The 57,671-nt window shown below is 36.3% G+C and carries 44 protein-coding genes, 2 tRNA genes and 5 pseudogenes (1 of these 51 running past the window's edge); 44 read left to right on the top strand and 7 right to left on the bottom strand.

The window, feature by feature from the left end; all coding sequences use genetic code 11:
• The 3 genes in view from ACFINX_RS03990 to ACFINX_RS03980 are tightly spaced (each overlapping or abutting the next) and all read left to right on the top strand, a layout consistent with a single transcriptional unit that may run on beyond the window.
• On the top strand, positions 1-1,625 hold the 3' portion of the coding sequence (locus tag ACFINX_RS03990; RefSeq protein WP_375612536.1) for an MFS transporter. The gene continues 160 nt to the left of window position 1, outside the view; only the last 1,625 of its 1,785 coding nucleotides appear in the window; the start codon falls outside the window, past its left edge; its stop codon occupies positions 1,623-1,625.
• On the top strand, positions 1,615-2,229 hold the full coding sequence (locus ACFINX_RS03985) for a hypothetical protein (RefSeq protein ID WP_375613858.1): 615 nt from the start codon (positions 1,615-1,617) through the stop codon (positions 2,227-2,229). Before ACFINX_RS03990 ends, ACFINX_RS03985 begins: the two co-directional genes overlap by 11 nt.
• Entirely contained in the window at positions 2,198-3,190 is a 993-nt protein-coding gene (locus ACFINX_RS03980; protein WP_375613859.1) for a hypothetical protein, read from the top strand. The genes ACFINX_RS03985 and ACFINX_RS03980 overlap by 32 nt, the downstream gene beginning before the upstream one ends.
• A gap of 950 nt (positions 3,191-4,140) precedes the next feature.
• On the opposite strand, the pseudogene ACFINX_RS03975 reads toward ACFINX_RS03980, so the two are convergent.
• Positions 4,141-4,917, bottom strand: a pseudogene (locus tag ACFINX_RS03975) (DUF3987 domain-containing protein); the annotation flags it as partial.
• Positions 4,918-4,928: 11 nt separating this feature from the next.
• Here ACFINX_RS03975 and ACFINX_RS03970 point away from each other — a divergent pair.
• The 3 genes and pseudogenes from ACFINX_RS03970 to ACFINX_RS03960 form a co-directional block, all read left to right on the top strand.
• Entirely contained in the window at positions 4,929-5,183 is a 255-nt protein-coding gene (locus tag ACFINX_RS03970) for a hypothetical protein (RefSeq protein ID WP_375668365.1), read from the top strand.
• 132 nt (positions 5,184-5,315) lie between these two features.
• Positions 5,316-5,645 carry a hypothetical protein gene (locus ACFINX_RS03965; RefSeq protein ID WP_375668364.1) on the top strand — a complete coding sequence of 110 codons (330 nt, stop codon included), beginning with the start codon at positions 5,316-5,318 and terminating at the stop codon, positions 5,643-5,645.
• Between the two features lie 63 nt (positions 5,646-5,708).
• Positions 5,709-5,861: pseudogene (locus ACFINX_RS03960) on the top strand (lysozyme); the annotation flags it as partial.
• Here the strand turns inward: ACFINX_RS03960 and ACFINX_RS03955 are convergent.
• Entirely contained in the window at positions 5,831-6,649 is an 819-nt protein-coding gene (locus ACFINX_RS03955; protein WP_375668363.1) for an ATP-binding protein, read from the bottom strand. The pseudogene ACFINX_RS03960 and the gene ACFINX_RS03955 sit on opposite strands and share 31 nt — an antisense overlap.
• A gap of 216 nt (positions 6,650-6,865) precedes the next feature.
• On the opposite strand from ACFINX_RS03955, the pseudogene ACFINX_RS03950 reads away from it, so the two are divergent.
• Positions 6,866-7,268: pseudogene (locus ACFINX_RS03950) on the top strand (helix-turn-helix domain-containing protein).
• A 99-nt stretch (positions 7,269-7,367) separates the two neighbouring features.
• Here the strand turns inward: ACFINX_RS03950 and ACFINX_RS03945 are convergent.
• A tRNA-Val gene (locus ACFINX_RS03945) sits at positions 7,368-7,443 on the bottom strand.
• Positions 7,444-7,616: 173 nt separating this feature from the next.
• On the opposite strand from ACFINX_RS03945, the gene ACFINX_RS03940 reads away from it, so the two are divergent.
• The 25 genes and pseudogenes from ACFINX_RS03940 (at position 7,617) to ACFINX_RS03820 (ending at position 35,751) form a co-directional block, all read left to right on the top strand.
• Positions 7,617-7,693: transfer RNA gene (locus ACFINX_RS03940), tRNA-Asp, on the top strand.
• A 298-nt stretch (positions 7,694-7,991) separates the two neighbouring features.
• On the top strand, positions 7,992-8,357 hold the full coding sequence (locus ACFINX_RS03935; protein WP_005773599.1) for an NADH-quinone oxidoreductase subunit A: 366 nt from the start codon (positions 7,992-7,994) through the stop codon (positions 8,355-8,357).
• Positions 8,348-8,929: a NuoB/complex I 20 kDa subunit family protein gene (locus ACFINX_RS03930; protein ID WP_375638388.1), complete on the top strand. Its 582-nt coding sequence runs from the start codon at positions 8,348-8,350 to the stop codon at positions 8,927-8,929. Before ACFINX_RS03935 ends, ACFINX_RS03930 begins: the two co-directional genes overlap by 10 nt.
• 14 nt (positions 8,930-8,943) lie before the next feature.
• Positions 8,944-9,555 (top strand): NADH-quinone oxidoreductase subunit C, encoded by a 612-nt coding sequence (locus ACFINX_RS03925; RefSeq protein ID WP_375613458.1) that lies wholly within the window; start codon positions 8,944-8,946, stop codon positions 9,553-9,555.
• A gap of 121 nt (positions 9,556-9,676) precedes the next feature.
• Positions 9,677-10,867 (top strand): NADH-quinone oxidoreductase subunit D, encoded by a 1,191-nt coding sequence (locus ACFINX_RS03920; RefSeq protein WP_375613457.1) that lies wholly within the window; start codon positions 9,677-9,679, stop codon positions 10,865-10,867.
• Positions 10,867-11,557, top strand: a pseudogene (gene nuoE / locus ACFINX_RS03915) (NADH-quinone oxidoreductase subunit NuoE). Before ACFINX_RS03920 ends, nuoE begins: the two are co-directional and overlap by 1 nt.
• A 129-nt stretch (positions 11,558-11,686) precedes the next feature.
• The gene (gene nuoF, locus ACFINX_RS03910) at positions 11,687-12,991 is read left to right on the top strand and encodes an NADH-quinone oxidoreductase subunit NuoF (RefSeq protein WP_375613456.1); all 1,305 of its coding nucleotides are present in this window, start codon (positions 11,687-11,689) and stop codon (positions 12,989-12,991) included.
• A 68-nt stretch (positions 12,992-13,059) separates the two neighbouring features.
• Positions 13,060-15,129, top strand: a complete 2,070-nt coding sequence (gene nuoG, locus ACFINX_RS03905) for an NADH-quinone oxidoreductase subunit NuoG (protein ID WP_375613455.1) — start codon at positions 13,060-13,062, stop codon at positions 15,127-15,129.
• A 21-nt stretch (positions 15,130-15,150) separates the two neighbouring features.
• The gene (gene nuoH, locus ACFINX_RS03900; protein ID WP_375632259.1) at positions 15,151-16,197 is read left to right on the top strand and encodes an NADH-quinone oxidoreductase subunit NuoH; all 1,047 of its coding nucleotides are present in this window, start codon (positions 15,151-15,153) and stop codon (positions 16,195-16,197) included.
• A 14-nt stretch (positions 16,198-16,211) separates the two neighbouring features.
• Positions 16,212-16,703, top strand: a complete 492-nt coding sequence (gene nuoI / locus ACFINX_RS03895) for an NADH-quinone oxidoreductase subunit NuoI (protein WP_273723184.1) — start codon at positions 16,212-16,214, stop codon at positions 16,701-16,703.
• A 94-nt stretch (positions 16,704-16,797) separates the two neighbouring features.
• The gene (locus ACFINX_RS03890) at positions 16,798-17,418 is read left to right on the top strand and encodes an NADH-quinone oxidoreductase subunit J (RefSeq protein ID WP_375668362.1); all 621 of its coding nucleotides are present in this window, start codon (positions 16,798-16,800) and stop codon (positions 17,416-17,418) included.
• A 14-nt stretch (positions 17,419-17,432) separates the two neighbouring features.
• A complete protein-coding gene (nuoK, locus tag ACFINX_RS03885) occupies positions 17,433-17,741 on the top strand; it encodes an NADH-quinone oxidoreductase subunit NuoK (RefSeq protein WP_273791275.1) in 309 nt (102 codons plus the stop codon).
• A 6-nt stretch (positions 17,742-17,747) separates the two neighbouring features.
• The gene (gene nuoL / locus ACFINX_RS03880; RefSeq protein WP_375638389.1) at positions 17,748-19,712 is read left to right on the top strand and encodes an NADH-quinone oxidoreductase subunit L; all 1,965 of its coding nucleotides are present in this window, start codon (positions 17,748-17,750) and stop codon (positions 19,710-19,712) included.
• Complete coding sequence (locus ACFINX_RS03875) at positions 19,712-21,181, top strand: NADH-quinone oxidoreductase subunit M (RefSeq protein WP_375668361.1); 1,470 nt, start codon at positions 19,712-19,714, stop codon at positions 21,179-21,181. Before nuoL ends, ACFINX_RS03875 begins: the two co-directional genes overlap by 1 nt.
• Positions 21,182-21,198: 17 nt before the next feature.
• Entirely contained in the window at positions 21,199-22,653 is a 1,455-nt protein-coding gene (nuoN, locus tag ACFINX_RS03870; protein WP_375638390.1) for an NADH-quinone oxidoreductase subunit NuoN, read from the top strand.
• Positions 22,653-23,462: a biotin--[acetyl-CoA-carboxylase] ligase gene (locus tag ACFINX_RS03865; RefSeq protein ID WP_375613451.1), complete on the top strand. Its 810-nt coding sequence runs from the start codon at positions 22,653-22,655 to the stop codon at positions 23,460-23,462. Before nuoN ends, ACFINX_RS03865 begins: the two co-directional genes overlap by 1 nt.
• 45 nt (positions 23,463-23,507) lie before the next feature.
• The gene (locus tag ACFINX_RS03860; RefSeq protein WP_375628074.1) at positions 23,508-25,184 is read left to right on the top strand and encodes a ribonuclease J; all 1,677 of its coding nucleotides are present in this window, start codon (positions 23,508-23,510) and stop codon (positions 25,182-25,184) included.
• A gap of 203 nt (positions 25,185-25,387) precedes the next feature.
• Positions 25,388-26,713: a proline--tRNA ligase gene (gene proS / locus ACFINX_RS03855; RefSeq protein ID WP_375628076.1), complete on the top strand. Its 1,326-nt coding sequence runs from the start codon at positions 25,388-25,390 to the stop codon at positions 26,711-26,713.
• A gap of 11 nt (positions 26,714-26,724) precedes the next feature.
• Positions 26,725-27,993, top strand: a complete 1,269-nt coding sequence (locus ACFINX_RS03850) for a lipoprotein-releasing ABC transporter permease subunit (protein WP_375668360.1) — start codon at positions 26,725-26,727, stop codon at positions 27,991-27,993.
• A complete protein-coding gene (locus ACFINX_RS03845) occupies positions 27,993-28,673 on the top strand; it encodes an ABC transporter ATP-binding protein (protein WP_273791269.1) in 681 nt (226 codons plus the stop codon). The genes ACFINX_RS03850 and ACFINX_RS03845 overlap by 1 nt, the downstream gene beginning before the upstream one ends.
• A 65-nt stretch (positions 28,674-28,738) precedes the next feature.
• Positions 28,739-29,026, top strand: coding sequence for a succinate dehydrogenase assembly factor 2 (locus ACFINX_RS03840; protein WP_375611887.1), 288 nt, complete (start codon positions 28,739-28,741; stop codon positions 29,024-29,026).
• Between the two features lie 5 nt (positions 29,027-29,031).
• Positions 29,032-32,532, top strand: a complete 3,501-nt coding sequence (gene mfd / locus ACFINX_RS03835) for a transcription-repair coupling factor (RefSeq protein ID WP_375668359.1) — start codon at positions 29,032-29,034, stop codon at positions 32,530-32,532.
• A 231-nt stretch (positions 32,533-32,763) separates the two neighbouring features.
• Positions 32,764-33,201: a hypothetical protein gene (locus tag ACFINX_RS03830; RefSeq protein ID WP_375650240.1), complete on the top strand. Its 438-nt coding sequence runs from the start codon at positions 32,764-32,766 to the stop codon at positions 33,199-33,201.
• The gene (locus ACFINX_RS03825) at positions 33,198-33,602 is read left to right on the top strand and encodes a hypothetical protein (RefSeq protein WP_375650245.1); all 405 of its coding nucleotides are present in this window, start codon (positions 33,198-33,200) and stop codon (positions 33,600-33,602) included. Before ACFINX_RS03830 ends, ACFINX_RS03825 begins: the two co-directional genes overlap by 4 nt.
• Before the next feature lie 1,537 nt (positions 33,603-35,139).
• Positions 35,140-35,751 carry an invasion associated locus B family protein gene (locus ACFINX_RS03820; RefSeq protein ID WP_375628083.1) on the top strand — a complete coding sequence of 204 codons (612 nt, stop codon included), beginning with the start codon at positions 35,140-35,142 and terminating at the stop codon, positions 35,749-35,751.
• 88 nt (positions 35,752-35,839) lie between these two features.
• Here the strand turns inward: ACFINX_RS03820 and ACFINX_RS03815 are convergent, their stop codons facing one another.
• The gene (locus ACFINX_RS03815) at positions 35,840-38,470 is read right to left on the bottom strand and encodes a ribonuclease E/G (protein ID WP_375668358.1); all 2,631 of its coding nucleotides are present in this window, start codon (positions 38,468-38,470) and stop codon (positions 35,840-35,842) included.
• A gap of 587 nt (positions 38,471-39,057) precedes the next feature.
• Between ACFINX_RS03815 and ACFINX_RS03810 the strand changes: the two genes are divergently transcribed.
• The 3 genes from ACFINX_RS03810 (at position 39,058) to prfB (ending at position 44,220) form a co-directional block, all read left to right on the top strand.
• On the top strand, positions 39,058-40,287 hold the full coding sequence (locus ACFINX_RS03810; protein WP_375628086.1) for an N-acetylmuramoyl-L-alanine amidase: 1,230 nt from the start codon (positions 39,058-39,060) through the stop codon (positions 40,285-40,287).
• A gap of 168 nt (positions 40,288-40,455) precedes the next feature.
• Positions 40,456-42,921, top strand: coding sequence for a penicillin-binding protein 1A (locus tag ACFINX_RS03805; RefSeq protein ID WP_375628088.1), 2,466 nt, complete (start codon positions 40,456-40,458; stop codon positions 42,919-42,921).
• Between the two features lie 170 nt (positions 42,922-43,091).
• Positions 43,092-44,220, top strand: a protein-coding gene (gene prfB, locus ACFINX_RS03800) for a peptide chain release factor 2 (RefSeq protein WP_375611893.1) whose coding sequence is annotated in 2 segments (ribosomal slippage) — positions 43,092-43,160 and positions 43,162-44,220 — 1,128 coding nt in all. Because the reading frame shifts where the segments join, the coding sequence is not laid out codon by codon here.
• 338 nt (positions 44,221-44,558) lie between these two features.
• Here the strand turns inward: prfB and ACFINX_RS03795 are convergent.
• From ACFINX_RS03795 to ACFINX_RS03785, 3 genes are all read right to left on the bottom strand, one after another.
• Positions 44,559-45,044 (bottom strand): peroxiredoxin, encoded by a 486-nt coding sequence (locus ACFINX_RS03795; RefSeq protein WP_375611894.1) that lies wholly within the window; start codon positions 45,042-45,044, stop codon positions 44,559-44,561.
• Positions 45,045-45,234: 190 nt separating this feature from the next.
• Positions 45,235-46,488: a tyrosine--tRNA ligase gene (gene tyrS, locus ACFINX_RS03790; protein WP_375638395.1), complete on the bottom strand. Its 1,254-nt coding sequence runs from the start codon at positions 46,486-46,488 to the stop codon at positions 45,235-45,237.
• Between the two features lie 322 nt (positions 46,489-46,810).
• Complete coding sequence (locus ACFINX_RS03785; RefSeq protein ID WP_375613441.1) at positions 46,811-47,491, bottom strand: alpha/beta hydrolase; 681 nt, start codon at positions 47,489-47,491, stop codon at positions 46,811-46,813.
• A 160-nt stretch (positions 47,492-47,651) separates the two neighbouring features.
• Between ACFINX_RS03785 and ACFINX_RS03780 the strand changes: the two genes are divergently transcribed.
• The 9 genes and pseudogenes from ACFINX_RS03780 to ACFINX_RS03740 form a co-directional block, all read left to right on the top strand.
• Complete coding sequence (locus ACFINX_RS03780; RefSeq protein ID WP_375628096.1) at positions 47,652-48,827, top strand: cysteine desulfurase family protein; 1,176 nt, start codon at positions 47,652-47,654, stop codon at positions 48,825-48,827.
• A 139-nt stretch (positions 48,828-48,966) separates the two neighbouring features.
• Entirely contained in the window at positions 48,967-50,478 is a 1,512-nt protein-coding gene (gene sufB / locus ACFINX_RS03775) for a Fe-S cluster assembly protein SufB (protein WP_375613439.1), read from the top strand.
• A gap of 159 nt (positions 50,479-50,637) precedes the next feature.
• Entirely contained in the window at positions 50,638-51,393 is a 756-nt protein-coding gene (gene sufC / locus ACFINX_RS03770; protein WP_375613438.1) for a Fe-S cluster assembly ATPase SufC, read from the top strand.
• Between the two features lie 11 nt (positions 51,394-51,404).
• Positions 51,405-52,667 (top strand): Fe-S cluster assembly protein SufD, encoded by a 1,263-nt coding sequence (gene sufD / locus ACFINX_RS03765; RefSeq protein WP_375611953.1) that lies wholly within the window; start codon positions 51,405-51,407, stop codon positions 52,665-52,667.
• Positions 52,668-52,677: 10 nt separating this feature from the next.
• Positions 52,678-53,922 (top strand): cysteine desulfurase, encoded by a 1,245-nt coding sequence (locus tag ACFINX_RS03760; RefSeq protein WP_375628099.1) that lies wholly within the window; start codon positions 52,678-52,680, stop codon positions 53,920-53,922.
• Positions 53,915-54,316: an SUF system Fe-S cluster assembly protein gene (locus tag ACFINX_RS03755; RefSeq protein WP_273787976.1), complete on the top strand. Its 402-nt coding sequence runs from the start codon at positions 53,915-53,917 to the stop codon at positions 54,314-54,316. The genes ACFINX_RS03760 and ACFINX_RS03755 overlap by 8 nt, the downstream gene beginning before the upstream one ends.
• 83 nt (positions 54,317-54,399) lie before the next feature.
• Entirely contained in the window at positions 54,400-55,149 is a 750-nt protein-coding gene (locus ACFINX_RS03750; RefSeq protein ID WP_375668357.1) for a site-specific DNA-methyltransferase, read from the top strand.
• Positions 55,146-56,039 carry a DNA methyltransferase gene (locus tag ACFINX_RS03745; RefSeq protein WP_375668356.1) on the top strand — a complete coding sequence of 298 codons (894 nt, stop codon included), beginning with the start codon at positions 55,146-55,148 and terminating at the stop codon, positions 56,037-56,039. The genes ACFINX_RS03750 and ACFINX_RS03745 overlap by 4 nt, the downstream gene beginning before the upstream one ends.
• 22 nt (positions 56,040-56,061) lie before the next feature.
• Positions 56,062-56,868 (top strand): annotated as a pseudogene (locus ACFINX_RS03740) (DEAD/DEAH box helicase family protein); the annotation flags it as partial.
• Between the last annotated feature and the right edge of the window lie 803 nt (positions 56,869-57,671).

The following is a 57,671-nucleotide window of genomic DNA, read 5'->3' as shown; positions in this document are numbered from 1 at the left end:
TCCCCTTGGGTTTATTATCAGATGTTTATGGAAGTAAGCGCGTTATTTATACTGGGCTGTTTTTCTTTCTTTGCGGTTTTTTAGCTCTTTTTATGAATTATGCATATTTTGCTTACGCCACTTATTTGTTGTGTATCACATTAGCGGCCGCTTGTTTCTCAGGTGCGGAAGATAGTTTACTCTTTTCTGTAGTACCAAAGCATCGCACACTGTTTTCCGTTAAGTCCGAAGTGGCTGCTGTTACCTATAGTGTGACAACGGTACTTATTTTTTTAGGGGGAATACTTTATTATGTGCATCCTGCATTGCCTGTAATTTTTCAAATCCTTTCATTAATTTTTGCTATTTTTATGTTTTCAAAACTGACGAAGGGATTAGATAGTTTTCATATCAACGCTCATCCGAGTATTTTCACAGTTATGTGCGCCAGCCGTAAAGAAGTCAAAAACCCTTATCGCTTCACTCTTGTTTTTTTAAGTGCAGTTTCAGCTTTTGCTATTTTGGTTAATAATCGAACTGTTTCTATCGCATTTTCTGATTTTTTGCCATTTCAACCTGCTATTTTGGTTTCGATTATTTTTATCATTGGGAATTTTTTTTCAGCAAGTTCCAATATATTGTTTCAGAAGTATTTTTCAAAGTTTCAAAATCCTATTTTTCCCGTCTTAATGATTGGTTGTATGGTAACCATTGCTTTTTTTCTCATGTCATTTCAAATCATTGCGGCTCTTATATTAGGATTTTTACTGCTATGTGTTTTTAAATCTGCTTATCGATCTTATCTGTCGTCTCTTCTTATAAATTCACTGATTGATCCCAAAGCTATCGCGACTGTTTTATCATTTACAGCCATTATTACAGCTGTTGTATCCTTTGCATTCAGTTTTTTATACGGTCATGTTTTTTCAACATTCTGGCAAGCTAATTTGTGGTTGGCAGTGATTATGGCTGTGATTTTTGGGGTGTCTGCTTTAATTATTTTTGTCAGAAAACAAGAAATCATTTGGTTACAGCCTGAAAATGCACAATCGTCAAAACAACATTTCTTGAAACGCAAGCATCAAGAGTTTTGCTATGGGCAAATTTATCCGGAAGCATCGTGCATTAATGAAAACATCAAGGATGGCTCTTTTCGACAAAGTCTCTATCCTGCACCAAATTTGATAACACTTTGCGATGAAATAGTCGAATGGGAGTTTATCCGGGGTACTGTATTGAGCCAAATGGATTTGCTACATCAAAAGGCGATTATTGATCAAATCAATAAGATCTTTCAAGATCGATTAAGCAAGAATATAATCTTATCACATGGAGATTTACATCCTGATAATATCATTGTTACTTCTGATAGTTCTTTTATGGTAGTGGATTGGGATTTATGTCAAGAAGCCAGTCCGGAATTGGATATCTTAACATTTTTCACCAGTCCAAGATTATCTCTCAATTTAGAAGAACGGATAGACTATATTTCTCATTTGCTGTCTATATCAAAGGATGAAGCTTTACCAATGATAAAAGCGTTTGTGGCTAAAAAAATTTCTGATCTTTCTCTATACCAAAATATTTTCATGAAACAATTAGTATTGGATTATATGAACTTGAATAAGAAATTTCATGGGCGATAATATTGTAATTTGTAATGAAAATTGCAGTGCGGGCTGCAATCATTGTCCGTATTCGATGGAATATATGGTGAGAGATGACGCGTTGCCTGAATCTTTATATACAATAAATGACATAAAATCTGATTTTATTATTCTTTCTGGTGGAGAGCCTTTTGAGCTCGATTATGATTTACTTCATAAATATACTTGTATGTGTCTCATTTGCAAAAAATATTTTCGGATTGCAACAGGGGGGCACATCTATATTCAACCATATTTGAAGCTATTAAAGAGTAATCCGTTCTTTTTAGGGATACAAATAGGCACAGATGTTATTTCAGAGATAAGAAATCTAGACAGTAAAAAATATAAACAAACGTGGGTGCGTAACATAGAATGTATGAAAAAAGATAGCGTACCATATAGTGTGACGATTACTTTATCGGAGAGATTCGATTTGGCAGAAGTGTTAGCTCTAATACGTATCGCTACTCCCGAGTTCATTTTAGTTAATTTTGAAAATAGAAAAAAGTATGAGAATAGATTTCAGTTAAATATGATACGGGATTTTTTTTCTGGCTGTGAGATAAAATATGGATATACGCATCAGAGTTTACACCAATAAATATAAACTATCGGATTCTTTTCACAGTTCTTCTGGTGTGTTAGTTGAAAAAACAGAACTGATAATTTTATTTACTGCTCAGGATAAAGTTATTTCGCCCTTTGCTATGGAGTTGCCATTGTCACCTAGTCACGGAGAAATGCCGGACGATTTTATAAAATCTGTAAATGAACGATCAATAAATAAAAGTAAACACTTTGCAAATTCTTTAAGCTATTTCTTTGGGTTGGAAGATTTTTTTAAAAAAGTTGAAATGGCTAAAATTATTAATTCTGGATTAATGAAATCTATTAAAACGATAGGAATAGGTGCAATTATTGATGATGAGATACGTAATTACGATTTGATAAAATTGAAATCATCGAATCAGTATTTGGATGATACAATTGCAATTGTTAATGAAAACAAAAATGTAAAATTTATTATTGATTTCAATGCAAGTATTAATTTTGAGCAGTGGAATTATTTTATTGATAGGATAGATAAGAATAATTTGTTTGGAATAGAACAGCCTGTGAAATTTCCTTCAAAAATTCCAGATTTGGGTTTCTTAAATATCGCTGATGAGACATTCGTGAAATGTGGTTATGAAAAAATTCACGAATATGGCTATAATGCTTTTGTCTATAAGCCATTTGCAAGTAATATTAAAGAATTATATAAGTGTTTTGAGAATAAAAATAACTACGTTGGTATGGTTGGAAGTAATGTTTCAGGCCCTTTAGATTGTAGTTTTTGTAACATCATAAATCATTATATGCCTACCAAATTAGCAGGAAATCGTGCAAGTAATTTTGAAGCGCATCCGTTAAATAATAAAACTGAGGATTTAATGAGAATTCGAGAAAAAAAGATATCTCTCTCTGATGAATTGTTTATTTATCTTGATAAATTTTGCCAAAAGGTATCGGATTTGTATTTTGATATGAATCAATTAAAAGAAATTGCTACAAATATATAGTATTTCCCACTCTGAAGCAGCTATGTTTCGTGAATAGATATAGGACATACCGATGGAAGAACGATATGGTGCTTGTCTCATGTATCGGGATCTTATATACTAAAAGTGTCAAAGATGGTGGCAAAATTGGCTTTGATTTTTTTGATATTAGCAGTAATTTAAGCAGCAACTTGCCTTTTTTATTCAAGATTTTTGATGAGAAAGAATTATAGGTATTTCAGTTTGATGTAACTCAAAATAAGCGAACGGTATTTTTAAGCTTGATGTTTATTATAAAGCTGAGCTCAACCCCAATCAAAACAGTATGGCAGGTGGACTTATTATCTTACTTAAAAGGGGCTAGCTAAGAAGCATACGCTTGTTATTATATCGAATGTTCTCAATTTGCATTCGATTAAACTTACAAATCAAGATGGCTTTTATTCTAATATCATCAATACTGGGCTTTATAGATTAAACATTCAAGTCCAATAATTCGCAGAACAAATGAGCCATGCATCCAAAATGCCAATTACGAGTAATATAAATCCCAATGATATTGTAGCTGATATTCACTTAATACCATCAATACTTCCAAATGACTCCTATTATCGTAAGGTTTTTTTCTTTTTTCTTGAGATCATCACCAACGTCATAAAAATATATTTTACCATGCTGTTGCACGTTTGGATTTTTTACAAAAATAGAAATTTCCATAGAGTAGCTCAAGATCCTAAACAAAAATATTAAAATATAATGTTTTTTATTTTTTATTATTAAAAAAATAACATAAACATTGGAATAACTCTCCAAAAGCAACAAAACTCTTTGTAAGAAGAACTCTGATCATTTTCTTTGAAAAAAGAGCAATGAAGAGAATGTCACTAAAAAGAGCGTTGAGCGATTGGCTTGAAAAACTGTCAAAAGAGATTTCTCTATTGTGTGGTCCTATGATTTTTCACCAAGGTGAGCTATTCATAGCGTTTTGTAGGCCGACCGCCTTTTGGGTTTTGTCTTCATAAATTTCACGAAGATAGTTGTAACAGCATAAAAGCTCTAAAGTTTGTTGAATAATTCCTTTATCCTTTAAAAGCTTCCAATCACGCTTATAAACATCTCGTGCAGGTAAAACCATCTGGTAAATGATCACAAGGCTCTACAATGAGTTTTGCATGACTTAACAAATAGGGTGATCAACACAATGTCATAGTGAGTGAAGGCAGGCCTATTTCAAAACGCCCCCCCTCACTCAATTCAAAAATCAAAGCAAGGGTTGGTATGGTTTTATTCATTTTTAAAAGATGTGCTTGTAAACTTGATGAGAAATGACCTCCTTTGATTGTTCTTTGAAAATTTTCCCACCATACACGAAACATTTCTTGAGCTTCAGCAGAAAAGCGTATGGTAATAGGGTGTTTTGGTGATCCTAAAGGTTTATCATAAAGAGAACGAAAGACTCCTTGATAGCTTTCCCATGCCTCTTGTTTAGGAGGTCTATCAACCCATAACCGCTCTTGTCGTTCATCGGGCCACACCAGCATTTGAAATCGTTGCAATAAGCCGTCATTATTTGTTCCATGGTGCATTGCTTGAATAATGGCAATAATCCGTGAAGGTTGAATGCCCCTAATCATAGATAAAGTGACATAAGGGATAAAAATGGTTCCACGTCCTATACGGTCATAAGTAAATTGATCATCTTCATTAAAAGCTTCCAAATAAAAAGCACAGTCTGATTGATACTCCTTTTAAGAAGGCTTTGCTCAATAATACAGAATTTACCTCTGCGATGTATGGAAGCAATGAAGGTGGTGGGATTCAAGGCAAAAAAGCACCTTCACCAAAACATTCTGGAGGTCATAAGAATACGGCAAATATACGGATGATTTCGCATATCGGTTGTGAAGATGGTTGCGGTTATGTTTGGCAATTTGTGAGAGATGTTTGTTTCATGCAAACGGTAACTGGAACCTCACCAAATGTACAGTTTAAAAAAGATATGTATGCATTGTGAGCTGCTGGAGACTGGTCTGATACTACGAATATCAATCCACATCTGCGTGCAGTCATTACACGGAATGCCATTTATGAATCGGCTGGCGCCCGTGGCTGTAGTTATCCACGGCATTTTGTTTAGGAGGGGTAGATGATAGATTATCCAGAGCATTTAAATAGCAAGCAAGATTATCTGAACATGCTTTCCTTTGATAAGGCTGAAACCGTAAGGAGGCTAGGGAATCTTTTAGCAACACGTTTTTATTGGGTCTTTGTTAAAGAGCTTGGAGAGGGAGAAGAGGGGATTGAAGATGACACGCATAAGGTTTGTCTAACAACAACCATGCCGTTTGATTTAAATGGTGATTTTGTAGAAAAGCGTTGTCAGTATGAATTACAGGAAAGCGAATATGCACCGCTCTTTCAACTTGGCTTTCGTGTTGAAGAAGTCGAGCAGCTGATCAAAGAGCATAGCCAATAGAGATCATAAGAAAACATTTTTATCCAGCCCCACTTTTGTGGGGCTTTTTTTATGGAGCGTCAGATGAGAAAGATATCGAAAGAAGGATTAGAGCTTATCAAACAATGGGAAGGTTTGCGTTTAGAGGCATATAGAGACACGGCATGTATCTGGACGATTGGTTATGGTCACACCAGCAATTCGGGTCACCCCCTTGTCAAAAAAGGCATAACAGTACGATTATTAGCACAATAGTAAGCCTCTACTTTAGTCTTAGAATTTGTGTTATCTTCAAAATAATAAGAAAGGCTGAAGGGAATATTTGAAAGACCGATTTTGAGAGTTTTATATTCTAAGTAAGGTAAATCTTGCGTATTGATTGTTCTTTTCTCTAAGCTTTCTACATCTTCTAAATTTTTTACATCCCTTAAGTTATTTACATCTTCTAAATTTTCTACATTATGTACATAAAAGTTAATTTGGATATTTTCATCTTTCTTTAAAAAAAGTAAAGGAAGAAGATGATAGTAAATTTCATTATGAACTAAGTTTATATCTAACACATTTTGTTTATAAGGCCCTTCAAAAGATAAATGTGTATTCCACCATTTATCTTTTTCGCCATTTTCTTTTTTAAAAGAATCTTGTGTAAACTGTGGGGTGAAATTCAGTGAAATTTGAGCATGATGTTCATCTTTGCTAAAACTAATGATTTTAACTTCTTCGAATATTTTCAAGTAAGTAATACGTCCAACCCCTTTACATCCTTCTTGAATTTTATAATCACTTTTATAAGAAGAGAAAGATTTGATATTCTCTTTTGTAAATCCATCTCCATTATCAAAAACACTTATAGAAAAAATTGGTTGATTCTCCCACAAATCTGCATTGCCATAAAGTTGGAATAAAATATCAATTTTTGTTGCATGAGCTTGTATAGAGTTAACGATAGATTCCTTAAGAACTGTAACGATATTCGTTTCTGAAGAAAGATCGCGGATTATAGCATTAAGATTGACAAGCATAAGTACACCAATATATTTTATTTATATATCTCGTTGTAATATTTAAATTTTATAATGATATTAAACACACTATTCCTGATGAAAAGTTAATAATTTCTCACCATAAGAGATATTGTATATGCTTGATAACGGTTTTTGTATAGAGGTATTGGACAAGATCTCCACACACTAAAAATAAAGACTAACCAAAATTTGAAAAACTTTATTAGAATCAGAATAAAATACTTATTCTTTCTAAAGGATTTTTCAAATGTTACCCCCTTTGGTAAAACTTTACGCAAACTTCGTATTGTTCGCTCAGAACGCCTCTATAGATATGGCTAAGAAATTAGACATATCTGTATCATTTTTATCTTCTGTAGAAATTGGCAAAAAATCTGTTCCTGTAGGACTGTAGGAAAAGATAATTGAACTCTATGATTTAGATCAAGAGAAGGCTTTACTCTTAAGAAAAGAAGCTTATGTTTGTCGCAAAAGTTTTACAATCAAGACTTCTGATCCGTTGAGGCATGAAGCTGTTGGTGAGTTTGTTAGAAATTTAGAGAATTTTTCACAACAAAACTTAGCAGAATTAAAAGACGTTCTTGAGAAAGTTTGCAAAAAAAGAGGCGTCCTATAGAGATAGGTTGAAAAATCCTATTCCCTTAACTTTATTAAGGCATCCCTCGCAGTAAAAAAGATATGAATTCCAAAAACTTAATAGGAATATAAAGCTATATGGTGGGCGATGAGAGACTCGAACTCCCGACATCCTCGGTGTAAACGAGGCGCTCTACCAGCTGAGCTAATCGCCCAATGCAATGATCAGCAATTGAATGAAGACTATTTAAGGAAGAATTTTTCTAAACGCAAGAATAAAGATGGGATTTGATAATTTTTTTTAAAAATGCATAATCCTTCTTGACATGAACGCATGAACCCCTTACACGACCGCTTGTACCAAATTAAATTGGTTCGAAAAAAATGCGCGGGTGTAGCTCAGTTGGTTAGAGTGCTGGCCTGTCACGCCGGAGGTCGCGGGTTCGAGCCCCGTCACTCGCGCCATTTCGTGATTCCTTATGAAATTTCCTTTTTAAAATATCCATATGCTATGAGTAATGTGGTGGAGTGTTTGATCGGGGAATAAATATGTTTTTTCTTTCTTTTTATATGGTTTATAAGAATAGGGCTTGCGTCTTTCTTTGCTCTGCGTTACCTATGCCGATAAGAAAAGTATCGCTCTGTATGCCTTAGAAGCAGTATGAATAGAGTTAATAGAGCGATTGTTAAATTTGTCTGTTTGGTCTCGCAATATTGAATCATTGTGTTAAACTCAGGCATTTCGTTACGATGGAAGAGGGTTATGGCTTATTTATTGAGCTCTTATTTGCCAGTCTTGATTTTCATTATTGTGTCAGCGGTTATTGCTGGAGTTTTGTTGATTACACCTTACATTGTAGCATATCGTTCCCCCGATCCTGAAAAATTATCGGCTTATGAATGTGGGTTTAATTCATTTAGTGATGCACGCATGAAGTTTGATATTCGTTTCTATTTGGTATCAATTTTATTTATTATTTTTGATCTTGAAGTTGCATTTCTTTTTCCTTGGGCTGTTTCATTCGAATCAATAGGTATGTTTGGCTTTTGGTCGATGATTGTGTTTTTAGCGATTTTGACTATTGGATTTATATATGAATGGAAAAAAGGAGCCCTTGAATGGAATTAAGATCTAATAATTCAACGATTGAGGCTCCAAAACCAAAAGGAATCATTGATCCAAATACTGGTGGGCTGATAGGATCTGACAATAAGTTTTTTCGTGATATCAATGCTGAATTATCAGATAAGGGTTTTTTAGTTACCTCGGCAGATGCTTTGATTACTTGGGCACGTACCGGTTCTTTAATGTGGATGAGTTTTGGTTTGGCTTGTTGTGCTATCGAAATGATGCAATGCTCAATGCCTCATTATGATAATGAGCGTTTTGGATATGCACCACGAGCTTCACCCCGCCAGTCAGATGTGATGGTGGTGGCAGGTACTCTAACAAATAAGATGGCTCCTGCTTTAAGAAAAGTGTACGATCAGATGCCAGAGCCACGTTATGTGATTTCTATGGGATCATGTGCAAACGGTGGGGGATATTATCATTATTCCTATTCAGTAGTGCGGGGATGTGATCGTATCGTGCCTGTCGATATATATGTCCCAGGGTGTCCACCTACAGCAGAGGCATTATTATACGGCATATTGTTGCTACAGAAAAAAATCCGTCGTACCGGATCCATAGAGCGATAGAGAGTTTTCTTGTCATGGTGGATGAAACATTGGTTGAGCTTGCTGCTTATTTGGAAAACAAATTAAAAAATAAGCTTGAAGAGACTGTTCTTGCTTTTGGTGAATTGACCATTGTGGCACGTCTTGATGCAATTATCGATGTCTTAATGTTTGTTCGTGATGATTCTCGTTGTCAATTTATTAATCTTACAGACATTAGTGGTGTGGATTATCCTTCTCGCGATAAGCGCTTTGATGTTTCTTACCAATTGTTATCTCCTCGTGAGAATTTACGCTTACGTGTAAAGGTTCGTACTGATGAAAATACTCCTGTTGCTTCAGCTTGTACAGTTTATCCTGGCGCAGAGTGGTATGAACGTGAAACGTATGATATGTATGGGATTTTATTTTCAGGACATCCGGATTTGAGACGGATTTTAACAGATTATGGGTTTGAAGGATATCCTTTACGCAAAGACTTTCCTGTGACAGGATTTGTTGAATGCCGTTATGATAATGAAGCAAAGAGGGTGATTTATGAGCCTGTTGTTTTGCGCCAAGAGATGCGTAATTTTGATTTTCTTTCTCCTTGGGAAGGAGGACAGTATACTTTGCCATGTGATGGGAAAGCAGATGAAAAAAAATAATATTGGTTTTGATAAGGCATTATATTAGGGTACTGTATTTCTTAAATAATTAAATATTTTTTAGCGTGATAGATTTTTTTGATATTTGATATGAAGTTTTTTAAAAAGCAAGGGGTTGATTGTGGCTGAGGTCAATGTTCGAAACTTTAATATCAATTTTGGTCCGCAGCATCCTGCCGCGCATGGGGTTTTGCGCATGGTTCTGGAGCTGGACGGTGAAGTTGTTGAGCGTGTAGATCCACATATTGGGTTGTTGCATCGCGGTACTGAAAAATTAATGGAAACAAAGACTTATCTCCAAGCTGGTCCTTATCTAGATCGTTTGGATTATGTTGCTCCTATGAATCAGGAACATGCTTTTGTTCTTGCTATTGAAAAGTTATTAGATATAAAAGTTCCTAAAAGAGGGCAATTAATACGTGTTTTGTTTTCTGAAATTGGGCGTATTCTTAATCATTTGCTTAATGTAACGACACAGGCAATGGATGTTGGTGCTTTAACACCACCGCTTTGGGGATTTGAGCAACGTGAAAGATTGATGATTTTTTATGAGCGTGCCTGTGGTGCTCGTCTTCATGCAAATTATTTTCGTCCTGGTGGCGTGCATCAAGATTTACCAGAATCTTTAGTTGAGGATATTGGTGATTTTATTGATCCATTTCTTGTTTCTCTCGGAAAACTTGACGCGCTTGTGACCCCAAATCGGATTTTTAAGCAGCGTAATGTGGATATTGGCGTTGTAAGTATTGATGAAGCTTGGGCACGCGGTTTTTCTGGGGTTATGATTCGTGGAGCTGGTGTTCCATGGGATTTGCGTAAAAGTCAGCCTTATGAATGTTACGATGAAATGGAATTCGATATTCCTATAGGTAAAAATAGCGATTGTTATGATCGCTATCTTATTCGTATGGAAGAAATGCGTCAATCAGCGAAAATTATGCGCCAATGTGTGGAACGTTTACTGAGTACTGAAAAAAATGGACCAGTTTCGAGCTTGGATCGCAAAATTGTACCACCGACGCGGAGTGAAATGAAAAGCTCGATGGAAGCACTGATTCATCACTTTAAACTCTATACGGAAGGTTTTCATACACCTCCTGGAGAAGTATATGTTGCTGTGGAAGCTCCGAAGGGTGAGTTTGGTGTTTATCTTGTTTCTGATGGAACCAATAAGCCTTATCGTGTCAAGTTGCGTGCTCCTGGGTTTGCTCATCTCCAAGCTATGGATTTTTTAACCAGAGGTCATATGTTAGCAGATGCTACAGCTATTTTGGGTTCGATTGATATTGTTTTTGGGGAGGTTGATCGCTAATGTCTGTACGCCGTCTTGCAGATGATGTTTATCAGCCCGCTGAGTTTTCTTTTACAAAAGAAAATCAGATATGGGTAAAAAATACCATAAAAAAATATCCTGCAGGGCGTCAGCAGTCTGCTGTAATTCCATTATTAATGCGTGCTCAAGAGCAAGATGGTTGGGTGACACGTGCTGCGATTGAGCATATTGCTCAGATTCTTTCCATGGCTTATATCCGTGTCTTAGAAGTTGCTACTTTTTATACTCAGTTTCAGCTTAAGCCTGTTGGAACAAAAGCGCATATTCAAGTTTGTGGTACAACGCCTTGTATGTTACGTGGTTCTGATGAATTGATTAAAGTTTGTCAGAAAAAAATTCATCATGAACCTTTTGCGACCAATCAGGATGGAACCTTATCATGGGAAGAGGTGGAGTGTCTTGGTGCTTGTGTGAATGCTCCGATGGTTATGATTTTTAAAGATACTTATGAAGATCTTACAGCTGAACGCCTTGAAGAAATTATTGATGCATTTGAAGCAGGTAAGGGTTCTGAGATAGAGGTTGGTCCGCAAAATAGTCGTAAATCGTCGGAACCGATTAGTGGTTTAACTTCTCTTATTGATGATGAGAAAGAAAAAAAGATCTCTCAAGTCTTCACCAAAAAAGGATAAGGAAAGAATGGGGAACATAATTAAGTATTTTTCTTGAGAAAATATTTTATTATTCTACCCATGATGGCAACATTTAACGAAAAGTAAGAAATCTTGAAAAGATATTTAAAAATTGCATTTGAGGAAAAGCAGAAAATGCTATGGGTAATAGAAAAAAAGGTGGGGTATGCTAGCTGATAAAGATCGTATCTTCACCAATATTTATGGTTTAAAAGACAAATCATTAAAGGCTGCGATGTTGCGTGGGCATTGGAATGGTCTGAAAGAAATGATTGACAAAGGTCGTGATTGGATCATTGATGAAGTGAAGGCATCGGGTTTACGCGGTCGTGGTGGTGCTGGTTTTCCTACTGGAATGAAGTGGTCCTTTATGCCAAAGCAGAATGATGGGCGTCCTCATTATTTGGTTGTCAATGCCGATGAATCTGAACCTGGAACTTGTAAAGACCGTGATATTTTACGTCATGATCCCCACACTTTGATTGAAGGATGTGCAATCGCTACTTTTGCTATGGGAGCCAATGTTGCTTTTATTTATATTCGTGGTGAATATATTCGTGAACGTGAAGCGCTTCAAGCTGCCGTTGATGAATGCTATGATGCGGGTTTACTTGGCAAAAAAACGAAATATGGGCATGCTTGTGATATTGTTATTCATCATGGAGCGGGTGCTTATATTTGTGGTGAAGAAACAGCTCTTCTTGAAAGTCTTGAGGGAAAAAAGGGACAACCTCGGCTTAAACCACCATTTCCTGCCAATATGGGGATTTATGGCTGTCCAACAACAGTAAATAATGTAGAGTCTATTGCCGTTGTTCCAACGATTTTGCGGCGGGGTGCTTCGTGGTTTTCATCAATCGGACGAGCAAATAATGTTGGAACGAAATTATTTATGGTTTCAGGGCATGTTAATGCACCTTGTACATTTGAAGACGCTCTTGGTGTTTCATTCCGTGAATTAATTGAAAAACATACGGGTGGTGTTCGTGGTGGATGGAATAATCTTTTAGCAGTTATTCCAGGGGGGGCTTCTTGTCCAGTCGTTCGTGGTGAGGATATGATCGATGCGATCATGGATTTTGATGGGATGCGAGATGTCGGGTCTTCTTTTGGCACAGGGGGAATGATTGTTATGGATAAATCAACCGATATTATCAAGGCAATTTGGCGTATAGCTGCTTTTTTCAAGCACGAGAGTTGTGGTCAGTGTACACCGTGTCGTGAGGGGACGGGATGGATGATGCGTCTTTTAGGGCGTATGGTTGAGGGAAGAGCGCAAAAACGCGAGATTGATCTTTTGTTTGAAGTGTCTAAACAGGTTGAAGGACACACTATTTGTGCGCTTGGTGATGCTGCCGCATGGCCTGTACAGGGGTTGATACGTAATTTTCGTCCAGAAATCGAGCGTAGAATTGATGAATACACGCGAAATGTAGTCCAAAGCAAAAATATTGCTTTAGAAGCGGTTTAATAAAGGATTTTGTTTTAAGAACGACCGAATGCAAATTTTAAGTGGGTTATCCGCAGGTTGGATGGGTGATGATAAATATCAAAGTTGATGGCAAAGAGATTGAAGTTCCTGATTACTACACGTTGCTTCAGGCTGCTGAGGCGGCTGGGGCAGAAATTCCACGTTTTTGTTTTCATGAATCTTTGTCAATTGCTGGAAATTGTCGTATGTGTTTAGTTGAGGTTAAGGGTGGTCCACCAAAACCTCAGGCTTCTTGTGCTATGGGGGTTCGTGATTTACGATTAGGGCCTAACGGTGAGGCACCTGAGATTTTTACCAATACACCGATGGTAAAAAAAGCACGTGAAGGTGTTATGGAATTTCTTCTCATTAATCATCCTTTGGATTGTCCAGTGTGTGATCAAGGGGGAGAGTGTGATCTTCAAGATCAAGCAATGCTTTATGGACGAGATTGTTCTCGTTATACAGAAAATAAACGTGCTGTAGAAGATAAATATATTGGACCTCTTGTCAAAACTGTTATGACACGGTGTATTCATTGTACACGGTGTGTTCGTTTTACAACGGAAGTTGCAGGTATTTCTGAGCTTGGTTTGATCGGTCGTGGTGAAGATGCTGAAATTACGACGTATCTTGAAAAAGCTATGACATCTGAATTACAGGGAAATGTTATTGATCTTTGTCCAGTGGGAGCTCTAACTTCAAAACCTTATGCGTTTCATGCCCGTCCGTGGGAATTGGTAAAAACGGAATCGATTGATGTGATGGATGCGCTTGGTAGTGCTATCCGTATTGATAGCCGCGGCCGTGAAGTTATGCGGATTATGCCGCGTACGAATGAAGATGTAAATGAGGAATGGATCTCTGATAAAACGCGTTTTATTTGGGATGGATTACGGACTCAGCGGCTTGATAAGCCATATGTACGCAAAGATGGAAAGCTTCAACCTGTCAGTTGGACAGAAGCTTTTGCAAAAATTAAAATGGTAATCTCTAAAATTTTTCCAGAAAAAATTGGAGCCATTGCGGGGGATCTTGCTTCTGTTGAAGAAATGTATGCCCTTAAAGCATTATTGAGTTCTTTGGGCTCAACGCTTTTTGATTGTCGTCAAAGAGGGGGGGCTTTATCGCCAGAGTTTGGGCGCTCGAGTTATATTTTTAATCCTACAATTGTAGGTATTGAACAGGCTGATGCACTGCTTATTGTGGGATCTAATCCACGTCATGAAGCAGCTGTTTTAAATGCGCGTATTTTAAAGCGCCAACGGATGGGCAATTTTCCTATTGCATTAATTGGAGAGAAAGTCGATTTACGTTATCCTTATTCTTACCTTGGATCTGGGAGTGATACATTAACGACACTTATTCGTGGAGAGGATGTTTTTTTTAATGTCTTAAAAGAAGCGAAGAGGCCCCTTATTCTTATCGGAGAGGGAGCGGTTTCAGGAAGTGAAGGTTTATCTGTTTTAAAAAGTCTTGCTAAATTAGCTGATAATATAGGTGCTCTTAGTGAGACATGGAATGGGTTTGGGGTTCTTCATAATGCAGCTTCGATTGTTGGAGGGTTGGACATAGGCTTTACTTCTAAGCTTGGGGTTGCAAATATACTTAAAACCTGTGAAGTTCTATTTTTGCTTGGTGCTGATGAAGTAGAATTAGCCAATACAAAAGCTTTTACAGTTTATATTGGGAGCCATGGTGATAATGGTGCACATGCTGCTGACGTTATTTTGCCTGCATCTGCTTACACTGAAAAATCAGGGCTTTATGTGAATACAGAAGGACGTGTTCAAATGACAAATCGGGCTGGTTTTGCTCCAGGTGAAGCAAAAGAAGATTGGGCTATTTTGCGTGCTTTATCGGATATTTTAGGACAAAAGCTCCCTTTTGATTCTCTTTCTCAATTAAGGCAATGCTTGTTTAATGATTATCCACACCTTTGTGCTGTTGATGATATAGTGCCTTCTGATATAAGTGGTCTTAAGGCGCTTGGTTCAAAAATGGTTTCTCTCGAGAGTCAAGCATTTACTTCTATGGTTAAAGATTTTTATTTAACAAATCCGATAGCACGTGCTTCTGCTGTTATGGCTGAATGTTCATCTCTTGCAAAAAACCGTGCTACACAAACAGTAAAGTAAGGCAAAGGAAAAGGAATAATGATGTATGATTTCTTTATGACTTGGCTGTTGCCATTACTCATTATAATCGGAAAAACACTTCTTCTTTTGGTCGTTCTTTTGGTCTTAGTTGCTTATCTTCTTTATGCAGATAGAAAAATTTGGGCAGCGGTACAATTGCGTCGTGGACCAAACGTTGTTGGACCATGGGGTTTGTTACAGTCTTTTGCAGATTTAATTAAATTTGTTGTTAAGGAGCCTATTATCCCTGCAGGTGCAAATAAGGGTGTTTTTCTTTTGGCTCCTTTTGTTTCAGCGACACTTGCTTTATCAACTTGGGCTGTTATTCCTGTCAATGAGGGTTGGGAGATTGCAAAGATTAATGTTGGCTTGCTTTATATTTTAGCCATTTCATCTCTTGAAGTTTATGGTGTTATTATGGGGGGATGGGCATCAAATTCAAAATATCCTTTCTTAGGAGCTCTTCGTTCGGCGGCACAAATGGTTTCTTATGAAGTTTCCATTGGTTTTGTGCTTGTGACTGTCATTTTAATAAGTGGTTCGTTAGATCTCACAACAATTGTTTTTAAACAAACGCACGGGCTTGGTACAACTCTTGGTCTTCCTTTTAACAGTTTTCTCGATTGGAATTGGTTGGTCCTTTTTCCAATGTTTATTATATTTTTTATTTCTGCGCTTGCAGAGACAAATCGTCCTCCATTCGATTTGGTGGAAGCAGAATCCGAACTTGTTGCTGGTCATATGGTAGAATATTCTTCAACGCCTTACATGCTCTTCTTTCTAGGTGAATATGTTGCGATTGTTTTAATGTGCGCATTAACAACCATTCTATTTTTAGGCGGTTGGCTGCCTCCCTTAGATGTTTGGTGGCTTAATTGGGTTCCTGGTATCATTTGGTTTGTTTTAAAAGTCTGTTTTGTATTTTTTTGGTTTGCTATGGTTAAAGCATTTGTTCCACGTTATCGCTATGATCAGCTCATGCGGCTTGGTTGGAAGGTTTTTCTTCCTCTCTCACTAGCAATGGTTGTGATAACTGCTGCTTTTTTAAAGTTTACGGATTTCGTTTAAGAGGAGATTTTACGATGTCAGGTTTTATTCAGGCGGCAAAGTCACTTCTTCTATTGGAATTTGTGAGTGCTTTTTTCTTAGCTATGCGTCAATTTTTTTCACCAAAACCCACGATTAATTATCCTTATGAAAAAGGTTTTGTATCTCAGCGTTTTCGTGGTGAGCATGCATTGCGTCGCTATCCAAATGGTGAAGAACGGTGTATTGCTTGTAAATTATGTGAAGCGATTTGTCCTGCTCAAGCGATTACAATTGAAGCTGGTCCACGGCGCAATGATGGTACACGTAGAACTGTCCGTTATGATATAGACATGGTTAAATGTATCTACTGTGGTTTTTGTCAAGAAGCCTGTCCGGTTGAGGCTATTGTCGAAGGTCCAAATTTTGAGTTTGCGACGGAAACACGTGAAGAACTTTATTATGATAAAGAAAAACTTTTATTGAATGGAGATCGCTGGGAGCGAGAAATTGCTCGAAATATATTGATGGATGCGCCTTATCGTTAAGTGTATCGTTAAATGAGGTGTCGGATATTTTTCCGATAAATTGTAATCTGGTATGAAGTTTATACCAATTGTTTGAATAATTAAGGAGAAGCCTATGCTAACAGATCTAGCGGCGGCATTTTTCTATTTGTTTGCTTTTATTATGCTAACAAGTGCAGTTATTGTTATTACAGCACGCAATCCAGTGCATTCTGTTTTGTTTTTAATCCTCGCATTTTTTAATGCAGCAGCTTTGTTTTTACTTGCAGGAGCAGAGTTTTTAGGGCTTATTCTGCTTGTTGTGTATGTTGGAGCTATCGCTGTTTTATTTTTATTTGTCGTTATGATGCTTGACGTTGATTTTGCTGAGTTAAAGAGTGGAACTCTTCGGTATGCTCCTATTGGAGCTCTTATTGGTGTTATTATCGCTGTAGAATTGATTGTTGTTTTTATGAGTAGCTATTTTTCTCCAGTCTTGAGAACGCATGTTACGCAACCAATGCCAGATTTAGCGCAGCGAACAAATACACAAGCATTAGGTGATATTCTCTATACGGATTATGTTTTCTATTTTCAAATTGCTGGAATGATTTTATTGGTTGCAATGATTGGAGCTATTGTTTTAACACTTCGTCATAAATTAGGAGTAAAGCGGCAATCTATTGCGGAGCAAGTTTCTAGAACGGTAGAAAGTGCCATTGAAATCAAACAAGTTGAATCAGGCAAAGGTATGTAAGGGGGGCTATGCAGATGTATATTGATATTACACATTATCTCACTGTTTCTGCTTTGATGTTTACAATTGGTATTGCTGGAATTTTTCTCAACAGAAAAAATGTGATTATTATCTTGATGTCCATTGAGCTTATATTGCTTTCAGTTAATCTCAATTTTGTTGCATTTTCAGCATTTCTTCATGATCTCGTTGGTCAGGTATTCGCTTTATTTGTCTTAACCGTAGCAGCTGCTGAAGCTGCCATTGGTTTAGCAATTCTGGTCGTTTTTTTCCGTAATCGTGGTTCCATTGCGGTTGAAGATGTTAATGTAATGAAAGGCTAACCAGTGATGTATTATACGATTGTCTTTCTTCCGCTTTTGGGTTTTTTAATTGCTGCACTAGGTGGAAAAACGATAGGAGATCGTGCGAGTGAATTGATAACATGTAGCTTTATGGTTGTTGTTGCCATATTATCGTGGATAGCATTTTTCAGTACTGCACTTGGTCATATTCCAGCGATTGATGTATTGGTATTACATTGGATGACTGTTGGTGACTTAAGCTTTAATTGGGCTTTACATGTTGATGCATTAACAGCTGTCATGCTTATTGTTGTGAATAGTGTTTCGGCATTAGTGCATATTTATTCAATTGGTTATATGCACCATGACCCTTCAAGGTCTCGTTTTTTTTCTTATCTTTCTTTGTTTACATTTATGATGCTTATGTTGGTCACATCCAATAATTTGATTCAGATGTTTTTTGGATGGGAAGGTGTCGGACTTGCTTCTTATTTACTCATTGGTTTTTGGTTTCAGCGCGATTCTGCTAATAAGGCCGCAATGAAAGCTTTTGTAGTTAACCGTGTTGGAGACTTTGGTTTTCTCTTAGGAATCTTTAGTATTTTTGTTTTGTTCCAATCGGTTGATTTTGCCTCTATTTTTGCAAAAGCTGCCGACAAGAGCTTTATACAAAATATGACATTTTTAGATTGGCAATTTGATGGGCAGACGGCAATTACCATTACATGTCTTTTATTATTTATTGGTGCGATGGGAAAATCCGCACAATTTCTTTTACATACTTGGCTGCCTGATGCAATGGAAGGGCCAACCCCTGTATCAGCGCTTATTCATGCCGCTACAATGGTAACGGCTGGTGTTTTTATGATTGCGCGTATGTCGCCAATTTTTGAACTTTCTTCAACTGCTTTGACCGTGATTATTATTGTTGGTGCAACAACAGCGTTTTTTGCAGCAACTGTGGGGTTGGTGCAGAATGATATTAAGCGTGTTATTGCTTATTCTACATGCTCTCAACTTGGTTATATGTTTGTGGCATTAGGTGTTGGAGCTTATGGCGCTGCTGTCTTTCATCTTTTTACGCATGCTTTTTTTAAAGCCTTATTGTTTCTTGGTGCAGGTTCTGTGATTCATTCTGTGTCTGATGAACAAGATATGCGAAAAATGGGTGGGTTACGCAAACATATAAAGATCACCTATTGGATGATGATGGTCGGGACCATTGCCTTGACCGGAGTTGGAATTCCAGGAACACTTTTCGGGACTGCAGGTTTCTTCTCAAAAGATGCGATTATAGAGTCTGCTTTTGCATCTCATAATATTGCTTCAGGATATGCTTTTTATCTTCTTGTTTTTGCTGCCTTTTTAACAAGTTTCTATTCATGGCGACTTATCTTTATGACATTCCATGGTAAACCACGGGCAACAGTTGATGTGATGCATCATGTTCATGAATCGCCTCCAGTTATGTTGATTCCACTCTTTCTTTTATCTATTGGAGCAATATTTTCTGGTGTCGTTTTCCAACCTTACTTTTTTGGTGACTTGTATAATGCTTTTTGGAAGGGAGCATTGTTTACAAGCAGCCATAATCATATTCTTCATGATGCTCACCATGTTTTTAATTGGGTAAAATGGTCGCCTTTTATAGCAATGATTCTTGGGTTTATGTTGGCTTATTTATTTTATATTGTGGCTCCCTCTCTTCCCAAGAAAATGGCGCGTATTATGCCAGGAGTGTATCACTTTCTTTACCAAAAGTGGTATTTCGATCAATTATATAACTTTTTATTTGTTCGTCCTACCTTTAGAATTGGTTCTTTTCTTTGGAAAGTGGGAGACGGTAAGATTATTGATGGTCTAGGTCCCAATGGTATTGCAGCGCGTGTTGTTGATATTACAAATAGAGTTGTTCGAATGCAAACAGGCTATCTTTACCACTATGCATTTGCAATGCTTATCGGCGTTGCATTGCTCATTACATGGATGATGATCGGGGGCGTAAACTAATGACCGATTGGCCTATTCTTTCTACGGTTACATTTTTGCCGCTTGTTGGTGTTCTTCTGATTTTGTTTATCAAAGATGATAGTGAAGTAGCACGCCATAATATACGTAATGTCGCATTTTTTACGACTCTATTTGTTTTTATTATTTCTTTAATTATTTGGATAGGATTTGATTCTAGCAACCAAAATTTTCAAATGGTTGAAAAATCCAGTTGGTTAGGGGGGGGTATTAGCTATCATATGGGGGTCGATGGTATTTCTATTCTTTTTGTTGTTCTCTCGGCTTTTCTTTTGCCTTTCTGTATTTTAGCAAGTTGGGAGAATGTTAAAGAGAGATTAAAAGCCTATATGATTGCGTTTCTTCTTCTAGAAGTTGCGATTATTGGTGTTTTTTGTGCTCTTGATGCAATGCTATTCTATGTTTTTTTTGAAGGCAGCCTCATTCCAATGTTTATCATTATAGGTGTATGGGGAGGAGCACGTCGTGTTTATGCAAGTATAAAGTTTTTCTTATATACTTTACTTGGTTCAGTGCTTATGCTGGTTGCTCTTATGGTTATGTATTGGGAGGCTGGGACACTTGATATACCAACTTTACTCAATTATCAGTTTCCTGCTCATATGCAAATATGGCTATGGCTTGCATTTTTTGCTTCTTTCGCAGTTAAAATGCCAATGTGGCCAGTTCATACATGGCTCCCTGATGCTCACGTAGAAGCACCGACAGCGGGTTCTGTTATTTTAGCTGGTGTCTTACTTAAATTAGGTGGGTATGGTTTTCTTCGTTTTTCTTTACCTATGTTTCCTATCGCTTCAGCAGATTTTGCGCCTTTTGTTTTCACATTATCGCTTATCGCTATTATTTATACATCACTGGTTGCACTTGTTCAAAGTGATATCAAAAAACTTATTGCATATTCCTCAATAGCGCATATGGGATATGTAACGATGGGTATTTTTTCTGTGAATGAACAGGGGATACAAGGGGCTATTTATCAGATGCTATCCCATGGAATTGTTTCAGCAGCATTGTTTCTTTGTGTTGGGGTTATCTATGATCGCTTGCATACACGTGAAATTTCAGCGTTTGGTGGTTTAGTGAATAATATGCCTAAATATGCTGTTGTTTTCTTAATTTTCACCATGGCAAATGTTGGTTTGCCTGGAAGCTCAGGATTTTTGGGTGAATTTTTAACCTTAATAGGTGTTTTTCAAGTAAATAAATTGGTTGTTGTTTTAGCAACAACAGGTGTTATCTTATCGGCAGCCTATGCCCTTTATCTTTATCGGCGTGTGATTTTTGGTTCCTTGGATAAAGAGAATTTAAAAGTATTAATAGATCTTTCTTTAAGAGAAAAACTCCTCCTTTATCCAATGGTTATTCTTACAATATTCTTTGGTATCTATCCAACGCCTATTCTTAAGGCAACGGCGTTTTCCGTAGAAACCCTCATCAATAAACTGCACTAGATAAGGGAAGAATGCACATGCAAACTGAAATAATAGCGCAATTAGTCTTAATTCTTCCAGAGCTTTTAATTGCATTAGGAGCTGTCGTGCTGCTTATGATTGGTGTTTATTCCAATACACGTGCTTCTTTAACAGTGACAGGTTTAGCTATGGCACTTCTTGTGGCAACCATTATTATTCTTATAGTTTTTCCGAAAAATGGTTCATTTCAAACCAATGCGCTCGTTATCGATTCCTTTAGTCGTTATATGAAAATTTTAATGCTTATTGGTGCACTCTTTTCTCTTATCATGTCTGTTGGTTTTGCCAATGCACAAAAGTTTAATATATTTGAGTTTCCAGTACTTGTTCTTTTAGCAACCCTTGGAATGATGTTTATGATTTCAGCGGGTAATATGCTGTCGCTTTATATGGGGTTAGAGCTGCAATCTTTAGCTTTATATGTTTTAGCAGCGATTAATCGTAATAATGTAAAATCTTCTGAAGCCGGTATAAAATACTTTGTTTTAGGAGCATTATCTTCAGGGTTGCTTCTTTATGGTATTTCTTTGCTTTATGGTTTTACCGGTCAAATTGGTTTTCACGAAATTGCTCTTGCTTTAAAGGGCAAAAATGTACAATTGGGGGTCATTTTTGGAATTGTCTTTATTTTAGCTGGTTTGGCTTTCAAAATTTCTGCTGTTCCGTTTCATATGTGGACACCTGATGTTTATGAAGGAGCGCCCACACCGATTACAGCATTTTTTGCTGGTGCCCCTAAAGTTGCTGCAATGGCTTTAATCATCCGTATTATTGTGGTGACCTTTATTCCCCTAGGGCGTGTTGATAACGTGATGCCTGCATGGCAACAAATTTTGGTGTTCATGGCGATTACATCAATGATACTGGGTGCTTTTGCTGCAATCGGTCAGAATAATATTAAGCGCTTAATGGCTTATTCGTCGATCAGTCATATGGGTTATGCACTTGTTGGTTTATCTGCTGGAGATATGCTTGGGATAAAAAGCGTTATCCTTTATATGACTATTTATCTTGGAATGACGCTTGGTTCATTTGCCTTTATTCTTGGAATGCGCTCTCAGAATGGAAATGTTGAAAATATTTATGATCTTTCAGGGTTAGCAAAGACGAATCCGTTTATGGCTGTTGTGATGACAATACAGCTTTTTTCTTTAGCAAGCATACCTCCTATGGCTGGTTTTTTTGGAAAGTGGTATACATTTTCTGCTGCTGTCCACGCTGGACTTACGCCACTTGCTGTCGTTGGGATGATAGCGTCTGTAGTTGGGGCTTTTTACTATTTGCGAGTCATTAAAATTATGTGGTTTGATGATGCAAAAGCGCATTTTGTTGCTTTATCGAAAGAGCTTCAATTTTGTCTTGGTCTTTCTGTATTCTTTATTTTATTTTACGCGCTTTTTGGAGTTTGGTTCGCTGAGCTAGCAGAAAAAGCAGCAACAGCATTGTTTTAATGAATATGGTTTATACTTTATCAGATTTTGCACAAAAACAGGGATACACTGTTGAAGCGTACGATAGTGTTGATTCAACAAATCTTATTGCGCAACGAAAAGCGCAAACTGGTCATCAAGGTAATCTTTGGATTGTTGCACAAGAACAATCACAGGGAAGAGCAAGAAGAGGGAGGACTTGGTCTAGTCCAAAAGGGAACCTTTATTCTAGTCTTTTATTAATTGATGATATTGTTCATCAAACTGCGGCTCAACTTGGTTTTGTTGCTGGAGTAAGTGTGGCAGAGGCAATAAAACAATTGATAAAAGAGGAAAAGCAGACAAACAATATTGTGAGCTTAAAATGGCCAAACGATATTTTGCTCAGAGGAGAAAAAAGCTCTGGAGTTTTGCTTGAGATTTTAAAATTGTCATCACAACAATATGCCTTGGTTATTGGTATTGGAATAAATGTGAAATATAATTATGAAGATGCGCCCTATTCCACTTCAAGCTTAAAGAATATCGGGTTGCGTATTGATGCAGAACAATTATTTACGGTTTTGACGGAGTGTTTTTCTAAAAATTACCTTCTTTGGAAACAACCAAAAGGATGTGAAATAATCCGAAAAAAATGGCTTTTATATTCCGCTCATCTTGGGAAACATGTCAAAGTGGTGAATGATGAAAAAGTCATTGAGGGTATTTTTGATGGTCTTGATAGTGATTTTAACTGCATCATAAAGCGAAAAGACGGTCAGACAGCCATTATAACAGCTGGGGATGTTCATTTTGGTTTGGCTGATTCTGTTAATGCAGGCCGTTATTGAAAAATTATTTTATCATCAGATACCTTAATGATTTGGGAGATGTTTATGGTTGCAGCCAATAGATGTGAATTTGTTTTTTTACCTCTGGGAGGTGTAGGTGAAATAGGGATGAATTTAGCTGCTTACGGATTTGGTCCCCAATATCTTCGTGAATGGCTGCTGGTTGATATGGGGATTAGTTTTGCTGGTTCTGAATTACCAGGTGTCGATCTTGTTTTGCCTGATATTCGTTTTCTAGAAAGTGAAAAACACAATATACGGGGTCTTGTTTTAACACATGCACATGAAGATCATTATGGGGCCGTTCTTGATTTATGTCCAAAGTTACAAGTGCCGATTTACTGTACGCCTTTTACGGCAGGATTATTGGAAACTAAAAAACAATTAGATTTTGAATCTCAAAAAATTTTACTCAATATTTTTCAAGCTGGTGATTGTTTTCAGGTAGGTTCCTTTGCTGTAGAGGCTATAGCCGTTAACCATTCAATACCAGAATCTGTATCTTTAGCAATTACAACCTCTTTGGGGACTGTGATTCATACTGGTGATTGGAAAATTGATCATACCCCTTCACTCGGGGCTGTAACCGATGAAAAAAGATTTCGTGCTTTAGGCAAAAAAGGTGTTTTAGCATTACTTTGTGATTCCACAAATGCATGTCGGGATGGTATCTCTCCTTCAGAACAGCAAGTTCAAGCCAGTCTTTCAGAGATTATTTCTAAAGCTGAAGGGCGCGTTGCGATAGCAACTTTTTCTTCTAATATTGGTCGGATACGTTCTATTGCTCTTGCAGCTGAAGCTGCTGGACGTAAGGTGCTTGTCATTGGGCGTTCCCTTAAGCGAAGTATTATGGTTGCACAAGAGCTTGGTTATATGAATGGTTTAGCACCATTTGTAACGGAAGATGATTATGGGTACATCTCGCGAAAAGATCTTGTTTTAATTGTCACAGGGAGCCAAGGTGAGCCATGTGCTGCTTTGGCTAAACTGTCACGTGATGGAATGAAAAATATTGCACTTTCCGCTGGTGATACCGTTATTTATTCATCACGAAGTATTCCAGGAAACGAAAAAGCGATTATTGAGGTACAAAATCGTTTCATTGATTTGGGTATTAAAATTATTACGAATGAAGATGCACTTGTTCATGTTTCAGGTCATCCCCGTCGTTCAGAACTTTTACAGATGTATGATTGGATAAAGCCACAAATACTTGTCCCTGTACATGGGGAAGCAATGCATCTTAAGGCTCAGGCAACTTTAGCACGTCAAGCGGGTATTAAAACTGTTATGGATATCAGAAATGGCTATATGTTACGTCTTGCACCAGAGCCTGTAGAAGTTATTGATCAAGTTCCTGTTGGCCGCATCTATAAGGATGGTTGCTTAATTGGAGATGAAGATGAATTAGGGATTCGTGAACGCCGTAAACTAAGTTATGCTGGTCATGTTACTATTTCTCTCCATATAAATAGTAAGCATGAATTATTAGGGGATATAGGTCTAACAACATTCGGGTTACCTGAAAGTAATGGAAAGGGGGAAAGTTTAAAAGATATTCTTTTAGATATCGTAGAAAATACAGTTTATAATATCCCACGCATGAAACAGAAAAATAATGAACTTATTCGAGAGGCAACACGACGTGCAGTAAGAGCGGCTGTTCATGAAATTTGGCAAAAAAAACCTATCTGTACAGTTTTTTTACATCGGTCAAAATAAAAGAACTTTCCTATTACGTTATTTAAAAAGAGAAGAGCATTTTTATTTTATTGCTAAATAAGAAAAATAGAGAATAAAGCACAATAAATTTTTAAATGATAAGATCGTTATATTTGCAAGTATTCAGAATGCGGCTATAGATGAATAGAGGGTGTGATAAATTGTTCCGATATGATAGATCTGATTAGGAGTTAATTATTTCAATGCGTCTTTCTCAATATTTCCTTCCACTTTTAAAAGAGAATCCTAAAGAAGCAGAAATTGTTTCTCATCGCTTCATGTTGCGCGCTGGAATGATTCGACAACAAACATCAGGGATTTATTCTTGGCTTCCTTTGGGAAAAAAAGTGCTTGATAAAGTTTGTAAAATTATTCGTGAAGAGCAAGAACGTGCGGGTGCAATAGAAATATTGATGCCTACAATTCAGTCTGCTGATCTTTGGCGTGAAAGCGGTCGTTATGATGATTATGGTTTGGAAATGCTCCGCATTAAAGATCGTCAAAAGCGTGATTTACTTTATGGTCCAACCAATGAAGAGATGGTAACAGATATTTTTCGCTCTTATGTTCGTTCTTATAAAGATCTTCCGCTTAATTTATACCATATTCAATGGAAATTTCGTGATGAAATTCGTCCACGTTTTGGTGTGATGCGAGCACGAGAATTTTTAATGAAAGATGCTTATTCTTTTGATCTTGATTATGAAGGCTCTGAAACATCTTATAATCGTATGTTTGTTGCTTATTTACGCACTTTTTCTCGCCTTGGCTTAAAAGCAATTCCTATGCGTGCAGATACAGGTCCAATAGGGGGGGAACTCAGTCATGAATTTATCATTTTGGCTGAAACAGGAGAGAGTGCTATCTTCTGTGATAAACAATTTCTTGAACTTACCGTTCCTGATAGTTCAATCGATTTTAGTGATAAAGCTGTTTTAGATGATATTGTTAAGCAATGGACATCTTTTTATGCAGCAACGGAAGAAATGCATAATGAAGAGGAGTGGGCTAAAGTTTCTGATCATAATCGTCTTTCAGCGCGTGGTATTGAAGTAGGGCATATTTTCCACTTTGGTACTAAATATTCTGCTCCAATGGGAGCAAAAGTTATGGGACAAGATGGAAAAGAGCATGTGGTCTCTATGGGATCTTATGGTATTGGGCCTTCGCGTCTTGTTGCGGCCGCTATTGAGGCTTCTCATGATGAAAATGGTATTATTTGGCCAAAGTTTATGGCACCGTTTGATTTTGGGATTATCAATATGAAGCCCGATGATGAAAAATGCACACAGGCATGTGAGTTTCTCTATCAGGGATTAAAGAAGGTTGGTTTTGATCCGTTATTAGATGATAGAAATGAACGCCCTGGATCAAAATTTGCAACAATGGATTTGATTGGTTTGCCAACGCAAATCATTGTTGGTCCTAACAGTATTGCACAAAATGAAGTTGAAATTAAAGATCGAAAAACAGGAATAAAAAAATCTCTAAAGGTTGAAGATGTGCTCAGCCAACTTTCTATAATTTAATAGGAAATATTATGAAGAGGCTGAAAAAAAAATGCTTTTCATCTTATGAGTGGATGATCGCTTTTCGTTATATGATTCCCAATAAAAAACATGTCGTTGCATCTGTTATTTCAATTATTTCTCTTATTGGGATTATGTTGGGCGTATTTGCTCTGGTTGTTGTTATGGCGGTGATGAATGGCTTTCGTACAGAACTTCTCAATCGTATTCTTGGTATGAATGGGCATCTTATTATTCAAACAGTTGATTCTGGTTTCTCTGATTATAAGACTCTTATTTCTTCTTTAGAAACTACAAATGGTGTGAAGTTTGCTTTACCTGTTATTGAAGGTCAAGCGCTTGTTCAAGGTGAAGTTCAAGGTGGCTCTGGCGCGTTAGTTCGTGGTATGCGCAAACAAGATCTAGAAAAGCTTAAAACAGTCTCTCAAAACATTAAATTAGGATCGATTTCTCGGTTTGATCAAGAAGAAGGTGTTGCAATTGGAAGTGGCTTAGCAGAAAAATTAGGACTGACAGTTGGAAGAGATATTCGTATTATTACTCCAGATGGTGATGAGACTCCTTTTGGCGTTACCCCACGTGTGAAAGCTTATAAAGTCGTTGCTATTTTTGAAGTTGGTATGTCTGAATATGATTCAATATTTATCTTTATGCCTCTCCATGAAGCACAAATGTTTTTTAATTTGGGAGATAAGGTTCAGTCTTTGGAATTATTTCTAAATGATCCTGATGCTGTTGATCAAATAAAACCTGTTGTAGAAAAAGCAGTTGAACAACAGGTCTATTTAATTGATTGGCGTACACGCAATCAGGCTTTTTTTTCAGCCTTACAGATTGAACGAAATGTTATGTTTTTCATTCTTTCTCTGATCGTTCTTGTTGCTGCTTTAAATATTATTTCAGGGCTGATTATGCTTGTAAAAGATAAAAGTCATGATATTGCAATTTTACGCACGATGGGGGCTCAACAGAGTGCGATTTTGCGTATATTTATCATTACAGGAATGATGATTGGTTTTATTGGAACTATATTGGGTTTAGTTTTAGGTGTTATCGCGACCGCGAATATTAATCATATCCAAGATTTTATATCTTGGTTATTTAATGTCGACGTTTTTAATCCTCAACTTTATTTTTTAACAAAATTGCCTGCACAAATTGAGTGGAAACAGACCATCTTGGTTGCTATGATGGCTTTATTCTTGTCGTTTCTTGCTGCTCTCATTCCGGCATGGCGTGCTGCTAAGCTAGATCCCGTACAAGCTTTGAGGTATGAATAATGACAGCTATTTTAGAGCTTGTAGAGATTGAAAGACACTTTTTCGAGAGTCATAAGCCACTCATTGTTTTAGATAAAGCGAATTTTATTCTTAATCGTGGAGAGCTTGTCGCACTTGTTGCACCATCTGGTGCTGGAAAATCAACACTTCTTCATATTGCTGGATTATTAGAAAAACCAACAGCTGGTGATGTGATGTTACGGGGTGTTTCTTGTGCAAAGCGCTCTGATAGTGAGCGAACAGCTATAAGACGAAATGATATTGGTTTTGTTTATCAATTTCATCATTTACTTCCAGAGTTTACGGCGTTAGAAAATGTCATGATACCCCAAATGATAGCAGGATTAAAAAAATCTATAGCAGAAGATCGTGCGCGCAAATTATTGACGTATCTGCGTGTTTCTCATCGTGCGAACCATCGTCCCTCAGAGTTATCGGGAGGAGAACAACAACGTGTTGCTATTGCACGTGCAGTAGCAAATGGCCCTTCGGTTCTTTTGGCTGATGAACCTACAGGAAATCTTGATCCAGTAACTTCAGCTTATGTCTTTCAAGCTTTATCTATCCTTGTTCGTCAGTCTGGTCTTTCTGCTCTTATTGCAACACATAATTACGCTTTGGCTAAGCAAATGCATCGTCGAATTACACTTAAAGAACAAAAGATTATAGAACTTCCTTAAAGCAAGGTAAAAATTTTATACGACTAATTGAATAGTTTATATTACTTTATTAAAGGAGATTTTTTATGACAGTTTTTGTCGTTGACAAAAATCAATTAGATGCTCGTCGTCGTCGATTGATTTTTCGTGCATGGCATCGCGGTATTCGTGAAATGGATCTCATTTTTGGACATTATGTCGATGCTCATATTACTGGGATGAATGATAAAACGCTCTCTGAGCTTGAGTATATTATGTCTTTTGATGATCGTGATTTACTCACATGGATTACTGGAGAAATTTTGCCCCCCTCTGAAGTTGATAGTCCACTTTTCCGTGATATTGCCAATTATCGTACTTGCTTAAGTTATTAATCCCGATGCCTATATTTAAAAAAATTGTTATTCCCAAAAATAATTCTGTTCGTATGATTTTAGATGGCGTTACTGATGGATTTGAAGCCTTTGCGCTTGCTAAATTAAGTTCAGAAATTGCACAAGGTAAACCGCTCATCTATGTTGTCCGTGACGGAACAAAAATTGCGCATTTACAACAAGTTTTAAATTTTATTGAACCCAATTTACCCGTACTTCAATTTCCTGCATGGGATTGTTTGCCTTATGATCGCGTATCACCAGGAATTGCTGTTATGGCACGTCGACTATCAACATTGGCACACATAGCAAATTTACGGAAAGATCCATATTCTGCAATTATATTAACAACAGCAAATGCAATTATGCAAAAGTTGCCTCCTCGTGAAATGATAGAAGCTCAGCTTATTCACGCACGTGTTGGCCAGCGCAATAACATGGGAAATCTTATTCAATTTCTAGAAACCAATGGTTTTGAACGCGTTACGGTTGTCCGTGATGTTGGTGAGTTTGCTGTAAGAGGAGGAATACTTGATATCTTTTCTCCGATGGATGTTGAACCTTTACGCCTTGATTTTTTTGGAGATACCCTAGAAAGTATCCGCGTATTTGATCCAGAAAGTCAAAGGACAACAGGCCAAAAAACTGAACTTTTATTACAGGCAATGAGTGAGGTTGTTCTTACACCAGAACGCATCAGTCGTTTTAAAAGCAATTATACCCGTACATTTGGTGTATCACAAAAAAATAACATGCTTTATGAAGCAATTTCTCAAGGTCGGCGTTTTGCCGGTATGGAACATTGGCTTCCATTTTTTTATGAAAACCTTGATAGCTTTTTTGATCATTGTGGCAACTTACCGATAGTTTTTGAGCATCTCATAGAAGAAGTCTTCATTGAGCGCTATCGTCTTATTGAAGACTATTATAATGCGCGCAAAGAGCGCGAAAGTGATGAAAAAAATTCTACTTCTTATCATCCAATAGATCCTAGTCTTTTTTATTTAACGCCAGAGCGTGTTTTGGAAGGTGCGCAACAATCTTCACAGCGTATTGATTTTTCTCCTTTTAATGTTCCACAAAGTTTGGAACAAACTATTATTCACGCACATGTTAAACAGGGATATGATTTTGTAAAAGAGCGTAATGCGCAGGAAAAAAATGTTTTTTCAAGTGTTATTGATCATATCGCATCTTTACGCGCTGCTGGTAAAAAAGTGCTTTTAGCGTGTTGGAGTGAAGGATCTCTCAATCGTTTGTTACAAGTTCTCGATGAGCATGGATTGAAAAAAATAGATGTTGCAAAATCTTTGCAAACTGTCAAAGCAACACCTCGGGATCGCATATTAGCAGCTGTTATCATGATAGAACATGGTTTTGTGGCTGAAGATTTGGCTATTATAGCAGAGCAAGATATCCTTGGCGATCGTTTTATAAGATCGCCAAAGCGGCGTAAGAATAATACAAATTTTATTTCTGAAATTTCTGCTTTAAATTCTGGTGATATTATTGTGCATATCGACCACGGTATTGGCCAATTTGTTGGTCTTAAAACCATCAGAACCACTGGAATTTTACGAGACTGCCTTGAAATTAGATATGCTGGAGGTGATTTACTCTTTTTACCTGTTGAAAATATTGAGCTTCTCTCACGTTATGGCTCAGAAGGAACAGAGGTAACTTTAGATAAATTAGGAGGTGTTGCTTGGCAGGCACGTAAAGCTCGGCTTAAAAAACATTTATTGGAAATGGCAGGGCAATTAATCCGTATAGCTGCAGAGCGTATGACTCGTGCTGCGCCTGCTTTACTTCCACCAATTGGACCATTTGATGAGTTTGTTGCTTGCTTTCCCTATGAAGAAACGGAAGATCAAATGAATGCAATTGATGCTGTTTTGGACGATCTAGCCTCAGGCAAGCCGATGGATCGCTTGATATGCGGTGATGTTGGTTTTGGAAAAACTGAAGTAGCCATTCGAAGTGCTTTTGTTGCAGCATTAAATGGATATCAGGTTGCTGTTGTTGTACCGACAACTTTGCTTTCACGTCAACATTACAAAACATTTATTTCGCGTTTTCAAGGATTACCGGTTAAAATTGGACATGCTTCGAGGCTTGTAAAAGCGAAAGAACTTGCACGAGTAAAAAAAGGTGTTTCAGATGGTACAATCGATATTGTCATTGGAACCCATGCATTATTAAGTGATGCAGTTAATTTTTTACGGTTAGGTCTTCTTATCATTGATGAGGAACAGCATTTTGGTGTCAAACACAAAGAGCGTTTAAAAGAGCTTAAAAGTGATATTCATGTTCTCACACTTTCAGCAACTCCCATACCACGCACTTTAGGGTTAGCTTTATCGGGTGTACGTGAACTTTCATTGATAACAACCCCCCCCATTGATAGAATGGCGGTTCGTACTTTTATTTCACCCTTTGATGCACTTGTTATACGAGAGACCCTGCTTCGAGAATATTATCGTGGTGGACAAAGTTTCTATGTTTGTCCTCGTATTTCTGATCTGGCTTTTGTAGAAGAATATCTCAAAACACATGTGCCAGAACTGAAATTCGTTGTGGCTCATGGACAAATGCCGGCTGGACAACTTGATGATATCATGAATGCATTTTATGATGGACAATATGATGTGCTGCTCTCAACAACCATTATTGAATCAGGTCTTGATATTCCAACAGCCAATACCCTAATTGTGCATCGTGCTGAGATGTTTGGTCTTTCTGCCCTTTATCAGTTACGTGGTAGGGTAGGACGTTCAAAACAACGTGCGTATGCTCTCTTTACATTTCCTGCTGGTAAAGTTTTAACAATTGCTGCTGATCGCCGTCTTAAAGTGTTACAATCTCTTGACACCTTAGGGGCCGGTTTTCAATTGGCAAGCCATGACATGGATATCCGCGGTTCAGGCAATTTTTTAGGTGAAGAGCAATCGGGGCATATCAAAGAAGTTGGATTTGAACTCTATCAAAAAATGCTTGAAGAAGCTGTTGCTGAATTAAAAGATGGAGAGCTAAATGAAGATAAGCAATGGTCACCTCAAATTTCCCTTGGTACAACAGTGATGATACCAGAAAGTTTCGTGCCTGACTTATCGTTACGTATGGGACTTTATCGTCGTTTAACAGAACTTGATGATTTAGAACAAATTGATGAATTTGCAGCGGAGTTAATTGATCGCTTTGGTCCTTTACCCCTTGAGGTTCAACACCTTCTTAAAGTCTTTTATATCAAAACATTGTGTCGAAAAGCACATGTAGAGAAATTAGATGTTGGACCAAAGGGGATTGTCATACAGTTTCGTAATAACTATTTCGCAAATAGTGTTGCTCTTGTTCAGTGGGTGGGAAAACAAGGTTCAATGGCAAAAATTCGACCAGATCAAAGTATTGCTCTTATTCGTGATTGGTCCTCAGCGGATGAAAGGCTTGTTGGAGCAGCGAATATTATGACACAGCTTGTCGAAATGGCAGAACAACATTCTGTTTAAAAAATTTCTTTATTGTTTCAGAACTGTTACTCATTTTTATAAAATCATTCTGAATAAAATTTAAGTTTATAATAAAGAACCCTTTATATATTTATTTAGTTTTTATTATATACGTATTGATATAATGAAGAAAATAGATTAGACGGTTTAACCGCATTAAATAGCACTTGCATATAATAAGCTAATAAGCTCCTGTAAATTTTTTAGAAAAAAAATTTAGGTAAAGATAGCATGCTTTCTTCATTACAAAAGTGTCTAACTATCGTTTTTTTGTTACTCACTTTAATATATGGCGTAAAAAACGCTTATGCTGAGTTATCTTCTGATGAACAATACCAACATTTAAAAAACAAAAGAAAGAATATTAAAGAGAGCATACAATTTATTGAAGAAAGTATATCTCATTTGGATATTTGGGAAAAAAATATTTCTAAAGCAGAATACTATGAGCGTTTACAGGAACGGAATAAGTTATATAAAAAACTGAAAACTCTGAAGGATGAATATTATAATCTTGGTTCGAAATTACAGGATCTAGCTGAAAAAAAACAAAAAATTATCTCTAGAATACATATAGCGAGAGAGTATGAAGTAGGGGAGTATGAAGAAAAGTTGATTAAAGCAAAAGATTATTTAAAAAAACTCAAACGTTTAATGAATGGGGAATGAATGAGAAAAGTGGAGGTGATGATGAGATAATGAAAAATTATCTCATATTTATTATTGCTTGCAATACGTTAGCGGATATATTGCAAAGTGATATAGGTGCTATTTTGCGCAAAGATTTTGATTGGAAAGATAAAGATTTTAGTTGGGCTAAAGGCGCAAATAATTCAATAAGTCCTAGTTTAGTCAGGGATATTAAAGAATTATTAACAGATGGCTCTTATAGTTATGAAAAACAAATATTTGACGATATAAAAAATAGTCTTACAGAAGATAATTGGTTTGTAAAAAGTGCACCTAAGCTTTGTAATACCATTAAAGAAGTACATAATATAATGCTTCCAAACAAGAAAAAGAATATTATAGATCGTATACGTTTTCATGTTGAAGAATTATTCAATTAAAAATTTACTCATATAAATACAGAGAAATTAAGATTATATACTAAATAATAGTTAAAATATATTTTAATTTTTTGTTTTTAATTATTATTTATAATAAAGTAATTTTATGCACATAAGATATTATCTATTGTTCTTATCATATAAGATTTAATATATATATTAAATAATAAAATCATATATCTTTTTTATGTTTTCTTTTTATGCATAATTTTTTGTGCTTGTAGTTTTTTATTTTTATCTGTTTAATTATTTTAATGACGATACATCTCATATCATAAATATTGTTTCATTAATACGATAAGAGAAATATTTTATAGCTCTAAATTGTGTTATATAGGGAAACAAAATGATACTTTGAATTCATTTTTTCTTAAAACTTAAATCATTAACGATTTATATCTTTGATATTATGAAAGATGAAAAGAATTTATCATTTTAGTAGATTCTTTTATTTAAGAAATAACTTAAAAGAAATTGATAAAAGCTATATTTTTTATTCACGTTATAAAACTGAGAGATGATATTTGTACAGAAGTGCAATAATAGATGTTTAATATATGAGCATAAATTTATTATGGCTTTAGGCACGTGAGATGATTCATAGGGAGGGTTTCCTTTGTTCAGTAGTTTATCTATAAAACTAACTCCGCTTGTGATGTACAAGTGGATAAATTTTATTGATTCAACATAAGAGAGGTTTGCGCTATTAGGATCTTTCATACAATATAGAAATAGAAAAAAGATAAATTATTATTATAAATTAATATGTTATTATATTTTAAGAAAGTTTTTTATAAATAAAATATTTTCAGCAGTTATAGATTTTCTCTCTAAGAAAATGTGTTGTTTAATTAAGAAAAAAGCACTTCTTTAGTAGCGTATTTTTAAACTAAACTGTTTAGTTAAACGCTATGGAATATAAAATTTTTATTACAAAAGCGTATCACTATTATTTTGTAAACAAGGGCAGAAAATTGTTCATTAGCAAAAAGCTCTCTTACAATTATGCAGAAATTTTAGACAATCAGTGGTTTTAATTCATTAAATGTTTCAATAATATCGTAGATGATTTTGTTTTTGTGTATCACACAAGGCACACAAGGAAAACAGTAAAATTTATCTGATATTTTAGAGCTTCATGCATTGCAACACCTGTTGCAAAGGTTCTATAAGCTTAACATGAAGAGTAATAAATGTAAAAATTTTAATTAGTAAGTTTTTTAGAGTAGTATCAGAGTTTATTTTAATTAATATTGCAATATTGATTCGTTTGTGTAATCTTAGTTTAAATGCACAGAGGTGTTTTATGGATAGATTGCATCAAATACCAATGTGTTGAAGAGGGGAAATGATATGAGTGTATAAAAATTAGAATGGCTCGTCGTATTTTTTCTCTAAATTTGACTTTTTTTTTTATATTGAAGTAAAAATAGTAAAATTAATTGTTATTTCATTATAATTTAATAAATTAAGTTGGAATTATATTTAATATTTTTTTGAAGTTACTTAAGAGCGCGTTGAAAGGATTAACTTAATCATGTCGCATAAAAATGTTTATTCTGCTGTTTCAGTATTAGTTGGAGCCGCTACCCTTTTTCTTATAGCTGGTATTTCTGCAAATGCGCAAACTTTATCACAAGGTTGGTACAAAGTTTGCAGTAAGCAGCATGATGTTGATATTTGTAATACAATGAATACTGTATTATCGAATACGGGACAACCTTTAACGGCTTTTAATCTTGTTGAAATAAAAGGGAAGCAAAATGAGAAACGTATAGGTATTCAAGTACCTACAGGTCGTTTTTTGCCAGAAGGTGTTCACATTAAAATTGGTGACGAGTTCTCTAAAAAAATTCCTTATATTATTTGTAATGGACCAAGTTGTATTGCTAATGATGTCTTAGATGATAAGCTTATAGCAGCTATGAAAAGTGGAACAAAAATGGTTGTAACCACAGTTAATTTTCGTGGTTCAGCTAATCCTATTGAATTTTCTCTTAATGGGTTTACAGCAGCCTATACCGGTCCTGGTATGGAGGAAAAAGATTTCCAACAAGAACAAATAAAGCTGCAGCAAGCTATTCAATCAAAGCAAAAAGAAATTGAAGAGCGTATGCGGGCTGAGCAAGAAAAAGCGAAACAAAAGTAATAAAACCACACCATAAAAGTTGGTCAAAACGTTTTCTATAATTGTTTATTTGAACCGCCACAGTTTTCTGTGGCGGTTTTTTTAATCCTTAATTTTTCGAAAGAATTCTGCGTTTCCACCAACCAATACGTTCAGTTTTGGAAGAATCATTAGGCGTTGATGAAATAACAACGGGTTGATTAATTGTTTCTTCAATTTGGGAAGGAGAGGTTTCGATAACTTTCTCCATCTCGATTACAGTTTTTTGCTCTAATATTTTTTGTATTTGCGTTGTCTCTTTAGAAGATGATTTTTTACGTGTTCCACGTGTTGATTTTTTACTCTTTTCAAGAGCTTTATCTTCTACCTCATGAATAGCTTTGTCTGCTTTTTTTGTTTTAGTTTTACGCACCGGACTGGTTGTAGGTTTTTTTTCAAGAGATTTTTGTTCTGCAATATTTTGATCATTCTCTAAAGAAAGTTGATTTTCTACTACTTTTGAAGAACGTGTTTTACGTTTTTTAGGTTTAATACTTGTATCATTTTTTTCAGATTCACTCTGTTGTTGTATATCTAGAGCTTGTGTATTATTTTTTGTTTCTTCAAGTTCAAAAGATTTAACAGGTGAAACACGACGTTTGCGATGCGCTGCTTTAATTTCTGCTAAAGCTTGCTTAGCAAAATCTCCTACTGGTTCTGCATAAGGAACGCGAATCTGATGAAAATTATTATCTTGATTGCGTCGACCACCACGACGTCCTCGACGACGTCCTCGACGATAAGAATCATCATTTAAGGTATCTTCTTTTTTATGAACGTTGGAGAGAGAATGATCAGTAATTTCACCGTGACGATTTTTGCGCCGACGCTTTTGGTTTGTTTCAATGGGAGAAGGATTTTCAATAGATTCACTTTTTATGAAAACAGAATCTTCAATTTCTTGCTTATTGTCATCTTCCAATGAAGATTGAGAAATTCTCTCTGCTATTGAGCCTTTAGAAATAACAAGATGTTGTGTTCCAATACTATCATCTGCTTCAATACTAATATTAAGTTTAAAGCGAGCTTCTAAATTAACAAGAATATTGCGTTTATGATTTAATACATAAAGCGCTGTTGCTACGGGGGTGCGCACGATAATATTATGTTGCGAATTATGAAGAAGATATTCTTCAATTGAGCGCATGACATGTAACGCAATTGATGATTCAGAACGTATATTTCCTGTTCCTGCGCAATGTGGGCAGGGCTGTGTCGTACTTTCTAAAACCGATATGCGAATACGTTGACGACTCATTTCTAAAAGGCCGAAGTGTGAAATATGACCTACTTGAATACGAGCACGATCGTTTTTTAAACAATCTTTTAATTTTTTTTCGACCAGCTTCACATTGCGTTCTTCAAGCATATCAATAAAATCAATCACAATTAAACCAGCAAGGTCACGCAAGCGTAATTGCCGCGCTACTTCTTCAGCAGCTTCAAGGTTAGTTTGTAAGGCTGTCTTTTCGACAGAGAATTCTTTCGTAGAGCGGCCAGAATTTACGTCAATAGCAACAAGTGCTTCTGTTTGATTAATAACAAGATAACCACCAGATTTTAAAGAAACCTGTGGTTGCAACATTTTATCAAGTTGAATTTCAATATTATTTCTTGCAAAAATGGGCGTAGGGTCACGGTAAGGTTGCACAACTTTTGCATGACTTGGCATGAGCATACGCATAAAGTCTTTCGCTTCACGATATCCTTGGTCTCCAGAGACAAGAATTTCACTAATGTTCTTATTATAAAGATCTCGTATAGAACGCTTGATGAGATTGCTTTCTTCATGGACAAGGCATGGCGCCGTTGACTCGAGTGTCAAAGTGCGAATAGTATCCCATAACCGCATAAGATATTCATAATCACGTTTAATTTCAGCTTTTGTTCTATTGGCACCAGCGGTTCGTAAGATAACGCCCATACCTTTTGGAACGGCTAATTCTTTTACGATTTCTTTAAGACGCTTACGGTCTTGTACGTTCGTAATTTTTCGTGAAATACCACCACCACGTGCTGTGTTGGGCATTAGAACAGAGTAACGACCAGCTAGAGATAGATATGTTGTAAGGGCAGCACCTTTATTACCACGCTCTTCTTTGATAACTTGTACCAACAAAATTTGACGTCGTTTAATGACTTCTTGAATTTTATACTGGCGCCCTTGTTTTCTTTGATAAATCGGGAGCTCTTCACGGATGTCCTCAGCACCGACCATTTCAATCTCATCATAAGAGATATTGGCATTTAATGCTTCTTCTGTATTATCAATTATTATCGCTTCAGATGTGATATCATTTTCAATATCGGCTGCTATAATATTGTTTTTTTCACTTTTTTTTGTTCTTCTGGAGCGTTTTTTATTTTTAGTTGCTTCTTCCGTAAAGGTATCTACAGAATTTTCTCCTACAGCTTCTTTTTCTTCTTCTTCAAGAAGAGCAAGGCGATCAGCAATAGGAATTTGATAATAATCAGGATGAATTTCAGAAAATGTTAAAAAACCATGTCGGTTTCCACCATATTCAACAAAAGCCGCTTGGAGAGACGGTTCTACACGCGTAATACGTGCGAGATAAATATTCCCCTTGAGCTGTTTTCTATGTTCTGATTCAAAATCAAGTTCTTCAATTTTGTTGCCGTGAACAACAACAACACGTGTTTCCTCCGGATGGGAGGCATCTATAAGCATTTTGTTTGACATAAGTTAATATCCTGAAGGCGACATGCACAATTTTATTCAAACGAATGCCATAACTATTCGTAAACATAAAAGGCTGTCTGCCATAAAAGGGAGGTACCAGAAAAACAGGACGAAACACCACGTGCAAAGGCATGACTGCATTTACACCATTTCTCATCATTATTTCCATCTGTTTTTTATGACTCATATTTTCTTAAAAGTCTCCGGTAAAATAATCTTTAAAACAGTTCGGATATCCGAACCAACGAATCTTAAGTAATGCAATCCTAATGTTACAACATAGAAATTTTTCATCCATAAAAAAGTCTCAACGCATAATAGACAAAAAACTTCTAAAGACAACTTAATATGAGTTACAGATAATTTAGATGACTATTATCAGCTAGGAAGCATAAATATTCTTTTATGTTGATATCATGCGTTTGGCAAGTAACAATGTAAATCATGTATAATTATAATATCTTTATGACCTTAATTTCGTTTTGAGGTGTTTATTTAGCTTTTATTGAAAAATAGATAATAAATTGGTGTATCGTTTTATGTAACCAAGATAAATTATTACAAAGGTAATGTAGAGTATTTTACTTATGATAAGAGTTTTTTTTACCAAAAAGCTGAAAACAGCTTATGGGGATGTTATTGTGCTCGTCACATACTTTTTATTATCTTTTTTGCTACTCCAAACTAGTGTTCAAGCCGCAGATCCTCTGAGACTTATTAATTTTCGAACCATTGGTGATAGTATTCATACGCGTATTATTGCGGTTTTTAATTCAAAACCAAATGTTCGTTTACAGATTTTTGACAGGCCCGCACGTTTGGTTATCAATTTACCTACAATTGACTTTTCGATGCAAAATACGCCTTTAAAGAAACGGAATACATTATCCGTTATGCTTTCAGATGTGCGTTATGCTTTCTCTGACATACAGACTTCACGCATTATTTTGACAAGTAAAACGGCTTTTGTGGTTGAAAAAAATGTCGTAAAAAAATTAAATAATGGTTTATGGCAGTTGCTGATTGATATTCGTAAAAGTACACAAGAAAAATTTGATGAGATATTAAAAAAACAGCAAAGAAGCAATTTTGATACAAAAACACAGTTAATGCCAGCATATAATTTCCGTGTTGTTCTTGATCCTGGTCATGGTGGTATTGATGGCGGTGCACGGGGTGTTACTGGAATTTTAGAAAAAGATGTGACTTTAGACTTTGCGCGTGCATTGCGAGACGAATTACAAAAGGATTCTCATATTACCGTTGCTTTAACACGAGATTCCAATATTTTTTTAAGACTAAGTGAAAGAGTTAAAAAAGCGCAAGAGTTTGATGCTGATCTTTTTATATCTATTCACGCAGATACGATTGATCTACATTCTCTTCGCGGTGCCACAGTGTATACCATATCAGATAAAGCCTCTGATGCCATTGCAAAATCTTTAGCTGAAAATGAAAATAAAGTTGATTTGCTTGATGGTTTGCCTGCAGATGAAACGCTCGAAGTTACAGATATTTTGATGGATCTTACACGACGTGAAACACATACATTTTCGGTTAATTTTGCAAATAGTGTTATTTCAAGTTTATCAAAGAATCATATTAACTTGATTAATAACCCACATCGGTATGCTAATTTTCAAGTTTTAAGAGCTTCAGATATACCCTCAGTCTTGATAGAGATAGGTTATTTATCCAATAAAGAGGATGAAAAGTTATTAAATGATCCTCATTGGAGAAAACAAATGGCAGCCTCTATTGCTCATTCTATTCGTCAATTTGCTGATTATAGGCAGAAAATGATACAGCCTCTTTAAATTTATGAGAAAATAGAGTATCAATATGGGCTTCTAGTGTACCCTGGTATAAATAAAAGATAGAAAACAATTTCTCTTGATCTCAATCTTGTGGTGATATCCACTTGGTGTGTTTGAAGTAACGTATTTTTTCTTTAATTAATTCTTAAGAAAGCGATAGCCGTTTTTATGATGATTTTTTTAAGATATCTTCTTCGTTTTTTTATTGCTATTGGACTTTATGGTGCAATAACGTGGGGTGTTATGACCAGTGGTCAAGCAAATGCACTCCCTGATTATGAAGTTCTTTCACTTTATGAGCCGCCGGTAATGACCCGTGTCCATGCTTCTGATGGCCGTCTTATGGCAGAGTTTGCAACAAAACATCGCCTCTATTTACCGATTCAATCAATACCAAAGCTTGTTATAAATGCTTTCATTTCGGCTGAAGACAAAAACTTTTATCATCATTTTGGTTTAGATCCTGAAGGACTTTCTCGAGCTTTGATCAATAATATTCGTAATATTGGTTCTGGAAGACGTCCAGAGGGGGCATCAACTATAACGCAACAAGTCGCTAAAAACTTCCTTTTAAGTTCAGAAACAACGTTAGAACGTAAATTTAAGGAAGCTATTTTAGCAATGCGTATTGAGAAAACTTATTCAAAAGATCATATTCTCGAACTTTATCTCAATGAAATTTATCTGGGTCGTGGCACTTATGGCATAGCTGCTGCTTCATTGACCTATTTCAATAAATCCGTCAATGACCTGACGCTAGAACAATGTGCTTATTTGGCTGCTCTTCCAAAAGGACCAGCAAATTATGATCCATTTAAGAATACACAACGTGCTATTGATCGGCGTAATTGGGTTATAGACCGGATGATTGCAAATGGATATGTAACGCGTGAACAAGGTGAAAAAGCGAAAGCTAAACCTTTAGGAGCGACAATACGTGGGAGTGATAGCTATGTTTTTGCGGCTGATTATTTTACTGAAGAAGTACGGCGTCGTTTAATACATCGCTATGGGGCTAAAACACTTTATGAAGGTGGGCTTTCCATTCGTACAACGCTTGATCCGCATTTACAACTTATTGCGCGACGTGCTTTGCACGATGGATTAATTAGATTTGATCATGCGCAAGGATGGCGTGGAGCTTATGCGCATATTGATGAGAAAGGTGATTGGGGGACAGAACTTGCAGATATCACAGGGCTAAGTGATGTTCCTGAATGGCGTTTAGCTGTTGTTCTTTCTACTAATCTCAATAAAGTAGAGATTGGTTTACAGCCACAGCGCGAAGCTTCAGGTATATTATCAAAAAAACGGGAAATTGCTGTTTTATCTGAAGCTGATTCAAAATGGGCACTCCATGTTGTAAAAGAAAATGGTTATCGAAAAACTGTTCAGAGCTTATCTCATGTTCTGCAAGTTGGGGATGTCATTTTTGTTGAAAAACTATCCAATACAAACAACACTTATCGTTTACAACAAATTCCAAAGGTTGAAGGTGCAATTGTTGCTATGGAACCTCATACAGGGCGCGTTCTTGCTATGGTGGGAGGATTTTCTTTTGCCGCATCTGAATTCAATCGTGCAACCCAAGCTTATCGCCAACCGGGGTCTGCTTTTAAGCCTTTTGTTTATGCAGCAGCTCTTGACAACGGATATACACCAGCATCCGTTGTTTTAGATGGCCCCATTGAAGTTCGTCAATATAATGGTGAAGTTTGGCAACCCAAAAATTATGGGGGTACCTTTGCAGGACCTTCAACGTTGCGTTATGGTATTGAGCGTTCTCGTAATCTTATGACAATACGGCTTGCCAATGATATGGGAATGCCTCTTGTCGCTGAATATGCAGAACGCTTTGGGATCGTAGATAAATTGCAGCCTTATCTTCCCATGGCTTTAGGGGCTGGCGAAACAACAGTATTACGAATGGTTACAGCTTATTCCGTTATTGCCAATGGCGGACGCTCTATTAAACCTTCTCTGATAGACAGAATTCAAGATCGTTATGGGAAGACAATTTATCGTCATGATGATCGTATTTGCGAAAATTGTAATACGAATTCATGGAATAATCAAAGTGAACCCACATTGATTGATGAGCGAGATCAAGTTCTTGACCCTATGACGGCTTATCAAATTACATCGATGATGGAAGGGGTTGTTCAGCGTGGTACTGCGGCACGTTTACGTTATCTTAATCGACATATTGCCGCTAAAACAGGAACAACCAATGACTCTAAGGATGTCTGGTTTATGGGATTTACTCCTGACATTGTCGTTGGTATTTTTGTCGGTTATGATCAACCAGCTCCGTTAGGATATAATGGAACAGGAAGTTCATTAGCTGCACCTATTTTTGGTGATTTTATGGCAGATGCTCTTAAAGGGAAGCCAGATGTTCCCTTTAAGATGCCAAAAGGTATGATTTTAATGCCAATTAATCGGAAAACAGGAATGCTTGCCGAAAGAGGAGATCAAGATGTCATTATAGAAGCATTTAAACCAGGGACTGGGCCTGCTGATATATATCAAGTTATTGGGAGTACAAATTCTTTTCAAGAAGGTGTTCCTGCAGTAACGACTTCTCCACAAGTCAACAAAGCACTTGAAAGTGGGACAGGTGGGCTGTATTAATCGACAAAATCTCCTTTTGCCATGAGTCATGGTTTTTATCTCTTTTTTACAATGTCGGTTCTATAAATAGAGTGATAGAACTGTACCATTTTCTGATAGCAGCTATTAAATTTGTATAAAATGCTAAGAGACACAACCAAAAAGAGTTTTTAAAAATACGGTGTTAAATTATGCGAGCAGAAATAGAAACATTAGTTGATGAAATCCAGAAAGCAATACAATTGCTAAGGGGGCATCTTTGACTGGGATCAATCACTAAAGCGTCTTGAATATCTTAATCAAAAAGCGGAAGATCCATCATTATGGGATGATGCACAACGAGCACAGGATATGATGCGTGAGCGTCAACGTCTTGATGATTCAATCAATGGTCTTTTATCATTTACAAAAACACTTGAAGAATGCATTGAGCTTATTGCGATGGGCGAAGAAGAAAGTGATGTGGAAATTATCGCTGATGCAGAAAGATCAATACGTAATCTTAAAAATGAGATAGATAAAAGGCAAATTGACGTACTTCTTTCAGGAGAGGCAGATCCGAATGATACCTATTTAGAAGTTCATGCTGGAGCAGGGGGAACAGAAAGCCAAGATTGGGCTTCTATGCTCTTACGTATGTATATGCGATGGGCTGAACAGCATGAAATGAAGGTTGAAATTTTAGAAATTCATGATGGAGAAGAAGCAGGAATAAAGTCAGCGACTATTCTTGTAAAAGGGCATAATGCTTATGGAATGTTAAAAACAGAATCAGGCGTTCATCGCTTAGTACGGATTTCTCCATTTGATTCGAATGCAAAGCGCCATACTTCTTTTGCGAGCATTTGGGTCTATCCAGTTATTGATGACAATATTGAAGTTGATGTTTCAGAGGCAGATGTGCGTATTGATACATATCGTGCATCTGGAGCAGGAGGACAACATGTTAACACAACAGATTCTGCTGTTCGCATCACACATATAAAAACGGGTATTGTTGTTCAATGTCAAACAGAGCGTTCTCAACATAAAAATCGCGCTACGGCTTGGTCGATGTTGCGTGCACGGCTTTATGAAGAAGAGCTTAAAAAAAGAGAAGAAGAAACCAATGCTGCTGAATCTTCTAAAACAGAAATCGGATGGGGACATCAAATTAGATCTTATGTTCTTCAACCCTATCAGCTTGTCAAAGATTTGCGTACAGGAATTGAAAATACGGATCCACAATCCGTACTTAATGGTAATTTAGATGCATTTATAGAGGCAGCACTCGCACGGCGCATTTATGGACAAGACAAAAAAACTGAGGATATTCGTTAATTACATATCCTTCCTTCAAGCCATGTAGATTTTTTCTTAAGCTGTTCGTTTTATGGATGCTGTGATGTTATATAGCCTTTGATACTTTAAAGGTTTAAAGGGGGATTTTCTTGTTCCTTTCTTCAACTTTTTCTCACACGCTAATTCTGCTTATGATATTGCAAGTGATAGGAAGAATCTGAAATCAGAAAATTTTGCGATATTCGGGGGACTAATATAAATGTAAAACAATTCATTATCCTTATAAATCAATATATTGTAAAAATTGAATCCGTTGAAAAACTAAAATCAATTAGGGAGAATAACTTTTGCTTTTGAAGGTAAATCAAACACTCAATTTACAAGTTACCATTATGATATAAAAGTGTTGCAGTAGCTAAAACATTTTCAGCATGCCCAGATACGCTTACTTTGCGCCATTCTTCTACTATTATTCCATTTGCATCAATTAAAAAAGTGCTCCGTTCAACTCCCATATATTTGCGTCCATACATGCTTTTCTCAACCCAAACACCATAAGCTTCGAGGGTCGTTTTTTCTTCATCAGAAACCAAGATGACATCAAGTTCATGTTTTATTTTAAATTTATCATGTTTTTTTACATTATCTGGAGAGATTCCAATAACAGCAACACCGATTTCATCAAATTTCATCTTTAATTTTGTGAAATCAAGTGCTTCACTTGTGCAACCACTGGTGTCATCTTTTGGATAAAAATATAAAACAACAGGCTTTCCTTTAAAGTCAGAAAGACACACTGTCTCTCCTCCATCGCGCGGCAAAGTAAAATCAGGAGCAAGAGCACCTTTCATTGGTCTTGTCATTGTTTTCATCTTTCTTTTTTGTGTAACAGGTATAAAATATCAGAGTACACAGAAGAAAAGAACTATTCAACTCTCTAGAATTTTATCGTTTTGAAGAGACTTTTATTTCCCTAACAAAATTCGCCCTATCACAACGATTGAATTGAAAGAACAAGCTCGACGTGAACAACATAAACAAAACAGCAAAAGATTATACTGGTTTCATCACAACATGTTTTTTCTTACCAAAAGAAAGTTTAATGGTTCCTTCTGCACTGACATCCCTTTCAATAATAAGATGTGTTTCATCCTCAATAATTTGATCATTTACACGGACACCTCCACCTTGAACGTGTCGGCGTGCCTCACTATTCGATCTAGCGAGTCCTGCTTGTACTAAAAGAGTGAGCAATCCAACACCTTTTTTTAATTCTGAGGCATTAATTTCAACAGTTGGAAGATTTTCTCCCAGAGTTTTTTCTTCAAACGTCTTGCGAGCCGTTTCTGCTGCTGCATCAGCAAGAACACGTCCATGCAACATTGCTGTAATTTCTGTTGCAAGAATTTTTTTTGCTTCGTTAATTTCAGTTCCTTGTAATAGAGAAAGTTTAAGAATCTCATCCATCGGCAATGGAGTATAGAGCTTTAGAAATCGTGTTACATCAGCATCTTCTGTATTGCGCCAGTATTGCCAAAATTGATAAGGTGAAAGTTTATCCGCATTTAGCCATACAGCCCCATTCAATGATTTACCCATTTTGGCACCGGAAGAGGTTGTCAGCAATGGTGATGTTAACGCATATAATTGCGGTGTTCCTAAACGATGTCCTAATTCGATTCCGTTAATAATGTTGCCCCACTGATCAGAGCCCCCCATTTGCATACGCAACCCATAACGTTTATAAAGTTCAACAAAGTCATAAGCTTGCAGAATCATATAATTAAACTCTAAGAATGACAAAGAGTGCTCACGCTCAAGTCTGAGTCTGACAGAATCAAATGACAACATACGGTTGACAGAAAAATGCTTTCCTACATCACGCAAAAATTCTAAGTAGTTTAAATTGCATAACCATTCAGCATTATTCACAATACAAGCATCGGTTTCTCGGTCACCGAATGTCAAATAGTTAGCAAATACCTTTTTAATACCATCAATATTTGCAGCAATATCATCTTGTGTCAGAAGGCGTCGCGCTTCGTCTTTGAAAGAAGGATCACCAATCAATCCGGTTCCTCCACCCATTAAAGCAATGGGGCGATGACCCGTTTTTTGTAACCAATAAAGCATCATAATCTGAAGAAGACTTCCAGCATGTAAACTCGATGCTGTTGGGTCAAATCCAGTATAAGCGCTTACAGTTTCTTTTGAAAAAAGATCATCTAAGCCTTTTTCATCTGAAATTTGGTGGATAAAACCACGTTCGCTCATAATGTGTAAAAAATCAGATTTAAAGGCAAACACAGATTTAATTTCCTAATTTAAGAGTGCATTTATTGTATATAATAGGCGATTATATAACGAATTATTAATGCGTTATCTATCATAACTGACGCACACCTCACAAGAGAAAGAGACATATTGGTAGTATAAAGATAATAATACAGGTATTATTTCCTTTTTACGCTAAAAAAGAAACTTCTTAGTAATAGAAAAAAGGTGTTCTGTTATTCTCATTTCTATCCTGAAATAAAATTTAGAAAAATTTTAAATGCAGACTAAAAAAATTACTTTGTTATGATCAGAGACGATTTTTGCTAATTTTTTATAAATCTATCGTATTTTCCTAAGTTAGTGAAAGTATTTCAGGAGGAGGAGCGAGAAGTTCATTGGAGATATGGTTATCCAAATAGTGGGCACATCGTTCAATAAGTTTTTCATGACATCCACTGAAAAAGTGATTAGCCTCTTCCAATATTTCTTGTGTAATGATGATACCTTTTTGTGTTTTTAATTTATCGACAAGTATTTGAACATCTTTTGGAGGGGCAACTTTATCGATACCGCCATGAATGATAAGTCCAGAAGAGGGACAAGGTGCAAGAAATGAAAAGTCATAAACATTAGGCTGAGGGGCAACTGAGATAAATCCCTCAATTTCCGGTCGGCGCATTAAAAGCTGCATACCAATCCATGCTCCAAATGAGTATCCTGCTACCCAACAATTTTTAGAGTCTGGATGTTGTGTCTGCACCCAATCGAGAGCAGCAGCAGCATCTGAAAGTTCTCCTATTCCATAATCAAATTCACCCTGACTACGACCAATACCACGAAAGTTAAAACGTAAAGTTGTAAAGCCACGTTGTTGGAACATATAAAAGAGGTCATAGACAATTTTATGATTCATAGTTCCACCAAATTGGGGATGAGGATGCAAAATGATCGCAATGGGTGCATTTTTTTGTTGTGAAGGTTGATAACGCCCTTCGAGCCGACCCGCGGGACCGTTAAAAATAATTTCTGGCATAAAATGCTCCTTAATGCAATAAAAGGCTCTCTTTGACCCTGGTCGACTTTTACCATAGAATCTCTTAAATAATTATTAGATATTCTTTTTTTAGTGCACTTTTCAAGAAAAATGCGCTATTTTTTCAATCAATTCATAAGATTAATGATTGCGATGTAAAATGGTTATAAAACGCCGATATTTTGATCATAACGCAACAACACCGCTCAAAAAAGTGGCACGGATAGCGTTACTGGAATCTTTAGAGATATTTGGTAATCCATCATCGGTTCATAAGGAAGGGCGTGCCGCTAAAACTTTGTTGCAAAAGTCCCGTCGGCAAATCGCTGAAAATCTTAAAACAGATCCAGATCACGTGGTATTTACCTCTGGTGCGAGTGAAGCCGCAATGACTTTGTTAACACCTTTTTACAATATGGGGAAAGCAAAAGTTAAATTTTCTCATCTTTACCTTGGAGCGACTGAACATCCCTCTGTTGCAGAGGGAGGACGTTTTTCTAAAGAATTGATAAGCGTCATTGATGTTGATCAAGATGGGCTCATACAACAAGATAAATTAACATCACTCTTAACGGTTCACGATAAAACAAAAGGTTTACCTCTTGTTGCTATTCAAGCTGCAAATAGTGAAACGGGTGTTATTCAACCGTTAACAGAAATCGCCGCTATTGTTCGGGATTTAGGAGGCACTCTTATAGTTGATTTGACACAATATGTAGATAAAAATTTTGTGGATATTCATCAGTTAGGAGGAGACTTTTTTATACTGTCTGCCCATAAAATTGGCGGTCCTAAAGGAATTGGTGCTTTTGTTTCATGTGGTAATCTTCTCATGCCACACCCTCTTATTATTGGAGGAGGACAAGAAAAAGGTCTCCGTGGAGGAACAGAAGCATTGCCCCTTATTGCTGCTTTTGGGGCAGCAATGACTGATTGCTTCACACAGGAGGAAATAAAACAGTTAATATATTTACGCAATAAATTAGAAGCTGGACTACAAAAAATAAGTAAAAATGTTGAGATTTTTGGCAAAAGAGTTCAACGTTTGCCAAATACAACTTACTTTACCGTGAAAAATATAAAAGCTGAAACGATGCAAATTGCTTTTGATTTAGAAGGGTTTTCTTTATCATCCGGCTCTGCCTGTTCTTCGGGAAAAGTAAAACAAAGCAAAGTGTTGGAGGCAATGGGGTATCATGTTCCAAATGGTGCCATTCGCATTTCGCTAGGGCGTGGCACAACTTCTGAAGATATTGATGATTTTCTGTCGTTTTTTTCTCAAATTATAAGCAGGAAAAAAGGGGAAGATTTATCATCAGAAAGTTATAAAAATTAGAATTATTTTAAAAATAAAATAAGTTTGATTGAAATTTTTGCGCTTTACCTATAGCCTAGGAGATAACTTGCTTACTTTAATCTTGTAAAAAACAAGACTTTAGTTACCGGTTTTTGACGCCAAAAAATGGAGAAAATTTATGCCGGCAGTACAAGAAACGATACGCCAAGTACGTGAAATAGATGTTGACCAATATAAATATGGTTTTGAAACCAATATTGAAACCGATAAAGCTCCAAAAGGCTTAAATGAGGATATTATCAAATTTATTTCCGCTAAAAAAAATGAGCCTGAATGGATGCTAACATGGCGCTTAAAAGCTTACCGCCGTTGGCTGACAATGCAAGAGCCTCATTGGGCGCGTCTTGAATATCCTAAAATTGATTTTCAGGAGCTTTATTATTATGCTGCTCCAAAAAATCATACAGGACCAAAATCTTTGGATGAAGTGGATCCTGAGTTATTAGCAACGTACGAAAAACTTGGCATTCCCCTTAAAGAACAAGAGATTTTGGCAGGAGTAAGAAAACAGTCTGATCCCTCCACTTTTGATGACAGTATGTCTGTATCGGGGCAGGTGGCTGTTGATGCAGTCTTTGATTCTGTTTCTGTTGTAACAACATTCAAAAAAGAGCTGGCACGTGCTGGTGTGATTTTTTGTTCTATTTCAGAGGCGATTATTGAACATTCTGAGCTTATTAAAGAATATTTAGGAACAGTTGTACCTATAAGTGATAATTATTATGCGGCCTTAAATGCAGCTGTCTTTACAGATGGTTCATTTGTTTATATTCCTAAAGGGGTTCGTTGTCCTATGGAGCTTTCAACTTATTTTAGGATTAATGAACGCAACACTGGCCAATTTGAACGAACATTGATTATCGCCGCTGAAGATTCCTATGTTTCTTATCTTGAAGGGTGTACAGCACCCCAACGTGATGAAAACCAACTTCATGCTGCTGTTGTTGAGCTTATTGCCCTTGAAAATGCAGAGATTAAATATTCTACAGTACAAAACTGGTATCCTGGCGATAAAGATGGAAAGGGCGGTATTTATAATTTTGTGACGAAGCGTGGAGATTGTCGAGGTGATAGCTCTAAAATTTCATGGACACAAGTTGAGACTGGTTCTGCGATTACTTGGAAATATCCATCCTGCTTACTCCGTGGTAATAATGCGCGTGGAGAATTTTATTCTATTGCCGTTGCAAACGGTTATCAACAAATTGATTCCGGTACAAAAATGATTCATTTGGGAAAAAATACTTCCAGTCGCATTATTTCCAAAGGTATTTCTGCAGGTTTTTCAAATAACACGTATCGAGGACAAGTCACAGCGCATCGAAAAGCACAAAATGCGCGTAACTTTACGCAATGTGATAGTTTGTTAATCGGGAATGATTGTGGTGCGCATACAGTTCCTTATATTGAAGCAAAAAATGCAACAGCTCAGTTTGAACATGAAGCCACAACATCAAAAATTTCTGATGACCAACTTTTTTATGTTATGCAAAGAGGAATTCCCGAAGAAGAAGCTATCGCATTAATTGTAAATGGTTTTGTAAAAGAGGTCATTCAAAAACTTCCCATGGAATTTGCTGTCGAAGCACAAAAGCTTATTAGTATTAGCCTTGAAGGTAGTGTTGGATAATTTTATTTAATTAGATAAATAGAAGACTTTATGTAAAAAGGCTGTAACGGTAGCACATAATGCTAAAAATGACCTCTATGGTAATTACAAAAGTAGATGGATGCTAAGGTAAAATAATACGCATTGATATCTGAAAAACAGCCAAAACAGGATTAAATTATGTTAGAGATCAAAAATTTGCACGCCCGTATTGCTGAAACCGATACAGAAATTATTCGTGGTTTAAACTTGACAGTTCAAGATGGAGAAGTTGCCGCTATCATGGGACAAAATGGAGCCGGAAAATCAACTTTATCTTATTTGCTTGCTGGTCGTGATGATTATGAAATAACAGAAGGAGATATTCTCTATAATGGACAATCACTTTTAGAAATGGATCCAGCAGAACGTGCTGCATATGGTGTTTTTCTTGCATTTCAATATCCAATGGAAATACCAGGGGTAGCAACAATGGAATTTTTAAAAGTTGCGATGAATTCTCAACGCAAAGCGCGAGGTGACGAAGAACTTAAAATTCCTGAATTTATAAAATGTGTTAAAGAAGTTTCAGCCAAACTTGAAATAGATATGGATATGCTAAAGCGTCCATTAAATGTAGGTTTTTCAGGTGGAGAAAAAAAACGCGCTGAAATTTTACAAATGGCACTTCTTGAACCTACACTTTGCATTTTAGATGAAACGGATTCTGGCTTAGATATTGATGCACTAAAAATTGTTGCAGATGGTGTTAATAAACTTCGGGATTCAAAACGTTCATTTTTGGTGATTACCCATTATCAACGGCTGCTTAATTATATTATTCCTGATACGGTACATGTTCTTTATAAAGGACAAATTATCAAAAGCGGTGATAAATCCTTAGCGCTTTATTTAGAGGAAAATGGGTATGCTGATCTTATTAGGGAAGCGGTTTGAGGTTATTAAATATGAATGCACAGCAAAACTTGTTAGCGGTTGAAGAAAATATACTCAGTAATTTTAATCAGTATGTAAACCACTTACCTGGTGATAAAGCTGTACAGGAAATCCGCAAGAAAACTATTGAGCAGTTTCAAACGACACGGCTTCCTTCCCGTAAAATCGAAAGTTGGCATTATACCAATCTGCGTACCTTACTGAAGTCTATTAGCAATTTTTCAAAAGTTCAAGACAATCAATTGGTTGATGCATTGCTTTCAGAAAGTGCTGTTTTCTCCATAAACAATGGAAAAACATCGATAGAGTCAAAGGTAGACAACATTGCAGTAAAACGCCTTTCAGACGCATTAGAAGATAATTCTGTACAGATAAATCAAAACATTTCTGATGAAGATTTTATTGGACAGTTAAATACAGCTTTTGTTACAGATGGTTGGCTTTTTCACATCCCTGAAAATACAAAGTTAAATATCCCCATTGAATTACAAAATATACAAATGGGGGGACAATCTCATATTTTTTCGGATATAAAAGTTGATAAAAATAGTCAAGTTATGTTTATTGAACATCAGGTTGGCAATGATAAAGATACCTTTGTCAGTTCAATATTTTCATTAAATGTTGCTGCTGATAGTGATGTTACGTGGATTCTCATTCGCAATCGTGATTTTAATTCTACACAATTTGGTCGATTTTGTGCTGTTCTTGATCAAAGAGCGAAGTTATCACTTTATGTCATTAATATAGGGAGTCAATTAAATCGCCAAGAAATCGATATTGAATTACAGGGAGAAGAATCTGATTTTCAATTACGCGTCATAAATTTATTATCAGGACAAACACATAGTGATCTTACAATGACTGTTCGTCACGTGGAAGAAAAATCAACATCAACCGAAATTATACGCAATGTGGTTACAGATAAGGCTGTTGGTGTTTTCCAAGGAATAATACGTGTTTCTCAAAAAGCGCAAAAAACAGATGCACGCATGGCTTGTAATAGCCTTATTCTTTCAGATGATGCAGAATTTAATGCAAAGCCTGAACTGGAGATTTTTGCTGATGATGTTGCATGTGGTCATGGTGCAACAGTTGCTAATATTAATCATGATTATCTTTTTTATCTTATGACACGTGGTATCCCATTTAAAACGGCGCGAGCACTTTTGATTAAAGGATTTATCTCTGAGCTCATTGATGACATCAAGCAAGATAATATTCAAATCGTTTTGGAGAATATCATTAGTAAATGGCTTGAAAAAAATGTTTAAGGTAGAAAAAATGGAAAATAACGTACAAACATTTACTTATAATGTCGAAGAAATTCGGCGTGATTTTCCTATTTTGCACCATCAAGTTTATGGAAAGCGATTAGCATATCTTGATAGTAGTGCTTCTGCCCAAAAACCAATGTCAGTACTCAATGCAATGAATAATTATTATCACTATAGTTATGCTAATGTGCATAGGGGAATGTATTTTTTAGCCAATATAGCAACACAATCCTATGAAAATTCTCGTGAAACCGTTCGTGTTTTTCTAAATGCTCAAAAAGCTGAAGAAATTGTTTTTACGAAAAATGCAACAGAAGCTATTAATACTGTTGCTTATGGTTGGGCGATGCCAAAACTCAAGGAAGGTGATGAGATTGTTCTAACGATCATGGAACATCATTCAAATATTATTCCTTGGCATTTTCTCCGTGAACAAAAAGGTGTTAAACTTATTTTTGTTCCTGTCGATGAAAATGGTGTTCTGCACATTGAAGATTTCCAAAAGGCTTTAAGCGAAAAAACGCGGCTTGTTGCTATAACGCATATGTCCAATATATTAGGAACTGTGCCTCCTGTTAAAGAGATTATTAAACTAGCACATCAAAATTCTATTCCGGTTCTTGTTGATGGTTCTCAAGGAGCAGTACATTTAACCGTTGATGTGCAAGATCTCAATTGTGATTGGTATGTCTTTACAGGTCATAAGCTTTATGGACCCACTGGTATTGGTGTTTTGTATGGTAAAGAAGATAGGTTAGAAGAAATGCGTCCTTTTCAAGGGGGAGGGGAAATGATCGAGGAGGTAACAACCGATAAGGTTTTTTATAATGCTCCTCCTTACCGTTTTGAAGCAGGCACTCCTCCTATCGTTGAAGCTATTGGATTAACTGCGGCTATTGATTATATACAAGAGAAAGGTCGTAGCACGATTCATGCCCATGAGAGATCCCTTTTAGCTTATGCGCAGGAAAAACTTAAAATGGTTGAGTCATTGCGTATTTATGGTCATTCTCCCAATAAAGGAGCTATTATATCATTTACAATTGAAGGGATTCACGCCCATGATATCGCTATGTTTATTGATAGAAAAGGGGTTGCGATACGTGCGGGAACTCATTGTGCACAGCCTTTATTACAGCGCTTTGGTCTAACATCTATTTGCCGCGCATCGTTAGCCATGTATAACACTCAAGAGGATATAGATCAATTAGTAGAAGCATTGCAAGAAACAAGGACATTTTTTAATGGCTGAATCAATTGAAGAGCGTCATTCTACAGAATCCGTTGAAACTGTAAGCGAAAATAAAAAATCTTACATATCAGCAATTCCAGCAGACGAAATTGATCGTATGACAAATGATATTATTGCTGCTCTCAAAACAGTTTATGACCCAGAGATTCCTGCTGATATTTATGAGCTAGGACTGATTTATCGTATTGATATTGAAGATGATCGTTCAGTAAAAATTGAAATGACTCTTACAGCACCGGGATGTCCTGTTGCGGGTGAAATGCCAGGGTGGGTAGAAAATGCAGTCAGTGCAGTTGAAGGGGTTTCGTATGTTGAAGTCACTATGACTTTTGATCCACCATGGACACCTGATTGTATGTCAGAAGAAGCTCAAATTGCTGTCGGATGGTACTAAAAGTATTGTTAAGAGACTCTAATTTAGCCATTCATGAATAAGCTGTTTACTTTTCACAAGCATTTGAATTTAAGGACGATCGCATGAGTTATAATAAACAAAAACTAGAACTCATTTGGATTGGAAAAGAAAAACGCCCAAAACTAGAGCCTCGTATCTTATTAGAAGATCTTGAAAAATCTTATCACGCTTCGCATCAAATATCATCCCAAGATATTTTTGATAATAAACTTATTTTTGGTGACAATTTGCTCGCACTCAAAGCGCTTGAACAAGAATATATGGGGAAGGTAAAATGTATCTATATCGATCCGCCTTATAATACAGGTAATGCTTTTGAACATTATGAAGATGGTTTAGAGCATTCCATATGGCTAAGTCTTATGAGAGATAGGCTAGAATTGTTACATCGTTTACTGGCGGAAGATGGAAGTATTTGGATTTCCATTGATGATGATGAACAAGCCTATCTAAAAGTGATGATGGATGAAATTTTTGGTCGCCAAAATTTCATCAACAATATTATTTGGCAAAAGAAATATGCTCCACAAAATGATACAAAATGGCTTTCTGATAATCATGATTTTATAATGGTTTATGCCAAAGATAAAACGATTTGGCGCCCTCAATTGCTTCCTCGTTCAAACGATATGGATGCGCGCTATAAAAATCCTGATAATGATCCTCGCGGTCCTTGGAAATCTGGAGATTTATCCGTAAAAAGAGTAACACCTAAGGATATTTATGAAATCATCACACCTTCTGGACGCAAGGTAATGCCTCCTAATGGTAGAAGTTGGGCTATGAATAAAAAAAATTCTTTGAATTATTGAATGATAATCGTATTTGGTTTGGCCCCACAGGAAGCAATGTTCCTTCTTTGAAGCGTTTTTTATCAGAAGTAAAAAATGGCATGGTTTCAATGACCATTTGGCCTTATCAGGAAGTTGGCCATAATCAAGATGCAAAAAAAGAAGCCAAAGTCTTCAATTCTGATAGTGTCTTTACAACTCCTAAACCGGAACGTTTAATGGAACGCATTATTCAACTTGCCACTAATCCCGGTGATCTTGTACTGGATTCTTTTGCTGGTTCTGGCACAACCGGTGCTGTTGCCCATAAAATGGGAAGGAAGTGGATTATGATTGAACTTGGTGAGCATTGTCACACCCACATTATCCCTCGTTTAAAACAAGTCATTGATGGAACTGATCAAGGGGGAATTTCCAAAAGTGTCAATTGGCAAGGTGGCGGTGGATTCCGTTATTATCGCCTTGCACCTTCTCTGTTGCAAAAGGATCCATGGGGACAATGGATTATTAGTCGCGAATATAATGCTGCGATGCTTTCAGAAGCAATGTGCAAACATATGGGATTTACCTATGCACCTGATGAAAATCATTATTGGATGCAAGGGTATTCAACCGAAACAGATTATATTTATGTCACAACAAGCGCTATGACCCATGAACAACTCCGTATAATGAGTGAAGAGGTAGGCTCTCATCGCACGTTGCTGATTTGTGGTACAGCCTTTGATACAAAATCAGCATCCTTTGAAAATCTGACACTCACTAAAATCCCCCGTGCAATATTAGAAAAATGCGAATGGGGAAGGGACGATTACAGTTTAAATGTAGCCAATCTTGAACCAGTGATTGTGGTAAAAGAAAACAGCAAAAATAAAGATATTGCGCAAGCAGAATTAGATCTATTTGAATAATATATAAAAAGCGGAGTTTTTCATGAACACTGTTGAACAAAGGATTTCTGCTCGCTTATCGTTGCGTGATCCTCAACGTGAATCTTTAAATATTTTGGTAAAAATCTTAGAAAATATAGAGCTTTCTAAAAATGCTGATTTGGTTGCAGAGTTAGAAGTGATAAAAAATCTTTATCCTTCTGTACAAGATTTTGAACGAAATTTTCCCTCTTTTTGTTTTGCCTTAGCAACGGGTGTTGGGAAAACGCGACTTATGGGGGCTTTTATCAGCTATCTTTATTTAACAGGTCATAGTCGCCATTTTTTTGTTTTAGCGCCAAATTTGACTATTTATGAAAAGTTAAAACAGGATTTTAGTCCCCAAAGTCCGAAGTATGTTTTCAGTGGAATGAGTGAATTTATTGCCAATAGACCCGTTATTATTACAGGTGAAGATTATGAAAGTGGTAAAGGTATTCGCGTTGATGAACACCATATTCAAGGACAAAAGCGTTTGTTTGAGAATAGAGATACGGCCTTTATCAATATTTTTAATATTTCTAAAATTAATACAACGGATAATAAAAAAGGCGCACTAAAATCTAGTATTCCGCGAATTAAACGCTTACAAGAAACGATTGGTGAAAGTTATTTTGATTATCTCGCAAATCTTCCTGATTTAGTTTTGTTAATGGATGAAGCACATCGTTATCGAGCTTCTGCTGGTGCGGCAGCAATTAATGAGTTAAAACCTGTTTTAGGAATAGAGCTTACAGCGACACCAAAAACAATAGGTGCAAAACCCGTAGATTTTAAAAATGTTGTCTATAGTTATTCACTTGCAGAGGCTAGAATTCACATTATACAAAAAATACAATAAAGTCAATAGGTTGTTTGCAATTATTTTATATGAATCCACTCAAGAATCCATCTTTTTATACGTGATTCATTTGATCATTTTTTATATAAGATTGCCATGTATGAATAGACCATAAAAAGCAAATCATGATACAAATATTATAACGCATGGGTGTATTCAAATAAAATGAACAGCAGCTATCATTCATAACAGTTTATAAATTTTATGATATGTTTTTATCACAGCACAAATCACATTGTTTAAAAATTTAGTCGTTTGAAAATATCGATAACATAAATTGTATAGGTTTAAAAAATGGTATGAGTTTTGCTCTTTTTTGAGCTAAACCTTCAAAGGAATAATCGTTTGAAACGGTCATAAGCTTATAGGTTTAGTTTATAAAGATTGCACAAAGGATTTAAAGACAAGATTGATTTTATAACCACGGTATTTTTTACCGAGGTAGGAAATCAAGGTAATGAAATTCAAAACATTATATCTTATGAAATCAAAAGCCTTTTAATGAATAGATTGCAGGCTAGTCTTTAAGAACGGAACTATTCGCTTCCACAAAAAAATGGAGGCAAGTAATGCCATGGCAGTAGAATTACTATCTACTTTAGATTTGGTACTAAAAACGTTTTAAAAGTTATAGTTTAAAAATACGAAACCAAATGAGCTCTTTCCAAATTTGGGGGCAGCTATTAAGACAAAGATAAGCAAACAAACTTCAAAACCATTGTAACATCATAAGGTATGGGTTTTTACTCAATTTTGAGTCAAAAGCTGTAATA

The organism is Bartonella sp. AP36NXGY, assembly GCF_042195865.1.
Classification (GTDB): Bacteria; Pseudomonadota; Alphaproteobacteria; order Rhizobiales; family Rhizobiaceae; genus Bartonella.
This window is presented reverse-complemented; position numbering and strand designations above follow the sequence as displayed.

Coding starts and splice junctions, on each gene's coding strand:
- ACFINX_RS03985 (WP_375613858.1), top strand. CDS start 1,615: ATGGGCGATAATATTGTAATTTGTAATGAAAATTGCAGTGCGGGCTGC.
- ACFINX_RS03980 (WP_375613859.1), top strand. CDS start 2,198: ATGGATATACGCATCAGAGTTTACACCAATAAATATAAACTATCGGAT.
- ACFINX_RS03965 (WP_375668364.1), top strand. CDS start 5,316: ATGATAGATTATCCAGAGCATTTAAATAGCAAGCAAGATTATCTGAAC.
- ACFINX_RS03955 (WP_375668363.1), bottom strand. CDS start 6,649: ATGCTTGTCAATCTTAATGCTATAATCCGCGATCTTTCTTCAGAAACG.
- ACFINX_RS03935 (WP_005773599.1), top strand. CDS start 7,992: ATGGCTTATTTATTGAGCTCTTATTTGCCAGTCTTGATTTTCATTATT.
- ACFINX_RS03930 (WP_375638388.1), top strand. CDS start 8,348: ATGGAATTAAGATCTAATAATTCAACGATTGAGGCTCCAAAACCAAAA.
- ACFINX_RS03925 (WP_375613458.1), top strand. CDS start 8,944: ATGGTGGATGAAACATTGGTTGAGCTTGCTGCTTATTTGGAAAACAAA.
- nuoF (WP_375613456.1), top strand. CDS start 11,687: ATGCTAGCTGATAAAGATCGTATCTTCACCAATATTTATGGTTTAAAA.
- nuoG (WP_375613455.1), top strand. CDS start 13,060: ATGATAAATATCAAAGTTGATGGCAAAGAGATTGAAGTTCCTGATTAC.
- nuoH (WP_375632259.1), top strand. CDS start 15,151: ATGTATGATTTCTTTATGACTTGGCTGTTGCCATTACTCATTATAATC.
- nuoI (WP_273723184.1), top strand. CDS start 16,212: ATGTCAGGTTTTATTCAGGCGGCAAAGTCACTTCTTCTATTGGAATTT.
- ACFINX_RS03890 (WP_375668362.1), top strand. CDS start 16,798: ATGCTAACAGATCTAGCGGCGGCATTTTTCTATTTGTTTGCTTTTATT.
- nuoK (WP_273791275.1), top strand. CDS start 17,433: ATGTATATTGATATTACACATTATCTCACTGTTTCTGCTTTGATGTTT.
- nuoL (WP_375638389.1), top strand. CDS start 17,748: ATGTATTATACGATTGTCTTTCTTCCGCTTTTGGGTTTTTTAATTGCT.
- ACFINX_RS03875 (WP_375668361.1), top strand. CDS start 19,712: ATGACCGATTGGCCTATTCTTTCTACGGTTACATTTTTGCCGCTTGTT.
- nuoN (WP_375638390.1), top strand. CDS start 21,199: ATGCAAACTGAAATAATAGCGCAATTAGTCTTAATTCTTCCAGAGCTT.
- ACFINX_RS03865 (WP_375613451.1), top strand. CDS start 22,653: ATGAATATGGTTTATACTTTATCAGATTTTGCACAAAAACAGGGATAC.
- ACFINX_RS03860 (WP_375628074.1), top strand. CDS start 23,508: ATGGTTGCAGCCAATAGATGTGAATTTGTTTTTTTACCTCTGGGAGGT.
- proS (WP_375628076.1), top strand. CDS start 25,388: ATGCGTCTTTCTCAATATTTCCTTCCACTTTTAAAAGAGAATCCTAAA.
- ACFINX_RS03850 (WP_375668360.1), top strand. CDS start 26,725: ATGAAGAGGCTGAAAAAAAAATGCTTTTCATCTTATGAGTGGATGATC.
- ACFINX_RS03845 (WP_273791269.1), top strand. CDS start 27,993: ATGACAGCTATTTTAGAGCTTGTAGAGATTGAAAGACACTTTTTCGAG.
- ACFINX_RS03840 (WP_375611887.1), top strand. CDS start 28,739: ATGACAGTTTTTGTCGTTGACAAAAATCAATTAGATGCTCGTCGTCGT.
- mfd (WP_375668359.1), top strand. CDS start 29,032: ATGCCTATATTTAAAAAAATTGTTATTCCCAAAAATAATTCTGTTCGT.
- ACFINX_RS03830 (WP_375650240.1), top strand. CDS start 32,764: ATGCTTTCTTCATTACAAAAGTGTCTAACTATCGTTTTTTTGTTACTC.
- ACFINX_RS03825 (WP_375650245.1), top strand. CDS start 33,198: ATGAATGAGAAAAGTGGAGGTGATGATGAGATAATGAAAAATTATCTC.
- ACFINX_RS03820 (WP_375628083.1), top strand. CDS start 35,140: ATGTCGCATAAAAATGTTTATTCTGCTGTTTCAGTATTAGTTGGAGCC.
- ACFINX_RS03815 (WP_375668358.1), bottom strand. CDS start 38,470: ATGTCAAACAAAATGCTTATAGATGCCTCCCATCCGGAGGAAACACGT.
- ACFINX_RS03810 (WP_375628086.1), top strand. CDS start 39,058: ATGATAAGAGTTTTTTTTACCAAAAAGCTGAAAACAGCTTATGGGGAT.
- ACFINX_RS03805 (WP_375628088.1), top strand. CDS start 40,456: ATGATGATTTTTTTAAGATATCTTCTTCGTTTTTTTATTGCTATTGGA.
- ACFINX_RS03795 (WP_375611894.1), bottom strand. CDS start 45,044: ATGACAAGACCAATGAAAGGTGCTCTTGCTCCTGATTTTACTTTGCCG.
- ACFINX_RS03785 (WP_375613441.1), bottom strand. CDS start 47,491: ATGCCAGAAATTATTTTTAACGGTCCCGCGGGTCGGCTCGAAGGGCGT.
- ACFINX_RS03780 (WP_375628096.1), top strand. CDS start 47,652: ATGGTTATAAAACGCCGATATTTTGATCATAACGCAACAACACCGCTC.
- sufB (WP_375613439.1), top strand. CDS start 48,967: ATGCCGGCAGTACAAGAAACGATACGCCAAGTACGTGAAATAGATGTT.
- sufC (WP_375613438.1), top strand. CDS start 50,638: ATGTTAGAGATCAAAAATTTGCACGCCCGTATTGCTGAAACCGATACA.
- sufD (WP_375611953.1), top strand. CDS start 51,405: ATGAATGCACAGCAAAACTTGTTAGCGGTTGAAGAAAATATACTCAGT.
- ACFINX_RS03760 (WP_375628099.1), top strand. CDS start 52,678: ATGGAAAATAACGTACAAACATTTACTTATAATGTCGAAGAAATTCGG.
- ACFINX_RS03755 (WP_273787976.1), top strand. CDS start 53,915: ATGGCTGAATCAATTGAAGAGCGTCATTCTACAGAATCCGTTGAAACT.
- ACFINX_RS03750 (WP_375668357.1), top strand. CDS start 54,400: ATGAGTTATAATAAACAAAAACTAGAACTCATTTGGATTGGAAAAGAA.